Below are 57,671 nucleotides of genomic sequence, written 5' to 3' on the forward strand. Positions count from 1 at the left end.
CTGCACCTTTTCGTTCTATAACTAGTTCAAGTGCCCCATACGGAGAAAATCGAATCATTTTATCATTCTTAACATTATGGGCCCCTAGATTTAATAAATCATCAACATATCCAGGAAAGAAACGGTTCATAATTATTTCTCCGCGTGGTAATACACGATGAGGATGAAAGTCTTGGGGTGTACCTGGACGTTCAGATGGTTTTTGAGGTAACTCATCTTTTTCAACAACTATCACTTTCTCAAAATGACTGGAAAGCACGCGTGCAGTAAGCAATCCTGCAATACCAGCTCCAATCACAAGTGCCTTTTCTCTTTTTTGCTGTTGATATAGTAATTGATTATCCATCAATAATCTCCCCTCTTTCTAAAAAGTATGTTTGTTCAACATGAATCTATTAAAACTTTTTCAGAAATCAGAATAAACAAATGATGATTCTTCATTATTTTAATAAAGAGCCCGGTGATATAATAGTTCATATAGGGAAACAAAAACAGATACATTTCAAAACACTACATCCCCCGCTATTACAAGTGAGAAATAATTAACGTGATCAATAGAATTGTAGTATCTGATAGCACCGGTATCATTACATTACAGAGTTCACCCTAAAATAGTAATCTGTTGAAAAACTCACTTTAACCAACAGGTGCTTTAATTAAATACCTTTATTATCTCTGCAAAGGTATTACAATTTTAAATACGCTTTTCAATCCTTTGAATCCAGTAAAACAATTCATTTAAATAATAAGATTTTATTGCATGATAGAATACCTAAAGCGCTGTTGGTATTTTGTTTCATTATGCCCTATTGGGGATCTGCCTCCAACATTCATATTATTAAAATCACGTTAGTCCAAGTCAGAAAAAGTACATTTAAATGAGTATCTTTTTAACAAAATTCAAGTTCATATAACCTCTATAAATGCCCACCGCTTATAATAGTTTTTTTAATACTGCTTTATTCCCCCTTTAATATTTTTTATAATTTGCACCTTAAATGTATCACTTTTATTACCCTTATAAATATTTAGGGTTTTTAGAAATATTTATTTAATTTTTAGTAATATTAGGATTCTATTTTATCAAATAGAAACTAGAGGGTTTGAGAGAAGTATGTAATAATGCATAATAAATCAATCAGATATTATGATATACTTTCAAAGAGCTGATACAAAGTTTCTTTAGATTGGAAAACTAAAGTCTTATCTACCTATTTGTGGGGACGCCTTATGGCGTCTTTTCTTTTTTTATTATAAAAAAACCCTCAAGCATTCATATACTTAAGGATTTATCGATTGAAAGATAGAGCTGTTTGGAATTCCTTAAATTAAGAACAAAGCGGGATTACTCCTAAACCAATTAATAAAGCTGCAGCAAACGCTGGAATTGGCGCAGGAATCTCGATACCTTCTACAACTAAAAAGTATTGTCCATTTACTACTTTAAAACAAACTAATTGCATGGCTAATCTTCCCTTCTGTTAGGATTAATACATTGTATTAAACAATCCGATTATTATTATAATTAAATGTTTTGTTTTTCAGAAAACGAGGCATCAATATTCCGGGGAAGCACATTAAATGATCTTTCCCTTATTTTCAAAAGAACCTGCTTAAGTCATACGTAAAAACATAAGGTAAATTAAATTTTATACACGCCGATCACGGTGATTTTTCGATGCCCCCATCATAATGAATCTCTCCTTTTCCTCTTTTTATCAATATTGGTAGGTAAAGAGGGGGCAGACACAAAAACAGGTTGTGGAGAAAGTCTTCTTCACAACCTGAGAGTAAGTTATATATTCAAATATGACTTGTTCTTTTAACTATTTAGTCTTTTATAATCTGCTATAGTCGATATAACTAGAGTCATAATAAATCCACTGACCTGTTCCAATTCTTAGCCAACCATTCTTTTCTTCATATACTGTAACTTTTTCGCCTTTACTTGTCTTTCTAACAATAGAATAGTTTGTACCTGATCCGCTTCGAACATTTACCCCAATACCATTAATTTGAGCCGTTCCAATTACCTTTTCTACACTACCATTTTCAATTACTTGTAGCATATTTAGAATGAATGTTGCTGTTTCACCACGAGTTGTTGTTCCTTTAGGGTCGTATTGATTGTCACCCTTACCTCTTACAATACCTAGGCCATACAGTCTTTGTACGTCTTCTTTATATATAATTTGGTCTTTATCTGAGAATGGTAGGTTTACAACTGGTCCCCATATACCTTTATACTGTAAAGCCTTGTTTACAATAATTGCTGATTCTTCTCTTGTAATAGGTGTGTTTGGGTCAAAATAACCATCTCCTCTACCTTGAATGATACCTGCACTTGCAGTACGTTTAATACCATCCCGTAAAGTTGAATTTGCATCGTTTAGGTCTTTAAATGAAGCATCTCCAGCTGGCAGGTTTAGAGAGTTAGAGATTAATTGAGCAAATTCGGCTCTTGTTATCGCTCTATTGGGTGCGAAAACTCCGTTTCCTTCCCCTATCATAATACCTCTTCTATTTAACTCTCGAATAGCTTCTTCATACCACCCTCCTGTAATGTCATCCTTTGGTTGATAAAGATTATTATAATACCCCTCAACGCTATTTACGAATACATCCCATTGCCCATTATTAATCATGTTAGCAGGGCAGATTTTACCGCTCCATTTTTGGTGTTTTACAATGTTATTTAACGGTACACCAGTTTCTTTCATTAAATAAGCTACAAGTTTCTTAGCGTTATCTACTGCTTTACTGTAGTTTCCGTCACTATTAACTGCGATTTCAATTGCAATGGATTCTCTATTACCTGGACCATCACCGTCTCCTGCATGCCATCCGTTCTCGTTTAATGGTAGGTGTTGATAAATCTCTTTATCGTCTACTGTAAAATGCCACGATGCAGCTCGGTCTGTGTTGCCTACTGCTTGGTTATAAAGGTATTGGGCGTGGTTTCTAGCACCTGCTCCTACACTTGTATTATCAGTCTCATGAATTGTAATGTACTTTGGACTCATATAGTTTTGAGGACGAATATTATCGTTACCTGCTGGTACAATCCATTCAGTGAATGGAACACCATTTATTGTACTAGAGGTGCTAGGTGATATGGGAAACAAACTACGTTTTGTTCTGTTTGAATTGTTAGGAACAGTTAGTGTACCTGTTTCTTCATGAATACCTTCTGAACGTTGAAGACTATCTACTTTCTTATTGTCGACAGTGCCTCCACCACGTCCGTCTACCTCTTTAAAACTAGCTTCAATACTTTTTAAAGCCTGTTCATCTGATGTGGTTTTACTTTGTTCCTGAACGTTTGTAGATTGCTTATTGTTTACTAATTGTTGTTCCTCTGCAAACGATACCAATGGTGAAGATAATACCGTTAATCCTGCCGTGAATGCTACTACTTTTTTATTAAATTTAATATTCATTTCTAATTTGGTATACCTCACTATTTTAATAGATATACCTTCCTCCTTGTACTTCTTTTAGTGTGAATGATAGTTTGAATAATGGTAGCCTGAACCTCAAAATAACGGATTGATTTTACATTTCATATGACAACCCGACATCTATAAGTCCTACATGAAATGTTAGTACTTTAGAATTATAACACAGCACGGTTGCAATACTTCCAAGACTCTTGCAAGTAATCTCCTAATCTTGGATATACTGATAGTTTGACTCTAAAAAAGGGCGTGATCACATTGCTATCAAGCTAAGATTATACAATGTCAAGTATAGTAGTGATTATTTCTTTTTTCTAAAAGCCAGACTTAGAGAATTTAAAGGTTTGCATGCGAAATAAACCCTATCGGGTTTCATTTTTTGAATTAGGCCGCTTAATAGGTCATATTCAAGTTGATTTTTCATCCCAGCAGTATAGCTACACCCTCCAGCCCCAGGATAAATGGTTGAAAATATATCTGAAAGCTGAAATGCAGTGGAATCTAAAATGCGAATACGCTTGAAAATAGAGGTGTATGGAGAAGAAAGTGGTATAGATGAAGTTAATTTTTTATTTAGAAGGTTAGTCAATATATGTTGTAAAAACTGAACGGCTGATTTATTAAACCTTTGATACAGTCCTTCTGTGGATGCTTCTAAACAGCTAGATAGCTGCGCTAAAGAAGTTGTAGCGATATTTTGACTTATCCATATACATAAAGCGACTAAATCTTTTGCTTGGTATTTACTGGTTCGTTTTACGAAACCAACATCTCTAGCAAGATCCCGTAAGATATTTGGAGATAAAAAACTTTGAATCTCTTGAGCAAATAGTTGTAATTCATCAGATACAGAAATAGACATTCAAAAGCGCCATCCTTTCCTATGATTCTACAAAAAGAATAGCGTATTTTTTTCATTTTAGGGAGGGTTTTGTTGAATTATCTTGATAGCGATTGGTGGTACCCCTTATAGGATAATAGAAGTTTGCATTTTTAATTTTTTCACACTCTATTAACAAGGCAGTTATAGCATCCTGGTTTAGCATTAAGAATGTGAATATATTCTACTTCTTTATTATCAAAAATTTCATCTATATTTTCTCTTAAATTTACACCTTCTGTAACCCTTGCTTCTACAATCATTGAGTCAGCATTGTAGCCGCGTACAGATAGATACCTATGATGTAACATATGCGGAATTTCATTTACATCTAGCTTAGCAGTAGTTGCTCCCTTTCGTATAAATATAGGACCACTTGCTTTATAAGGCGAATTAACACTATGATATTGGTAATTCAGTAAAATTACCTCTTCTCCTACCTCTGCATCCTTCAAACTTATCCTGCAAGGATATCCAGGGTTTTTATTTGCTATTATTTTGACTGCCCCGATACTTTTTAATACTTCTTCATTCATTAGAAATAGGTTATTAAACTCCTTCTCTTGCAACGCAACGATTTGAAAGTTATTTCTCATATTCTATCCTTCCTTAATTAGTTGTTATAAAGTATTTCACTAATGATGCTACCACTAAAGTTCATAAAACTTGTTCAATAATCTTGCCTGTTTGTTGAGGATTGAATTAAAAAGCTTACAATTCTATAACAGAGAAAAAATGGCTTATTATTGTTCAATACAAAGTTGTTTACTTTTAATCAATCAGTAATGATTTATCGAAAAATACGATGAGTACAAAGCACTCTTGTTAATTCATGCTATCTTTTGTTAAAGAACGTGAATTCAGTCAAGTTCTTGGTTTTCGGTATTTCCACTATGGAAAGCACGGAATTGACTCGGTGAAAATCCTGTATTTCTTTTAAATGCATTATAAAAGCTAGATACACTTTGATAGCCTGTTTGATAACCAATCTCTGTACTATTAAAGACCGTTGTCAAGAGAAGTTCCTTTGCTTTCTTAACTCTGATCCTTTCTAAATATATTCGAGGAGTATACCCTGTTCTTTCTTTGAAAATCCGATTTAAATGAAAACGACTAACTCCTACCCTTGATGCAATTTCATTTAAAGACATGTTTTGAACATAATTATTTTTTATCAATCGCATAGTATCTTCCAAAACGCATTCGAACGGGTCGTATATTTTTATATTTAGATCTGGTCGGCATCTTTTGCATGGGCGATAGCCTGCCCTTTGAGCTTCGTGCGCATTTGAAAAAAAGGATACATTTTCAAAATTAGGAACCTTAGACTTGCAAGAAGGCCGGCAAAAAATCCCAGTTGTTTTGACTGCGTAAAAGAATATCCCGTCATACGCTGAATCACATGATACTGTTGCTTTCCACATGGTATCTCTGGAAAGGTTATTTTGATCCTTCATTAGATTTTAATCCCCCCTTGTAGGCGAAAATCTTATTACTCAAAATCATATAAATCGCATATATAGCCACGACAATTAACGGGACAAATATATATAATTGAAAAAATGGAATCACCAGCAAACATAAAATGAAAGAGATTAACGATGCCCACCATGCTGGTGTGTTCTTCCTAAATAATTTAACGCCTGCTGCCATTGAAAGAACATAAACTAGAATCCCAAGAGAAGTCGGTATAAACAAAATATCATCAAACGTTAGTGACAAAGCTTCTGTCACTAATACACCTGCTACCGAAAAACAGATAACAAACAATACCATCTGTCTTGGAATTTGAGTAGTTGCATGCAACCTTGAGAAAAATTTTGGAAAAGCACCATCTCTGCTTAATGAATATCCTAATTGCGTTAGGCTGGCTACAAAAGCATTCGCTGTCCCTGTACAAATAATTAAAGCTAAAACAGCTGTAACGACTTTGGCACCTCCACCTACTGTATCTCCCATTATAACACCAATAGGAGACAGGTTGCTTTCTTGACTGCCATACGTGGCCGTTCCAATAGTGACAAGGCTTAGCGCTAAAAATAATAATCCAATGACAACTGCACTAATAACTGCTCCTTTGACAATATCTTTTTCTGGCCTTTTAAAGTGCTCAGCCAGATTACAAATCGCCTCCCAACCGAAAAATGACCAAAAGATAACCGTTATAGCGTTCCCGACAGAAAACCATCCATTTGGAACAAAGGGATTAAAATTTCCCCATTGTATTCTTGGAAACGCCACAAATATAGCTGACGCTAAAAGAATCAGTAATAAAGAACTTAAAATCAATGCAACTTTACCACTAACATTTACGCCGTAATAATTGGAAACACCTGCAATTACCAAAATAAAGACGGCAATTACAATTGTTTCAAAATGCGAAAATCCAAATGCCTGACTGACGTAAAAAGCACCAGTTAAAGATACAATCGTTTGACCAACTGCTGCTGTTACAAAGTAAAACCACCCAACGATATTGCCAAGATGATATCCAAAAGAATTTCTAACAAAGGTTGCTGCTCCACCGGAATCAGGATATATCCGTGCCAAACTAGCAAAGGAATAAGCAAGCGGAAAACTAATTATAATAACGATAAACCAGGATACAATAGATGCAGGGCCCGCTATTGAGGCCGTTACCCCCGATAAAAAAAGGACACCTGATCCTAGAATAGCTGAAATGTATAACGCAATTCCTTGAAATAATCCAATGGCTTTATTGTTCATGATCTCCCCCCTTTTATAGTATTTAGTGTACTAGTAAAAAGGGGGGAATTCTTCTTGTTTTTTGCGGTTTAATTCGTTTAATAAAACAATCAAAAGCATTTTTATTATATTTCTTCTTCAACAATCTGGCCCGATTGTTGAAGAAAGTAGCCTGTTCCAATAAAGAACTTTATTGTTCAGTAAACAACTTGTCATGAAACCATAAAACGAACCAAAATTTTTCTTAAGAGTAGAAAATTCGGCTCGCTTTATGTTGGGATTCGCTTAGCGTATATTTTCGTTAAAACGTGGGCTGGATCCCATGCCCATCAACTTAAAATTTTAAGGTATTCCCAAAACGAAAAAACGAACTTTTTTATTACAAATTAGCACAAAATCTTGTTCTGGGGGTAGTTCTATTTTCTTAGCTTGATGGTGATGGGGTACCGCCACACATCCATCAACTTAAGGATTCGGTATAGCTTTAAAATAAAGATTGATTAAAAAATATCCTTCGATCCTTATTTAACAACAAATAAAAAACTCCATTTTGTCAAAAGATTGATTAAAATGGAGTTTTCCTTTATGAATATATAAACAATATTTATAAAAAAATTTAATCATTTTAAGATGAATTATTTTAGACATTATAAACTAGCAAAAATAAAAAGTAGATAGTACCCCTATCTAAAAAAATTTTTAATTGCTTCAAGTCTTATTTTATGACTGCATTCGTCACAGCAATATTTCCCTTTTGGATTTTCCTTGAACTGCTTATATTTTTCAGTTCCTTCATTTACTCGAAATACACTTTTACAGCAAAAACAAATAACCTCATAAAATATCATGATCTTCCCCCCTCATCAGGGTGATATGTTACTTTTGAGTTGTCCGCTCAAAGATTGTAATAAGTTCTTTTGTGTAATCTTTAACGTTTAGATCGGGGTTCCTCATTAGCTCGAGGCTAAATCCGTCTATGGCATGCCTGATTGTTAACGCCATCACCCTTAAGGCCGTTTCGGAAAATTCTCGAAACACCCCCTCTTGCATCCCTAAACGTAGAATATTTTTAATGGGAAGAAAAATAGTTTCATCATGGTCTGCTGCAAACCGAAGTTTTCCTTCATCTGTTCTTTCATTTGAAACAATTTCTATAACAGCAAATACATGCTTTCGATGTTTATCTATAAATTTCAGATTCGATTCAATGTACGTTTGGAGCATTCCTTCTGGGGTCGTTTGAGCTTCAATTTGCGGACAACTAAAGGACTGACAGGCTATATAATAATCGATTATAACTTGCTCTAAAAGTTCCTCTTTGTTTGTAAAGTAATAAGAAATAACCCCCTTACTTATTTTTGCACGTTTAGCGATTTGTCCTAAAGAGGCTTTTACATAACCTACTTCAGCAAGTGTTTCAATTGCACATTCCATAATTTGAGCCCTCCGGGCTTTTTCGATAAATGACTTTTCTTTTTGATTGTTCGTTTTATTTTTTGTGTTCATGTTTATATTTTAGCACGACCGTTCAAAAAAATACAATTAAAACCATTTTTAATCCATCTTTTCAAACGGTAGGACTTTTTTATAAACAGTACAACTTTATTTCAAATCGACATTCGGACTATTCTTGAAATTAAAAGCGCGTTACTATTTTCTTATATTAATGAGAAAGGGTGGCGTGCTTTTTATGAATATGCATCAAAAACAAGAGTTGTCTTTATTTGCCGAAGAGTTATATCGATATATGTCTCCCGCTACACTTAATCAATTAGCTATAGAAGCTGGCGGAATGAGACGAAAACGTAAGTGCCATGGGCACCATTTTTTATCTTTGTGTTTATGGTTAAATCAACAAATCGCTCCTACCTCTCTTACTCAACTTTGTAGTCAATTAGAAACCTCAACAGGAATTTTATTAAGTCCGGAGGGACTTAATCGACGCTTTAACTCAGCTTCTGTAGCTTTCTTTCGAACTGTATTTACTACACTTTTACAAGCTAAAATTGAAGGTTTATCTAAAATTTCTCATTCTCTTTCTGCTTACTTTGAACGCATTCGCATCCTTGATTCTACAACCTTTCAAGTTCCAGATCGATTCGCATCTACTTATCCTGGTGCCGGAGGGTGTAGTCATAAAGCTGGTGTAAAAATTCAATTAGAGTATGACTTATTGAGTGGAGAATTTTCTGATGAAAAAATTGAACCAGGAAAGCGAAGTGATCAGGCGTATGGTGCAACTCGAACAGGCATGATACAAAAGAATGAACTATATATTCGTGACTTAGGATATTTTCGTTTACAAGACTTTAAGTCTATCCAAGATAATCAAGGATATTATTTATCACGTCTTAAATTACCAACTAAAATATATAGAAAAGAATTCGAAAAAGTGGTATTTAAAACAAAACCTGCTCAATTGAGACCGGTATATATACAAATTCATTTAGAAGACATCATGAAACAATTACAACCTGGCCAAGTGTACGAGTTACATGATATATATGTACTATTTGTGATTACCCATGCTTCATTAGCTTTATAGAAGGCTTTAGCTGCATAAATTTCTTGTATAGCTTTAATTCCTACTCTGTTCTTACAACCATATCTTTCGCTTGAATAACAACTCTATTTTCTCCTTCAAATATTAGATCTGCCCCAAAATCATGACTACCGTTCGTGACAGCTGCCTTATATCCCAGCTTTGTAAATATAGCCTCAAGAAAGAATTCAAATTGTCGTCCATCCATTTGATCAATGTCTCTGATCGCTGACTTTAAGAATATATTTTTCACTTTACGCTTTTGCATTATCTTATAAAGCGTCAACAGCACAAATAATATGATGCTGCAATAAAACATATACGGTGAAACATCTATGAGAAGCAACTCTACACCTCCTTTTAAAAAATAAATAATAAAAAAAGATCAACTCTATCAGTTGCTCTAGACTTAATTTAGTACAGGTACTTGATTCTATCAAAGAAGCATACGTTAATAAGATTCAAGTCGATACAGTTAGATATGTAGGACAAACATCCCACGGATTTAAAGTAGAAATGATTATACAAAATAATGAGATAATAACAGCATACCCTGTTTATACTAGGAGGTAAAAAATGAAATATACATACGAATTTTATCGTGATGGACTTGGCGGATTAAGAATACGTTTGCCAAAAGAAATTTCTATAATTTCTCATTTCTTGGAAGATATTTTAGATGATGAAGCAGATGAGTATATACAAATTTTAGATAATGTAGTAGACCAAAAAGTTCCGCAATATGAAATAGAAGGGAGCGTAGCAGCAGTCTACATTGAACCTAATTACACCAGTGCTATTAACTTATTTATGAGTGCTCCAAATAACCAATGTAAAATTGAGACCTCTGAATTTAGAAAACTACTTGTGTTGTGGCGAGATACAGTGGTAGCAGAAGGGAAAGATATAGAAGTATAAAAGAAAACTACCTTCTGTGATATTTAGATCATAGATGCTAAACTCAATAAAATCAAAGGTAGGAATATATTAAATATATTTCTACCTTTTTATTATATGGCGAGACTCCACATCCATTAACTTAAAAATTTTTTATTTAACAGGAATTGTACTTGCAGGAATATAAAAGATTTTACAATTAAGATGCTGCACTTAATATTGTTAACAGTTATTTTTGCTTATCCTTCATTAATTGTAAACTACCACCCTTAACCCCTATGTTTTTCCGGTACAAGAATAAAATGTTAAAAACAGTTTTAAAATTAGTTTCTTTTTCACCTTGTAAGCTGTAGAGCTTTCATATATTCCCCTTTTCTTTCAAGGGCCTTTTTTGCATCCTTAGCCGTTAATGCAAAATCTACTGCAATGTTCTGTAATAACTCCTTATTAGCTTACCTGAAGAAATCTCTTAGTTGTTGATTTGCTAACCTTTCTTGTTTACTATCAATCAATTCAAAAAAGAATTTTTTTGTTTAAGGGTCACTTTACAATCTTCAGTTGATGGATGTGTGAACGTACCGCTACTAAAATTCTTGCTTTTAAATCATTATTACTGTATTATATTTACGTAGCAATATAAGGATTATGTTATATAAAAAGGCATCAAATCTATAAGTAAGATTCAAATCCTTTTCCAATTCAAAAAGATTTTGCCAAAATCTAATATGATTTATGCTTATCTTTTTAGTATGTATCTAGTAAAAACATATTTTTTATCAATAAAATTCTGTTTTCAATGATATGAATTAGTGTTCTAAACAAGAAACCCTACTAAGTGATCTGAATAACCTGAGAGGTATTGTATGTAGTTTACTCATCTCCAGGTACTACTACAATAAAAGAGCCTTACCTCTCTAGGCAAGACTCTACTAGTTTAGTTGTATACTATTTATATGATAACTAAGAAACAGAAAACATATAACACCAAATAGCAGCACCCTATTACTCCTCCTACAGCTAATACCTGTTTAACCCAACTCTTAAATTTTTGATTACTGTAAATCGCTTGCACTCTTTCCATATTTCCTCCTATTAAGTAGAACCCTTAAAGACTCTCACCTCGCTATAGTACCATTAAAAAATAAATAATAGAGATCTAATGTATAGGTATGCAATATTGCATACAAAAATGTATTATTATAATTGTAAGCGTTTACTATAATAAGGTTATAAAGATTTATCACATCTTAATACGAAAAAAGAGGAGAGAATAATATGGAAATCGCAATGGCAGTTTTAAAATTTATAGGTGGAGCAATCCCATTAATTCAAGAACTTCTAAAAGCATTTATGTAAATTCACTATTTAGCAATTATTTATAAAAATTATCATACAAATGATCTGTATATCAAAAATGAATTGATTTACAGATCATTTGCGTGAGCAAGTTCCCTTTAACATGATTAAGGGACTTTTTTAATTTTTAAATACTTAAGGTTATGCCACATTAACATCAAGTTAGCAAAACAAAAGAAGAATACGCCACCCATTCCAATAATTCTACAAATGGAATAGCATATTTTTCATTTTTGGGGCCTTAAAACACTTTAACTTGATGGTGATGAGGTAACAATTCTGATTAAGAGATAAGATCAGTTTATACAAAGATTACCGACCGATATGTGGAAGATGAAGAATACACTTGCGAAATTGAAACGATTAAATTAAAGGACTTGATTTTAGCTTGGTTAACAGAATGTGGAAATCACTTAAAAAATCGTAATCTTAACTAAAAAACACCAAGACTGCCCCTCTCCTCTCCAGAGCCATCTTGGTGTTTTTTACGCTCACATACAAATTATTATTTGTATTGTTGCATGGGTTCTTTATTAAATGATATACGTCTACTTTACCATCGATAAGCAATGACTAATGTCTCCCATTTAATCGTACTGATTACCTATGCCAGATTTTAAAGGAACTATCTTGACTAAAATGATAAAACAAGAAATCGAAAAGAGCCCCTTTTTTATTTCATAAGCTGTAAAGCTTCCATATAATGCTCTTTTCTCTCAAGAGCTTTTTTTGCATCATCAGCTGTTAATATATAATCTACTGCAATGCTCTGTAATAGCTCCTTATCCGCATTTGGCAACTGAATCGTTATATCTTCCACGCTACTCTTATTATTTCCATTTGTCTTATTAAATTCTTGAATACTTCTTGCCAGCTCTGCTAATTTTTCCATATGCACAGGATTGTTTACATCCAAAAATATATTACTTCTAAAAACTGCCGTAACATATTTCTTTACATTTTTCTTTTCTTTTTCTGCTTCTTCTTTTTTATCAAAAACGATATTTCCCGTATACATTTGTTCAAACGTAAATAGATCGTTATTCTCTTTTCCAGAATAATATGTATTGAACTTTTCTTTTACATCATTCGCTTCTTTTTTGATTTTATAATTATCACTATCTACTTTTGGAGAGATTCGTCCATCCAATGTTAGCTGGAACTGCAAATACGGTTCATTTTTCTGTTGTACATGAGCTATCCGTACATCTGGACCCAGTAAATCTTTATAATTCCCCGGTATGTCAACTTCATTTAGTTTAACAGAAAAACCATACTGCGATTTTGTATAACTTTGAGCTTTTTGTTCAATTTCTTTATCCGATATATCACATGATGTTAATAGTATTAAACTAAACATCATACTACATGTTATTTTTGTTATTTTCATATGGTATCTCCTTTTATGCCTACTTCATATACATAAATGCTAATATAGATTTCCGATAAAGTCACGAAGTTTAACAAAAAGAAGAGCAGTTTTAAGTTGCTATGTTTATACAATTTTATATGAACCAGAGTTAAATTTAAAGGAACTCAATCGTGCGTTTTCTCTTTATTCAACCATTTAACTTACTAACACTTTTCATAAGGTATTTACACACTGCATTTAGGTAAAGAAATACAGAAATGTGTTTTTTTCTTTGTACTATCTAAATTTATGCTCCCTCCATGTTTTTCTACTATATGCTTAGCAATAGTTAATCCAAGACCTGATCCCCCATTATTTTCTCGAGAATCATCTACTCGAACAAATGCATCAAAAATACTCTGTTTCATATCCTCAGGTATTCCAATTCCATTATCTATAATGTTTATATATACTTTGCTTTCATCCTCAATTAACGATACAAAAACGGTCGTACCTGCCGCATTATACTGTAGAGCATTAGATATTATGTTAGAGATAGCTCGGTATAATAACCTGTTGTTAATTGGAGCAATCACTTCTTTAGAGGGTATTTGATATTGAAGGATTAAGCGCTTCGCTTGAAATAAATCATAATATTCTACAAGCAATTCACGAATAAACTCAGATACATCAGTTGGATGTATTTCAAAAGGGTAATCAGAATGCTCTAATTTAGACAGTTCAAAAATATCTTCAGTTAATACCGCAATGATTCGAATCTTATTATATATTACATTCAAAGTTCTTTCTCTTTCACTTTTTTCAGTAATGATCCCTAGTTGTAATGCTTCAACATAACCTTGAACGGTTGTAATTGGTGTCCTTAAATCATGAGACAAATCTACAAGCATCTTCTGCTTGGTTTCTTCCAACTTCTTCTTCTCTTTCTCTATTTTATCGAGTTTTTCCGACATAACATTAAACGAATGTTGTATTTGCATTAACTCAAAATATGTTTCATAGTTTAACCTTTTATCATATTTCCCACTAGCAATTTCCTCAAATCCAGTTGCTAGCTTATCCAATGGCCTAGTTATTTTCCTAGCAATTTGCCTACTAAATATATATACATTCATAGAGAAAAATATAAAAAATAAAACAATTGTAGAAAAAAATATCCTATAAAAAACATATACGTATTCCTCATTTTTATCAGAAAACGTATATTCATACTTTATTGCTTTTTTAGGAACCTTAACAAGGCAATATAATGTTTCACCTTTTTTCGTTACAAATGTTGCTACAGATGAATAATAAGGGAGCTTATCATTATCAAAAAATAAAGTAGCAAATTCTCTTTGTGAATATGATAAAAGCTGATCCTTCTTTTCCCCTTTGGTATAGATAACTTGTAAATTTTCATTAAGAATTTCTACCCAACCACCAAATGATTCTATTGATTCTGAATTAATAGTTTCAAAGTTTTCACGCACTACTTCACTTGCTTTTAAATTATTTAGCTTTCCTAGTTGCTTCTCTGTTTGGTACATCAAAAATATAAATAAAATTATTACCGTGAAACCTATTGCTAGTGCAAATATAACGTAATTTTTAATTAAGATATATAAAACTTTATTTTTCATAAAGTTCTTCCTTCCTAGCAAATCTATACCCAAGCCCCCGGATCGTTTTTATATAAACTGGATTCTTAGGAGAATCCTCTAATTTTTCTCGTAGTCTACTAATATGAACCATAATTGTATTATCATCTGCACAGTAATAATCAGACCATACACTTTCAAAAATTTGTTTTTTAGTAAATATTCTCCCTGGATCCCCCATAAAAAGTGTTAAGATTTTATATTCCGTAGCACTGAGAGTAATGGTTTCGCTTGATTTATAGAGTGTACAAGAATGATGATCTAATACTAAATCACCCATATGAATTTGCTTCTCCTTACCTTCTACAGCCTTATCATTAAATTCATAGGACCTTCTAAGATGAGCTTGAACTCTAGCTATAATTTCTAAAGCACTAAATGGCTTTGTAATGAAGTCATCTGCTCCAATCCCTAAACCTATAATTTTATCTACTTCTTGAGATTTAGCTGACAATATAAGTATTGGGAATTGTAACGTCTCACGAATCTTTTTAATTAATTGATAACCATCCATTTTAGGCATCATAATATCAACAATAGCTAAATCGATATGATTTTCTTCTAGACACTTTAAAGCACCTTCACCATTTGAAGCCTCTACAACAAAAAAATTCTCCATTTCTAAAAAAAGTTTTAAAAGATCAACAATATCTTTGTCATCATCAACAATTAATATATTTTTTTTCATACTCTCCCTCGCATCAGTCAGAATTTTCAAAAATACATTTAAGGTTATTGTAAGGTAAATGAAAGTGACATGAAAGACTAACCGTTTAATATACAGGTATGAATTAAAAAAGGAGGTATTATCACATAAAAAAATTTGTTGGAATTGCGTTAGCAGCTACCATTGGAATTGGAGGTTTAGGAACTTTTGCTACTACTAAAACTTACGCTGCAGTAAACAATCCAGAATCAACAAAATTGGTTTATCAAGTATCTGATGTGCAAGGTGAATTTATGCACATTAAAGTGGGGAAACCTTGGTCAATGACGCCAAGCGGAAATCAATACAAATATGTCTTATTTAGTAAAAATAAAATTTATGTCAACCCTAAAACTGGTGTTGTAACAGCATATGAAGAAGGAGCAGCTGAAGGCAGAGTACTCGATAAAAATGGAAATGTAATTGCTATTTGGTATATTACAGCTTTTAAATGATGAAAGGAAACTTTCACAAAATTAAAAAGGCGTTTTTAAGAGTAGTTAACAATTTAATATGTTAGTTTTTTGTTTTATTTATAGAAAAAACAAGTTAATTTAAAATTTTTTTAAAATCAAAGGAGATGTAAATATGTTCAAAAAAATAGTAGTCGGTGTATTAACCACAGGCATTTTATTCTCTGGATCAGTTGGAGTATTTGCAGCAGATAATAGCCAACAATTACCCACAAGTAAATTAGCTAAAAAAGAAGCATGTCCAAATAATACCGTTTGTTATCGAATAAAGGAATTTCAGTATTATAATTTACCTGTAAAATATAATAAAAATACAGGTAGTAACGAATATTACTATAAATTATCTGGTGAAACCGGACATTGGGAAGTTGATTCTCATAAAGGGAGATTAACTAATTTAAGTGCTGGAAAAATAAAAGTTAAAGTGTATGAAGGCGGTGTATTATTAAAAGAGTTTATGGTAATAGCTGATAGCTATAATTAATTTAAAAGGAATAATATAACTAGATGGAACGCTGCTATTTAGCAGCGTTCCATCTAGTTATATTATTAAAGTAAGGAATTGATAAATTATAAAAGGACAGCTATCCTTAGATAACTGTCCTTTTATTAAATATGCAATAAATATATTATTCTTATCGTATATTAATTATTCAAACTTAATGTTTATTAAAATGGTAAATATGGTTTTGGATCTACTTGTTCACCTATATACTGATTCTTAATTTCGAAGTGCAAATGGTTCCCAGTAGAGTCGCCTGTACTACCTACTTTTCCTATTACTTGACCTTGTTGTACATGTGCCCCTACGGTAGTTAAAATTGAGTCCATATGACCGTATAATGTCCAAAGTCCGTCTTCATGCCTAATAACCACCGCATTTCCATATCCACCAAATCCTTGACCTCTTACACCAAAACCAGCAAATTCTACAGTTCCCGATTTAGATGCCATTATTGGTGTACCCTTTGCCGCTGAGAAATCAATACCTTTATGCACTGTCCCCCAACGACTTCCATACCATGAGCTAACATTTGGATTTTGGATAGGCATTTGATATTTAGAAGAACCCGAATCTGTTTCATGCGGATTCATCCACTTGTCGCCTTCCCATGTTTTAATCTTTAACCATCCACTAGGTGTCCCATCTATTATTCTAAAATTCTGCGGACTATATACTGCTCCAGCGTTTGCTTTTCCTGAACTAAATGAAGGCTCATTATACGCATAGAATGATTTGTTTATGAATCTTTCTTCTCCATCTAGATTCAGCCATTTCTCGCCTTCCCATGTTTTAACCTTTAACCATCCACTAGGTGTCCCATCCACAACTCTAAAATTTTGTGGATTATATAATGCTCCAGCGTTTGCTTTTGCTGCATTAAATGAAGCTTCGTTATATGCATAGAATGATTTGTTTATGAACCTTTCTTCTCCATCTGGATTGATCCACTTATAACCTTCATAAGTACCTACCTTCATCCAGCCATTTTCTTTTTTTCTACTACTCCCCAATTTTGTGGGTTAAATGGTTCTCCATAATTTGCTTTCTTTGCATTAAATGAAGGCTCATTATACGCATAGATTGTTTTGTTGACAGTAATTTGTTCAGCCGTAGGATTCATCCACTTGTCGCCTTCCCACGTCTTAAATTTCAGCCAACCATCTGTTGTTCCATCTACTATTCTAAATGTTTGTCGCCCATACTTCGCTCCAGCATTCGCAACCTTTGATGAGAAAGAAGGTTCATCATATGCATAGAAATCTCCCATGACACGTTCTTCCCCATTCAAGTTAATCCAAACTGGACCTTCCCATGTTTCAATCTTCCACCAACCATTATCTCTTTTTTCCACGACTCCTACATTTTGAGCACCATACTCTGATCCGCTATTTGTTTTAGCTGAAGTAAATGATGGTTCTTTATACCCATAGAATGATTGATTCACGTACTCAGAACTACTAGCAGCGTGAGTTACCATACTAAATGTCGAGATAGATAGAATAAAGAATAATAACATTACACCCTTCTTTAACATATACTCCCCTCACTCCTTTTCGAATAATAATATATCGCGGTTATTACATTAATATATTTTTCTTTATTTTTACTAATAAAGACCTATTTGATATTTCTATCTCATTTCTATAATAAGAAAATAGTTTTTTACTTTAATATAAATATTTAAATTTTAATAAAAATAAAAAATCCCCGATTTAACAAAAGGGATTTTGATATTATTTCCAATTTATACATTTAAAACTCCGACGATTTAACGGGCTTTAGAATTCTCAATATAATAATGCATTTCTAATCCTTTTCTTTCTGCACGAAGTACGGTTCCTCTCAATTTTGATAAATGTTGTGAGACCGTAGATTGCGGAAGATTTAAAATCTCTATTAACTGTGTATTACATGTCTTATGGTACATTAACTCATTAACAATTTGTAACCGTATTGGATGTACCTTCGCCTTTAATACCTCTACATCTTCTTCCAAGATTTCTTTTCTCTCTTGTTTTTCTTTTAACTCTAACAATTCAAATTCCCCTTTATTATTTATTTCTATTTTTCTATTATCGCTATACCTAATTAATTAGGTATGGTTCCCTTTTCGCCTGTTGAGGAAATATATTTTGATTAAATCTTTAAATGAAAAAAAGGTTATTTTTACAGGAATTACAATAATACATACTACTTGAATCTCAATAAATATAAATTAATAGAATATTCCGCCTTATATTGATAAATGCTATTAAATAGATTTTGATAGAGGAAAATTCTGATATGATACTAATTGCTGAATAATATCTTTGGAGAGGATGAAATTGAACAATGAATGTTCATATACAGGGGAACGAGCAAATAACTCATTTATTAAATGAATGGTATCAAGAAATTAGGGCTAGGCATGTAGACGCCGCTCAATTACTTAAACAAGAAATTGAAAACAGACTCCATAATATAGAAGAAAATCAAACGATATTATTATACTACTCACTACTAGATTTTAGACATCAATATTTAATTGATAGCTTAAGTATTTCTAAAGATAGCTTTAAACAAAGTGATGCTTACAAAACTCCTACAGACGATTTCCTTTCATACTATTATCACTTCTTTAAAGCCATTCATTCCAATGTTACCGGCAATCATAGCCTTGCAAAAATACATTACGATAAAGCTGAATACCTATTAGAAACAATTCCAGATGAGATTGAACATGCTGAATTCCATTATGAGTTGGCCATTTTCTATTGTCATACGCATAAATCGATTTTATGTATTAATCATGTAATGAAGGCGAAAGATATATTTTCAAAACATCCTGGGTATGAATTGAAAGTTGCCTTCTGTAATAACCTATATGGATTAGCCTGTACTCATTTAAAGGAGTGGGAATTAGCTGAGGAACACTTTATCTCGGCCATGAATACATTCCAAAAAGAAAATTTAGAATACAATATTTTGATTGTTCGTCACAATCTAGGATTTATGTATGCTACACAGAATTTATCCGAGGTAGCATTACGTTATTTATCTGAAGTTAATCAGAAGCTACCTAGCGATTATAAAGCTGTTTTTATTGAAGCTAGGGAACATTATAAATTAGGAGCACATCAAATTGCTCAAAAATTAATAAAAAAAGGCCTGCAGCTTTCTACTCAATTGGGAATTGAAGGCTATATACATCACTTTAAGATTTTAGAAAAAATGAATCTAAATAGTTGTGCTACTGATATAGAAAAAACTGTTTTAGAAGGAATTTCCTATTTTGAACACGAAGAACTATATGAGTATATAAATGAATATACCGAAAAGCTAGCAACCCAATTTTACAAAGAAAATAATCATAAAAAAGCCAGCTATTACTTTTATGAAGCTAGTAAAGCCAGTGAAAAAAACTTTAAAAAAGGAGCATTAAAATGAAAAAATTAGCGGTTAGCTTACTGGGTATCTTAATTGTTGTAACAGTAACTTTTGGATCAAATTCTTCAACAGGCTCTCAAAGTACCATAAATGTTATTAAATATTCACATGGACATACTGGATGATGAAAGGAAGGATTATACCTTCCTTTTTCTTATATTTTAGAATTCAATACGTATCTCCTCCTACATTTATTTATACAAATTTAAGAAATAAATAATTCAAAAGATAAAATAAAAATACTATAATTAAAAACTTCCATTTGTTTCTTTTCGTTGGTTTTCCAGCATGTTGTATATAAAAAAATAAGGAAATACCTGCCATGGTAATTAAAAATATCTGATAGTAATCAATCATCTGTAATAACCCCTCCATACAAAAATAAGAAGTCTCTTTTTAAGAGACTTCTTATTTCTAATACAAACGACATACATAGGGTAAATATACACAATATTATCAGGATGGTGTGCTTTGTTACTCCTTTAGCATAACACACAATATCTCATTTTTGTTCAATAATCCCAATTCATAAAACTTTATCAACATGAAAATATTTCATTTAAAGTAAACGAACAAAAATAAACTCAACGAAATATTCACTTATAAAACCAACGTATATAAAAAAACAGCTACAATTCCATTCATAGTTTTAAAAATTTGTCCTCCTCTTCTTCTAAGAATATTCTAAATCTCAGATAGATTATCTTATAGCGCCACCTTATGTATGCAGAATTACATATCAAACCATATTGAAAACCATTCTCATTGTAACTATAATGGTTTCAAGAAGTGGTATTTTCACTTCCTTTTCAAATCTCAAAATATATTAAAGGAGGAACTAGCATTATGAAAAAAATTATTTTAGCAGGGGCACTAGGAATTGCAGTACTATCAGGTATAAATTTACCAGGAGTAGAGGCACCAAAAGCGAGTGCGGCAACTACGAATTTAGAAATTCAAGAAGTTACAAAATATTACTCTATGAATTCCTATGAAGTTTCTCAAAAAGAATCATTTAATCTTAGTAAAGGGGAAGAACTTACAGTCTTTGTACAAAATTCCGGGTTCCCGATTTCTTATACAGTCTTTGATGCAGATAATCAAGTAATTGGCACATACAATGCTAATTCACCATATGGTCGCGTATTCAAAGCACAAAAAGATGGTAATATTTCTGTTCAATTTCAAGCAGGAGTAAATTCTTCTTACATGAAGAAAATGAATTTCACAGCTAAATTTGCGGTTTCTAAACTTAACCAACAATAAAAAATGTAACGATCCTCTTTAAAAGCAAATTAAAAAGGTATATCCCTTCAATGGGATATACCTTTAACTTTAGTGAATTTTATATTGACCAGATAACTGCTCTTGCGCCATACGAACTAAACGTTTCGTAATCTCTCCACCTACTGAACCATTTGCTCGTGATGTTGAATCTGGTCCAAGTGTAACGCCAAACTCCTGAGCAATTTCATACTTCATTTGCTCAATTGCACTTGCTGCAGCTGCTATTAAGATTTCGTTTGAATTATTATTTTCGCGAATTTGCATTTTTTAAACACCTCCGTTGAATTTGGTAATATCATGCTCTATTTCCAACAAAATATGCAAAAAATTATTCGTTTAGCTATTTTTCATATATACCTAAGCTTTCATCTCTGATGTGGGAATAAATAAAGGTATAGGTCATACTCTATACCTACACCTTCTTCTATCCTACTTACTTTTGAATTCCCCTATTAACCCCTGTAACTCTTGCGAGAGCCAATTCAAAGAATTTGCTAACTCTGCAATATCTTGTACATATAGTTCTTGCTCTTTCATACTTGTCTCCACATTACTACTGCTATTCACATATGTATTTGCAATGTGTGATAATTCATTTACAAACTGAACAATTGTTTGATTATCTTTTAGAATGTCACTTGAATGATTCGAATTCGCTTTAATTTGATTTGTAACAGATTGTGCAGATTCTGAAATCTTTTCAAAGAAAGCACCACTACTTTGAACAAGTGTTATTCCTGATTCAACTTCCTTTGAACCCTTCTGTATGGATTTTACAGCTCTTTCTGCTTCAGCCTGGGTTTCACCAATTAATTTAGCTATATCCCTTGCAGATGCCTCGGTTCTTTCCGCTAATATACGTACCTCGTCCGCAACACCTGAAAATTCTTCTCCCATCTCTCCAGCACATAAGGATTCAGTAGAAGCATTTAAAGCTAATGAATTTGTTTGATTTGAAATGGTTGTAATTACAGTAAGAATTTCATGAATTTCCTTAGATCGTACTTCTAATGCATAAATACTAGAAGATACATCCTGAACTGTATCTTTGATTCTTTTCATTTGATTCACGATTTGCTTAATCAAATCTTTTCCCTCTACAGAATGCTGGTCCATGTCTTCCAAAGCATTGCCAACTTGTTTTGCAGCTCCTTTAATTTCTTTCATCTTACTTTCCATTTCTTGAACAATCCCTAAACATTTTTGCACTACATATTCATGAGAATGTGCTCCTAAATTTAATCCTGTAATAGCACTTGCAATTTCTTTAAAGGCTATGCTGTTCTCTTTTGTACTTACCGACAATTCCTGTGAAGATGTCGACACCTGTTCAGCAGTCTGCCTTACTTTATCTATAATACTATTAAACTTTTTAATAGTATTATTAAAATAGATATTAGTTATTCCTATATCATCAGATCTTTCATTCAATTTAATACTTAAATCCCCTTCACCAACTTTACGTAACCCTTCTTGTAAATCCTTTAAAGGCGATAGAGAGCTTCGTGAGATAAATATTTGAATTGTAATTGCGATTGTTAATGAAATTATAATAAATAGTAAACCTTGTATCATAAATTGTTTCTTTGTAAGAGGAATAATAGAAGCATCCAAATCCGCTGCAACAATTGCAATTATATTTTTATTTTCATCTGTTACTGGCTCTAAAATTGTTACCCAGAACCCTAATTCATCTTCATACACTTCTGTCATTTGTGCCTGTTTTGTTTGTATTACTTTATCATATGTTTTCATCCAATAAGTAGGCTGCTCATAATATTCACCTGGTTTTACAGAAACAGTATTTGCTAATTTTGTATCCAAAGCTACTATTTGTAATTCAGCTTTATCATTTAGCTTGGCTCCTGTAACATATGTTTGTCCAACACTTTTCATATCTTTTATAGCTTTATCTAATTGCTCTGTCAATTTTTCTTTCTTCACTCTTTGTGCTGTGGGGTCTTTTGCTACATCTTTTACTATTTCTAGATCTAATTGATTTAATACCGAATCACCTGTTTCAAAAGACTGCCTCTCAAATATAGACATCATACTACTTTGAAACATATTAAAACTTAACGCTCCCATACTTCCAACAAGGGTCAGAATTACTAATACCGTTAGTAATACATTTTTTTGAAGCAACGATAGCTTATGCCAATATTTTTTCATTGATTTCACCTTTCTTATTTTCAACAATACAAAAACAAAGTAGTAACATATTAAGAGTTTCTCTTTCTGTTATTAATTTAAACTTTAAAATCGCATACTAATCGTTCAACCAAACGTTCCAATTTTTTTCATTTACAATTTCATCTTTTATATGTCCAGCTGCTCCTGGAAATCTATTAAAAGGAAGACGTAATACTTCTACTACTTCATCTTTTCTATTTGTACTGATTTCTTCTAAATCGATTATATTAAAGGGTTTACCTATAATAATTGCTATAATGTTTAATAGACGACTAAGAATATTTAAAATTCCATATTTATCTCCTAAAGATTTTCAAATTAGACTTGTTGCAGTACCTTCTGCGAGGATTTTTTATACTATCGTTAGTTTTAAATAAAGATAAGAATTTTTAAGAGACTCGTCTTTAGTTATTTTTATCTTGCAGAACAATAAAATCTGAAAGTTTAATTCAATCTCCTATTTTATAACTTTTTTCCTTATTTTTCTATAACATTATAATATTTACCTGTACAATCAAAACTTAGACTCTTTTGGCCTTTACTCTTCAATTGTCTTAAATTCATATGAGGTAGCGCAGAAAGTAAATTTTTAATAAAAAACTTTTGTATTAAAAAATGCAAAAATACATACTCCTTCAAAACTATATGCACTTAAATATTCATATAGCAAAATAAGCAGTACAAGCGTGTCCTATACAGCATATTTCCTTAACGGGCTTGATATTATATTCATCATAAAATTGGTGTGACCTTAATATCTCACTTAGCTCTTTAATATTTTGATATTAACAATATAGTGTTAATATATCCCTACTTTATCGCTACACCTACATATAAGCCAAGAATTCAATTACAGAACGGTTTTTATCAATAGTAGATGAAAACATGTCAAACAAAGAGAGACTCAATTATTTATTACTTTTCATATAGATGTAATAAAAGATTATAGGAGAAATATATATGTAAAAAAAATAAATAGATTTATGTTTGCTTTGCCTACCATTTCTTTTGTTTTTCTTATTTTATTAGGATCATTTTTATTTGTAATACCATTAGATCTATTCTTACCTGAAATACAAAAAAACCCAATAACAGAAGCACCTCTTATTCTTCAAGTTTTATTAGGGGTATTAGCGGCACCTATATATGAAACAGTAGTTTTTCAAGTATTTTTATTTTGGCTATTAAGTTGGATTCCTTACATTAAAAATCGCGATTACCTTATCATTTTAATAGCTTCAATTATATTTGGATTAAATCATCAATACGGAATCACTTATATAGTTGGTACAACGATAATTGGTCTTTTATATAACTATGCTTATTGGGTATATAAAAAAAAGAATGAAAAATATCAGGTTACCATGTCTGCTTTTTGGGTTGTTTTTTTGATTCACTTATTACATAATTCTGTTGCTTTTATAGCTTCAAATTTATCATTTTAGCCAAGAAGACTCCTTCCTCAAGGAGCGTAAAGGGTCAAAAAGCCAATTAAATAAATGCATTTGCTTGTCCCATGGGATGTATTTTAGAGTATGCGACAACGGATCATAAAGGATATCATCAATATAAATCCAACCCAGAAGACTACGCTGTTTGTCCGCTACGTGAGGTATGTTTTTCAAAGTACGCTGTTCAACTATAGAACGAAGCTTTGCGGACGCCAAAGAACTACATGGCTATCGATATGCTCGATTTCGGGGGCTGAAGTCTGTCCAAATGCAGGCTTATCTCACCGCAACTTATCAAAACATGAAAAAAATAGCCCTCCATCTGACCAAAAAAGGTCTGGTGGAGGGCTATTTTTTTGAAACTCTATTATTTTATGTTGTTTTTATTCACTAAAATCAAAAACAAACTCATCTTATGACCGCGTTTCTTCTTACGAAATTAAGTAATTGTTTCAATAGCTGGTTTTTTAGTCATAGAATTACTTTCTCTCTCAGCTTTATTATTCTGTTCTTTCGCCTAAAATTCCAATATCCCCATTACTTCCTTCGTAAATAGTTTGAAATCAGTTAAATGTTTTTCAATAATTTGACGAACAATATCTAAATTTACACTTTGATAATCATGAACAGCAATATTACGAAATCCAACCATCGCCTTTAACTTATTTGCTAGATCAGCGCTAAGTAATCCTGCTGTAACCAATAAATCAAAGGCCTCTCGACTAGATTGGGGTAATCCTAATTTTTTCCCTGCAACAATATGCATTGCTAAATCAATACTCGCTTCACAAGCTCTTTGTATATTCAATATTATTGAATCTTGTTTTGTAAAGTCCTCTAAATTTTCAGGGTCATTTCCATACACATCTTGGATTCTTTTTATACAACGCTCTATTGTAGAAATTTTATTTAAAATAACCTCATTCTTCATATATAGAACCTCTTTTCTTTATATCATCAAATACTACCTGTCGTTCTTCATTCAATTTTGAATACATTTTTAAGGTTTTCATTTCAAAAATAACCTTACGTTTTTCATCCGAACAAAATATTGTCTTACCTGTATGTATAATCTGAGCTTGAAAAACTGTAGAAGCTTCGGATAAATCAACTAAATCAACATCTCTATGAACAATGTTAGCTAACTCCTGTGCTAATAAAAAACGTTCATAGTTCCCTAATGTTGTGTCACTTACATAAGCTATATCAATATCACTATCTTCTCGTTCTCTGTTCTCAGCCGTTGATCCAAACACAATTATCCAATAGGGATTCACCGTCTCTTGTAATTTTTCTATAATAGCTGTTATCATGCTTTGAAAAATCATTTAATTAATCCCCCTTATTGTACTTGAATTTTATTATATCATAACCAATCATAAATCCTTTAAACGACTATAAATACGTAAACAAAATTAAGATTTTTTAGTACTTAACTCCTCACAAAATCAGAAGCTTATTTCTGACCTAAAATTATTATAGTTCAGGGGTAGATATATTGTAGCTTTGGATCTTAAATAATTGTTAATAATCCAACACTTGCCTGTTAAATACCTTTTATATTTTCTTCCTGCAAAAGCAAAAGACTTACAATAACTGTCAGCCTCTTACTTTAACAACTCTAAAGAACTTTAGCCTATTTCACAATATACATTCTAATAGTTTGAGGATATATTGCTCTAACAAAGCATTATATATTAATCCACCTTTACTTTTTCTTTTACCTTTGTAGGGAGTTCATCTTTTTTAACTTCTTCCCAAGATTTCACACCTTTTTTCTCAGAGTAATATATACGTAAAAACGCTTCTTTACGAAGATTTTTTAACGCTGTAAACTCCATTTCTTTCTCATTACCATCCTTATCAAATCCAGGTAATTTATATTCGTAAGTCGTATCCCCATTTACATTTTTCTCTTTTAATTTTTCACCATCCTTGGTAATTTGCACATAATATGTATCTGTACCAAGACGATTTAAATTACACCCGGATAACACCACAGTAAACATCACAAAAACGCTACACATAAGCACTATTCGTTTCATATTATTCACCTCATATCTTTTCTCACAAAAATTATATCCTAATCTATTGGCTGCCAAAATTCATTTCCATTACGCTAACATTACGTTTTTGTAAGGTAGTAAAAACAGCTTAAAATAAAAAGGATATAAATTCATATTTCTATTGAATTCATATCCTTTATTCTTATTGAGTAAACTATTTTGCCCCATGCTTAATAGGAGGTATTTCTATTATTCTGGGAAAATAAAGCTAGAGTCCTCTTCATTAACAGTATCTTCTTTCGGGAATGTAATAGTAGATCCTTCATTTCCCTTATTTCCTTTATTTATTTCTTGTTCCTCAGGAAATACAATGGAAGAATCATTACTTAAGTTTGGTGAAAAACCAAGTTTAGACAAAATGGCTTTTAAGTCAGGTAAAACACCAATTTTATCAGAAGTTGGATCATTAGATTTCGTTCCGGTGCTAGAATCACTTAAAATATCCCTAAGCTGTCTTGGTGTATATACTCTCCCCTGATTATTTTTTGCAATTCCTTGAATTGATGCTGCAGCACCAGCAATAATAGGCGATGCACTAGATGTTCCAGCAAAACTAGATGTATATAGATTTGTTATAAATTCACTTGGTTTAGCATCTGTAGTATCTACTGCATTCCCCCATCCATACACATCCACTCTACTACCGTAATTAGAGAAATATGAACGCTTATGAGGAACCCTTGCAGAAGCTGCACCAACCATAATTGCCCCTGAATCTTTAAAATCAGGACTATTACGATTTAAAACTTGTTTACCATTACGGTCTCTAAATTGATCCAAGTCATTTCCACCGTTTGCACCTGCTTCAATAATAATAATTCCCTTATTTGTTCCCATACGAATTGCATCAAATATGTCTGGTTTTACTTCCACAGGAAAATAGTTCTTATCTCCATATCCATCGTAAGTTGCTTGTGCCTCTAGTAAAAGAATATCTCCAGCTTGCATATTGTTAACGGCACTTAAAATAGCGTCAGCTGTATTATAATTTCCGTTATCCCTAATCTGGGATACAACCTTTACCTTAGCCTTTGGTGCAATCCCAATTCCACCTATGTTATTATCCTCTGCAGAAACAATTCCCAATACTGAGGTACCATGATCATGGTGTTCACTCTTATTCTGTCCGGACATCAATTCAATCTTTTGATTCACTAAATCTTCATGACTTAATAACCAACCATACTCCATATCTACGAAAGTAGTTCCTTTTCCGTCCCCACCATTTATACTCCAAGCATAAGGTGCATTAATTCCTAATGGTGCTGGTTCAAGGTAACCTTGTCTTGTAAGTCTAGGCTCATCATATGGATTAACAGATAAATTTGGTAAACGCTCTTCAGGTGGCGTTTCTTCTTCCTGTAAATACGCCGTTTCAATAAGAGATGATTTCTCAAACTTTGCTAGTAAGGCTTGTACATCAATATCACCTTGATTTTCTACAATATAATAGTTTAGCAAATTGGAAGAAATATGTTCGGAATCGTTTATTTCTCTACCTAAATTTTTAATTTCTTTAGGATTTAAAGAACTAAAAAGTCGATTTATAGTTACATTTGGGTATTCGGCTAAAATTTTAATTAATTCAGGGTCTTGTTTTTCTTCTTTAATGAATTTTTCTACCCCATCCTGATATGGTAAATTTACTTCATTTTTAAATTTCAAAATTAATTGTTTAGTAGCTTGCTTATGTACAGTAGAATTCAATTGCTTATTTGAATAATTGTAACTAGCTGCATAGGCAACTTCTGATTTATCACTTGGAAGTAGTCCACCCACCCCATTAAATGCTGTTAACGCAATTGAAGAAACTATAATTCCCTTAAAAATTTTCAAAATGTGCACCTCTTTTAATTTATATATGATTATAAAATGCTTTATATGGCCTTAATTCTTTTTATATAAGCTTCTTATATTTCCAACTCCGTTCATTTTTTAATATTTGCTTAAACATCATTAATACAACTACTTCATACCATCAAACCTATTAATTTAGCTGCATAACTGTAACCATTATAGTTACACCTATAGCAAATAGTCAATCTAATTTTTTATGCAATTTCGCATTTTAAAGAAAGAATGTCTAATTACATCCACTTAGTCTTAAATATTTTAATAGAAGTTAGGCTTCTATCATTATAGGTAATTGCATATATGTAATATAAAACATATAAAGGGGGCAAAACGTGGTAATCTCAAGACAAGATTCCTGGACTAACGATAACGATTTACTCCTCGCATCAACAGTACTCCAGAATATTCATAACGGTGGAACACAGTTAGCTGCATTCAAAGAAGTAGCAAAATTACTAAATCGGACACCTGCGGCTTGTGGATTTCGTTGGAATTCATACGTGAGAAAACAATACCAAGAGGAAATACAACAAGCAAAACAAAATCGAAAAGTGGGAAACAATATTTCTCTCTCTGAACAAAAAAAAGAAACAAATTCTTTATCTATGACATTAGATGATATTATTCTCTTTCTAAAAAATTATAAAAAAACAAATGAATTTACAAAGTTACAAAACCAAATAAAAAATTTAGAGGCAGAAAATCAGTCCATTCTACAACGTGTAACTATGTACGAAGAAGAGTATCGTATGTTACTTAATCATATTGATAGATCAAGAAGTTTAGTTGTAATTGATTAACAGAAGCAGTAAATTACTTTTATATACTTAGGTCGTAACCTAAAAAATTTATATATATGAGTTAATTTAAATACTAATAAATAAAGTGCACGTTTACTAATAATAAACGTGCACTTTATTTAATTCTTAAAACATAAAATTTAATTTTCAACTCATTAACAATATTAAAATTAAGATGTTTGTTTTATAGGTATTTCTTTACTTCTATTCTCAATAAGTCTATCTAATAGTAAGTAAACAAATCCAGAAATAATACAACCCACACCTAAGATTGTAAATAATATATGCCCTAAAAGCTGATCCAGTAATACACCACCTAGAAGAGGTCCAAATACATTGCCTGTAATCCATTGCAAATTAGCCGCTCCCATATAAGTCCCCCTCAAATGTTCTGGAGCTATATTAGCAACAAATGTCATTTGGACAGGTGACATAATCATTTCCCCTGCTGTATAAACTGTATAAGCTATTAATAATGAGCTTAGGATTCCTAAATCATTTGCGTCTATTACATGAAACCACTTTGGTAACCACCCTATTGCTAAAAGGCCCACGCCAAAAAGAATGGCACCATATAGCATTGATTTACCAATTGATTTGTGAGTTAACCACTTTGAAATAGGAAATTGGAAACATACAACCAATAAGCCATTTAAAGTCATTAAATATGGAAATGGATTACTATTTCCAAAAATCATTGTATCCTCATTACTAAAATGAAGTGGTAACATACCTTCCGATTGTGAGAATCCCATAAATATAATGATTCCCGTCACTATATAAAATAGAAATATTCTATCTCTTATAACAACTCTTAACGTAAATCTTATTGACTGTTTATGTGTTTCCTCTTGTATTATGATATTTTTAGGTTTTGTTTCCTTTAGAAACAATAACATTAATATTGTATAAAACAGCATGGTCCCAGAAGTAATCAAAAATATGACATCTTTTGATACAACCACAACTGCTGCACCAATTATAGGGCCTATCGCAGCTCCTATATTATGAGCCATTCTAAGTAATCCATATGCCTCAGTTCTTTTTTCGGGTTCTGTTACATCGGTAACCATTGCAGATGCCGCTGGTTCAAAGAAAGAATTACATAGTCCTAAACCAATAGATAAAATGGCATATGCTATAAAACCATCAATAAACAAAAAAACAAGCATTAGTAGCCCATTACTCGCCATAGAGAGCACCATAGTTGGTTTCCGACCATAAGTATCTGCTATATGCCCTCCAATTAATGAACCAATACTTGCTGCAATTGGAGATAAGGCTATAATTATACCTACCTCAAGTAGAGAATCCACTTTGTCCTTCAAATATAATGCAAAAAATGGCATTAACATCATCATTGCAATACCGTTTAAAGCTTCCCCGATAAAGCGGATCCAGACATTAAGGTCCATCCCCCTTAATTCTTTCCATGTACTCCTCATATAGTTACCTCGCCTATGCTCAAAGTATATTTTTATCCCAACAAAAGTTTTACTATATTATTATTAAAACCTAAATTTAGCCGGCTATGCTGAAACCTTCGAAAAAACCTATCTTTTGATAAAGTAATACAAACTTGTCCCTATAATTTCTAGTGCCTCCTGCATACGTTGAGGAGAAATATTTTCTAAAACGGTATCTTGAGGTGTATGGAATACCTTTTCAACATGATAAATTAGGGGATTCCAACTCTCTACATCCATCCAAATAAATAGTGCCGAGGAAATTCCAGCTTCGTAAAATGGCACATGATCACTAGAATCAAACTTTCCAGTTAATACAACCGATTTCCCTAATGCCTTACTAGTAGCTACCGCAGTATTTGTTACTTCATTTTGAGAACCATCTAGTGTCATTGCATATAAGTCCTTAGCCTGTTTGTAACTTGTCGCTATCATATCTGCATTAAAAACCCCTAGAATATGTTTCTTATCTGTTGTAGATAATTGATTAACATAATGGTAAGCACCTAAAGATTCATTTTCTTCTGCTCCAAAGGCTATGAATTGAATTTCTTTATTAGTCTCTATATCTTTAAAATTGTATGCTAACTCTAATAAAAGTCCTACGCCGGAAGCATTGTCATTTGCTCCAGGTGCTCCGATAACACTATCATAATGAGCACTCATTATTGCTACATCCTCATTATCTGTCTTGTATTTGGGCTTTTTTGTCGCAATAACATTTAATGAACTCAAATTCATTTCGTGTTTTGCCTTTAAACTAACTATATTTTTATTATGCACTATCTTATCTTTCATTCTTATTCCCTGATTATAAGCAAGCCCAAATACAGGTATTTCTTGTTTCTTTTTTAAAACTGGGTTAAAGGCTTCTCCATAGTTGCCCCTATCCCCAATCGTACTATATAACAATACAGCTTTTGCTCCCTTTTCTGCTGCATACTCAACTTGTTCATTATATTTCTCATACGTATCAGCTTGTTCCAATAATACTATTTTCCCATGAATTGATTCAGGTGAATTTTTAATATCATTCTCTTTTCCTATAGAAACTACCTTCCCCACGACAGGATCTTTAGGTATAGATGCATTAGATGCTGCTCCAACTTGCCATTCTTTTTCTCCATACATACTAAAAGAGATACTTCCAATATATTGATCTGGTACAGGAAATGCCTGATACTCAACTTCATACCCTAATTTTTTTAATGTATCTCCAATGTATATAGCTGCTTTATGTTCTTCCTTAGTCCCGCTTGGACGTGGACCAATTTTCTCAGACAGAAAACGTGTATGTTCAATAGCTCGACTAGCACGAACTTTATCTGCCATGAGAGAACTTTGGTCGTTCTTAGTCATAGCATGTACTGGTATTACTTTTCCAGATAAATTACTAAAAAGGAAAAGCAATAAAACCCCAAAAGTTACAATAGTCTTCTTTGTCAGAATTAGTTTCTTCATTTGTCCTCCCTATAATTAAAAAAGATTAATAGTAAAACCTTCCCTCCTAACACACTTACTTAGAAGAAAAGGTTCATTAAAATAATCTCTAACTCAAATTGCATGTAAAAATAAATAAACCGATAGTGCTTTTTATATCTCCAAAAAATTCATTTTTGTTTGCATACCAGCAATATTCTTTTGAAACCAATTAAGAGTCTCCCATGACCTCTTTCTATTCGTATAATCCGTTTCCTGAACCTCAAATACAATACCTATGTTTTTATCCAAAGTATTTTTCTTCAATTTTAATAAAGTTTCATGTAATATACTCTCATCAATAGATCCATTAACTGGATTCTCTCCCTCAAAGCAACGTACCTCACTATAAGGAATCGTTAAATGTTTAAAAGAACTAAAATGAAAATGTTTAATATGTTCCATTAAGCTTAAATACTTATGAAAATCCTTATATTCAATTTCCTCTTGCCTTAATAATTTAGAAATACCTAAACGTGTAAGATAGGTTATAGACCAATGACATATATCCCATGTTATTCCAACGTTAGATAACTCCAAATTAACCAAATCAGTAAAATCTTCGGGATATATAAATATAGGATCAAAGTCATCGCCCAAGTTTCCAATAATGGGTAGGTTTTCAACGCCAATCCATATATCAGTTCCTTTTATTTCTTCATCTAGCATGTTAAAGAACTCTATAATCCTTTTTCTATTATCAAGAAGATTATAGTTTTGAAATTCCGCGACATTCATAAATTGATTAGCATGCACTGTTATACCTGATGCATTATACTTTATAGCAAGGTCAATAAATTCATATAGTTGCTTTTTAATAAATTCATCATTGAGATAGTCTGCATTATCAGTAGGAAAATGCAGCGTTAACAAGGATGGATTAAGAGTTTGAACAAAAGAAAGGACTTCAGAAAACCTTTTTGTATATGAGTTATCAAATAAAGATTTCCCATCAAAAATATTTGCTTCTAATCCATAGCCTTTTTCAACCCATTTTAAATCAATCTGTTTACTATCTAAACCAAAGAACGGGACCTGTGGTATTAACATATTCTCTTCACCTACCATGTCCCCCTTACTAACATAAATGCCTCAGCCGCTTGGTATCCAGATTTGGCACCCCATACAAATGCGTTATGTCTCATTGCTTCTATAGAGCGTGGATGAGGAAATTCCCTTAACTCAGATTCATAATGTCTCATCGCACTTAATTTCTCCTCCAAATGATCTTCAATATTCACAAAATAATTAGGAAGAAACTTATCTTTTTCATTATAATTCCACTCTGTAGAAGATAAAGTTTCATATGCAAATACCCATTTGATATTAGTATCTGGCAGAGGGCGTGTCGCTGTCATAACTGCTCTGTAAACAACAGTATGATCAATATTTATATCTCCACCATATTGAGTATAAATAATTGTAGGATTTACTTTTTCAATGTGATTTTCAATCTCTTTCACTACATCAAGTAAGGGTAATGTATCAAGACGATTATCAGGGAAATCTAGTCTTGCAAAACTCTTTACACCAAGTGTAGTACATGCCCCCTCTGTTTCTTTATAAGATAAGTTCTTAACCTCTAAATCTAGCTCTTTATATTCTTTAGCTCTAGAAGATTTTCCCTCTGCAAGTATTACAACATGTACATCATCACCTTGTTTCACGTGTTTCGCTATTGTTCCACCAACACCAATTATTTCATCATCCGGATGAGCGGCAAATACAAGTACATTCATAGAATTTTAGACTCCTTTAATTAATTTTTCTGTTTCCTTTGGCCCACAATTTAGCAAAATATCTAAAATAGATAAATGTGGTATAAATTCTCCAAATAATTGCTTGTAAGAATAATCTCTTATTCTTTGGTAGATAATTTCTATATTCTCATTCTCAAAGTCATTTTCGTTTAAATAATCTTGCCCTAAACTTCCAGAATAATAAGTACTGGCATTAAATTTCTGACACAATTCTAATACAAAATCACTTTTCTTACCTGTAATCCCTTCTAGATCTGATACATAATATAGCTCCGTATCAATGTTTAATTCACGGATAATAAAATGAATAAAATTCATGTTCATATCATTTAAATTAATCCAATCTTCTGAATAAAAACCCTCTAAATAATCCTTATATACATTAAAATAAGGTGCATTAGAATAATTAATTCTTATCGTTTTCCAATGCTTCCGTTCCCAATCTTGAGTATTGTCTATCTTTAACTCATTAAATGGAATTTCTTTATAATTCTTCGTTTGTATTGGAACCGTTAGCCAAGACGCTCCTTGTGAAGTCTTAATACGATTCCTATTTAAAAAACCTTTTTTTTCAAATTGTGCTATATCATGAAATACAAACACATCTGATTTATGAATTTTTTCAAAAAAACCATACCAAGGTAAATAACTTGGTTGGTGGCCACTAATAATCATAGTTTAAATCCTTTCTTTTAAACAAAAACATTTTTTCAAAGCTGCCCCCCAGTATATCTTAGGTCTAGCAATCCCTTTATTATGTGAATATCCTAAATCCGCATACTTTAATTTATTATGAATTGCTAATTCAAACGCATCATTTAGTAGTAAATATGAGGATTGCGAATTTTTTCCTTTGGTATTATTAATATTAATCCAGTAATATAAAACCTGTTTATCCATTATAAAAAGGCTGGAACTAATTAGTTCTTCTTCTAAGAATGCCCCTAAAAAAAGGATTTTTTCTTGTAAATTAAGAACTAAATGATAAAAAAACTCTCTACTAAATGAATAACTCGCTCCTATACTGTTATTATGTTCTTGATATAATTGGTAAAACTCATCTAATTCCGCTACAGTTATAGGTCGAATTTCAACATTCTGTTTACGTGCATACCTAACACTTGTCCTAGCTTTCCCAGAACACGATGTCCATAAATCCTCAAACTTATTTGGTAGATCTAACATATAAGTTTCTTTATAATCCCACTTTTCCTTACTATAACTTTGAAAAGGATTTATCGTTATAGGTAATAAAAGCTTTTGAATTTTATTTTCAAATTTCTTATTTATTATGGATTCATAAACTGAAAAATCTATTTTATCTTGGCCAATTATTATTGGGCCTCCATAACCAATTAAACTTCCCAAAAGCCTACCATTCTGTACATACATAGGAGTTAAAACTACTGTATCTCGTGTTTCTATTAGTACTGGGAAAAATTGAACACCAGGTAATAATTCCATTAACTTTCCCCATTCGTAACTATGAAATACAGAACCATTGTATTCTTCCATACAGGCATCCCAATATTGGGCGTCAGTACATATTTCGATTTCCATATAATCACCTTTTAATTCTTATTCTCTAAATATTTTAGAATTTGACTACATATATACTTAAGGTCCTTGTCTACTAAAGGATATTTAAAAGGTATTGATAATACCCTTGGCCATAAAAAATCTATATTTTCTGTCTCGGTTGCGTACTTCGAAAAAATAGGGATTTCACTCAGAGGTAAATAGTTCCAACAAGTTTGTATACCTTTTTTCGCTAAATGTACAGAACACTCATACCTATCAGATGATTCTTTGAATATAATGGTAAAATAGTTTAAATAAACATTCTGAGCTGAAAATATAATCTGAACGCCATACTTTTCTTCAATTTCCTGCAGCATTGTATAACACAGACTAGCGTTGCATATATTTATTTCTAAAATCTTCTTTGTTTTCTGTAGGTGTTTATCAATTAACAATGAACGTACTATAGACATTCTTTTTGGATTTATAACTTCCGTTTTCTCCGGTAAAGAATCTAATTTACTATTATTATAGGAGGGCAGAATCTCTAATTTCCTCCAATAATTAGTAAATAAGCTCAGTACTCTACTCTTTTTTATTCTTATACCTAATTGTGTTTTTAAATGATTCTTATAATCTAAAATCACTTCTTCCTTCTTTTCTTCATCCATGTCACACAATTCACTTATTGTACGATTAAGAAGTAACGCTCCTCCCCCTATACTTGGGATTGGTTTAGTTCCCCCAAAACTTAAAATACCAATGTCACCTAAACTACCAACTGGCTTTCCATTTTGATAAGAAAACATTGCTTGTGCAGCATCATCGATGATATAAATATTATTTTCTCTAGCCCAGTCAATAATTTCTAAATCATCATGACATCCATACAAGTGCGTAAGAATAATTGCCTTTGTATTAGCATTCAAATGTTTTTTTATTTTATTAAGAGAAATTGAATGATTAGTGTTTAAATCAATTAATACAGGTTTTGCTCCCACCGTTAATAATGCTTCTATCACATTAGGACAATTAAAGTTTGATAGAATCACTTCATCTCCCGTTGCTACTTTTAGGTACTTTAAACCAACTACTAATGCAGATGTACCGCTATTAGTTAATACAATTTCTGCATCCGGATAAAAAGCTTGAAGACTTTTTTTAAGGTTAGAATCAGTAGGTCTATATACACTTTTCAAAAAAAATACATGATCAGATATACTCCAAAGAGAAGAATATATGGGATACTTAATTTTCTTTGGATTCTTAGGATATAGATACTGTGTTTCCATACTTCTCCCCTATTATTATCTCTAGTCCTTTATCTAATGAAATAATTGGTTGATAGTTTAAAAATAATTTAGCTTTCTCTATTGAAGGGATTCTTCTAAAGATTTCAATGCTAGAATTTCTGACTCCCTCTTCACCTAAATCAAGAAATTTAATTTTACTTTTATTGCCCATTAATTCATTAATTTTTATTGCTAGTTCTTCCATAGATATAGGTTTGTTATTGCCAACATTAAAATCTGCAAATTTCTCTCCTTCATATTCAAAGGCTAGTATAGTTCCGTTAACAATATCACTTATATAACTAAAACATCTAATTTGCTGTCCATCTCCATAAATAGTAATATCTTCACCACTATGAGCTTGTTTTAAAAACTTAGAAATTACAAAGTTATCATTTTGTTGTGAACCGTATACATTAAAATAACGTACCACTCTGATTTTCAAACTATCACTAGCATATTCTTTCAAATAATCTTCGGACATTAATTTAGCTTTTCCATAAGCTGATTTTGGCATTTTAATATCATTTTCTTTAAACGGAACACTCACGCCATCCCCATATACCTCTGAACTGGAAGAAAACAATAATTTCTCTATACCATTTTCGCTACAAACCTGTACAATATTTTTCGTACCTTCAAAGTTCACCCTCACTACCTCTTCTTCATTTAAACGGCAATTATCAACACCCACTAATGCAGCTAAATGAATTACCCCATTGATATTAATAAGATTTTCTCTTAATGTTGCAATATCTAAAATATCAATTTCCTTAAAAGGAACATCAATACTTGGATTAAATTTATCAAATATAACTACTTCATAACCCCTTGCTAGTAACTCCTTTGTAACATGCTTACCAATAAATCCGCTGCCACCAATAACTCCAATTTTCATAAATATTTACCTCCCTATTTTTAATTGATATAGACTTTTTAAAGACGTTATTATATGTTCAACTTCATTGTCTGTAAGAGCACTATACAGTGGTAATGAAATAATTTGATTAAATATCTCTTCCGTTTTAGGTAAATATACGTTAAATCTCTCTTCATAATACGGGTGCATATGAACAGGAATAAAGTGAACACTAAGCCCAATATTTCTCTTTTTCATTTCTTGAATTACCTGATCTCTACTAACAGGAGAATTAGAATTAATTTTTATAACAAATAAATGCCATGCGTGTTTTACACTTGGATCGTTAGTATAATTAGGTAACGTTATATATTCTTGAACCTCTTTTAATTCCTCTTGGTACCTTTCAGCTATTCTCTTGCGTTTTTCAATCATTTCATCAGCTCTTTTTAACTGACTAATACCCAAACTAGCTTGTAGATCCATCATGTTATATTTAAACCCAGGTAATAGAACATCATAACGCCAGCTTCCTTCTTCACCATAACGATTCCATGCATTTTTCGTGATACCATGCCAACCATATAATCTAGCTTTTTCAGCGATCGATTCATTTTTAGTGACTAACGCTCCGCCTTCACCTGTTGTTATATTTTTTGTTGCATAAAAACTAAAACAAATGACATCTCCATGTGTACCAATTAAAGTATTATCATATTTTGTTCCTAATGCATGCGCTGCATCCTCTATCAAAAACAATCCGTATTCTTTACATAATTTTTGAAGTTCTTTTAATTTAGCCGGGTATCCAGCAAAGTGAACTGCAATAATTGCTTTCGTTTTTTTAGTGATTTTTCTTTTAACATCTTGAAGATCAAGACATAAATCCTCTTCATCTATGTCTACAAATACAGGTTTTGCACCTACATGCATAATAACGTTTACACTTGAACAAAAAGTAAAACTTGGAACTATTACTTCGTCTTCTAATCCAACTCCCAGAGACAGTAATGCTAAATGTAATGCGGCAGTCCCTGAATTACAACTTACTACATGTTCAGTATTCAGATATTCTTTTAAATTCTCTTCAAACTCTATTACTTTTGGCCCCTTTGAAAGCCATCCAGATTTAAGGGCAGAAACTACCCTATCTATATCTTCATCATTGATTTCTGGTCGATAAAAAGGAATAAACCCTACCATGTAATCACCTACAAACTTATAATATTTTTTTTATATACTGATTCATCTTTAAATATGTTTCTTGTGTCTAAAATTAAACAATTTACCTCATTAAGCAATTTAAAATTAATGCAATCATGATCTGTATGAACAATAATTAAAGTGTATTTGTCTAATTGACTTATGTTTAAATCTATAGATTTTTTCAATGTGTTATCGCCCACAATGAGTTCCTCTATAAACGGATCGTAATAATCCACGTTATAGTCTTCTATCATTAAATCATTCATAATATCCAAAGCTGGCGATTCCCTAGCATCATTAACATTCTTTTTATATGCAACACCAACCATAAGAATATCCTTACCATCTTTATCATCTAGTAACTGTAGTGCTCTATTAAGAACATACTTAGGCATGTTTTCATTAATTTCTCTTGCCACATCAATCATTTTTGTCGCTAAATCCTTATTATTTGCAATCCACTTAAAATAAATAGGATCAATCGGAATACAGTGTCCTCCTACGCCAGGACCAGGATAGAATTTTTGAAATCCAAATGGCTTAGTTCCTGAGGCATCAATTACTTCCCAGATATTTATGTTTAACTCATTACAAATTTGTGTCATTTCATTAATAAAAGCAATATTTATAAAACGATACGTATTTTCTAATAACTTAGCTGTCTCTGCTACTTCTGGACTGCTTACCTTATGAATATCCTTAATTAAATTACTATAGAAGGCTGCTGCACAATCGGTACAATTAGATGTAACTCCACCTACGATTTTTATAATATCTTGAATTGAAAACGATTGATTTGCAGGATCGATTCGCTCTGGAGAGTATGCTACAAATATATCTACACCAATTTTAAAATTAGTTTTCTGTTCTAATTTGTATAAAACTTCTTCCCTTGTAGTACCTGGATAAGTAGTACTTTCTAAGATAATTAATGTACCTTTTTTAATGTATTTAACTATTTCATCAACTGCTGAATGAATATATGTTAAATCTGGTTGTTTACTAGTTCTTTCTAATGGTGTAGGAACACATATAACTACAACATCACATTCGTTTATATCATTCATTTCTGTACTAACAAAAAATCTATTTGTATGTAAAGCATCTTGGATTTCAGTATCTTGAATATCGCTGATATAACTTATTCCACGTTCTAGTTTTCTTATTTTTGCTGAGTTTTTATCAAAACCTCTTACCGTATAACCTACTTCTAAACATTTAAGAGCTGATGGTAGTCCAACATAACCTAGGCCTACATATCCAATACACGCATTTTTATTTGCAATTTTTTCAACTAATAAACTTTTAGTTTCATTATTTAATACTGTGACCATTACTTATCACTTCCCCAAAAGATTTGATATTAAAATGCTTACTAGCAAATAATAACTGTGCGTTCTAAAATCCCATGGATGCATATAAAATACTGAATTAGCAACAAACTACATTTTTGGCACTATCAATCCTCCTAATTTAATAAACATCTAAATTTGTAGAAATTCATGCGAAATATCAAGGTGTAATTTATATCTATAATATTCACACGTTATTTTTTGGGATTCAATTGATATTTTTCTATTTTTTTACTTTCTCAATATATAATAATATTTATAATTCAGAAAATTTATTTTTAAAAAAACTAAATATTTTTATATCATTAAAACAATATAATAGTTGTTATGTCTACATTTAGTACGATTTTCATCCTTGAATAAAGAAAAAATTACGCTTATAATTATCCAATAAATCCCATCGTTTAGTGATTTAAATGAACATTTAACCATAACTAAAATGCATGAGTTTCATATTTTTTACTTTTTATTAAAATTAATGGAAAAAGATCTATCTGAATTATAAAAAACAATTTGAAATATATTCAAATTGTTGACATAACAGATGAATTTATTAACACTTGTTGATTTTGTAATAATTCTCAAATACATAAACTCCTTAATACTACCCACAAATCATAATGACGCTTTACATCAAAAAAAATCGCAACCCTCTACATTTAATGGGGGTTGCGATTTTTATGTACAAATAATTTTTATAAATTTTGCGTTAACCTAATCATATCCATACATTGAATACCATTTTCATATATTTCTTCATTATAGTTTTGTAAGAAAAAGTCCTTATCCACACTGGTTATTCTAAAACCACATTTTTGATAAAGGCCTAGTTGCATTAAACTAGAATTTCCTGTGCCTATTTCTATAGTTTTATATTTTTCTTTTTTAGCATAATCTATAGCAAATCTAAGTAGGTATTTCCCATATCCTTTTCCTTGCTCTTTTTCGGAAACTGCTATATTTATAATCTCAATTGTTTCAGTTCGGTTAGGAATTAAAATCATAATACCTACAGTAACAGCACCTTTTTTTAAAACAAAACAATCTCCCTTTTTAAGATATCCATTAACTACTTCTGTTGAGGGATCAGCTAGCAATAATAACTCCATTTCTTCCATGTTAATACTTGTACTTTTTTCTATACTAATTCCATCCCCATTATTTAATTCCATTTCTAACATCCTCCCAATTAATATTTTCAATTAATATCTTAAATGAATTCCTTCTTATAAGACAATATCAACAACAATATTAATATTTTGTAATAGACAGAGTGATGATAAAAACTATAAATTTCTTACTTTAAATTCACTTAATCCGTATAATAGGTGTTTATGTTGTTTTATTTCTGTTTTTTCATCTCTTCCATTTCTTGCTGCCATGTAGCACCAAACCCACCTGATGGCGTATTCCAACGGTCTTCTTGTCGTTTAATGCGTTCCATGTCTGCATCACTCGGCTTAAATTCTTCTATTTCCTCACGTTGCTGTTCCTTATTATGATGTTGTTCAACTTCGTTATTATTAGGTTTATGATTCGTAGTAAATTCTCCGGGCTTTTTATTTGCCTTTACACCTGCTGTACTAGATGCGGGCTTATCATTTGCTTCAACATTCTTACCTTCAGACTTGTGATTGTTTGACTTACTCTCACTAGATTGCAAGCCTACGTTTCTCTCTTCATCCCAACGATTATTTTTTACATCCCATCCAACAGGAATAACTGAATACATTTCCTTATCTTGACCAACATATTCCGCACCAAATAAATTACCATCCTTAAATTGAACTTGTATCACCGCTTCTGGCGCCTCATAAGTATATTCAATTAATTCAGTATCAAATTTCTTAGTTTTAATTGCACTTGTCGCATTACGGTGTAACGCCTTAGCTACTTCTTCATATGGCATACCATGTTCAAGTGCTTCAAAGTAATCCACAGGCATCGTAGAACTACTTTCATCTGATGGAAGCTGATACTGCACAATATCAACTTTATCTTCACTATTTTTCGTATCAAGCGCTTTGTTTTCATTATCCTTTGGCACATTATCATCCAACTTTTCCGTGTCCTTTAATTCATCACGCTTTGTTTCGTCTACCTTCTTATTGGCTTGCGGGTCCTTCTTCACTTCCTGCTCACTCTTAGGCGTTTCTTTCTTGGTAGAGGCGTTCTCCTGACCACACCCCACTAATAAACTTGACAACAATAATCCTGCTACTAGATACTTTTTCATGTTCATTCTCCCTGTTTGCGCTATATTTATACAATAACATTAGCGTATTTACCTTATATTACCTTATTCCCTTTCGTAATATTATAACAATATATTAAAATATACAACGATTTAATTCTCTATTATGCTATCTATTACGAGATATCTTACGAGTTTAATTCTGTCAAACACGCTACGGCTTTCTAGCACTTCTTTTGCACACTTTCTTCTTTCCCCGAGATGCACCTCTAATGAAAACAAATGAACAAAATTTCGTTAACCTGGTATGTATAGGTACTTATATAAATCAATAATTGATACGTTCAATGTATCGATCAGTCTGGCATTCCAATTAACCTCAATATTCACCCTAACATGCGTTTCTCATTGTAAATAAAAAGAACGGCGATTCCTCCATGTAAGAGAATCCGCCATCACAAGTAACTAATTATTTCATATCTATTCTTTCTTTTACTTTCGTTGGGAGCTCGTCTCTCTTCACTTCCTCCCAAACTTTCCTAAGTAATATCACGCAGGGGTGCTTCTTTACGAAGATTCAAGTTGTACCGCTTGTATCATTTCACTGTTTACAAAATACAGTTAGGAACGAAATGCTTCCACTTGAACAACCATTTTGTTCCATAACTGTTACAGTCCTTTGTAGAGTAGCAGTATCGGTATGTTCAAGTTTAATATTTTTTTGTACCAGAACCCACAACTATATTTGGTTCAACCGTTCCTATCACTACCATATCTTTATCAGTGATTATCTTCACCGTTTGATTTTAAATTATAATTTTTTCATAATATATGTAGAAGAAATATAACCTACTAGTTTTTGATCTGCAGTTTTAACTGGATACCATACAAACTGATTGCTACTATCTACAGATTCATCATATGCTGCGTTTCCTTGAATAATCAAGTTCGTATTTTTACTTAATGGTTTCCCATTTGAAGCGGAAGTAGGTTTAGATCTTAAATTTACTCCATCTCTTGTTACAAGTACTTGATCACCTGTTTTTAGGTGATAGATAGAAGGATGTAGATTAGTTAGTGTGTACTCCTTCTTTTTAAATATAATGTTTGTGCTCGTGTTAGGATCATATTCGAAATCAGCTGTACTGAAAGGAAACTGCCCCAATTTTGTATCATTTAAAAAACTGTATTGTTCTAGAATAGAAAACACTTTTTCCTGGTAAGCGTTTAAATTTTTTTGACCGGTAGCTTTATACAAAGGACTGTTTGCAGGTTTTGTTCCATTATAAGCCATAACAGAGAAGTACCAGTTTTCAATTATTTCTGGTCCAGCAACTTTTACCTTAGGTAGATCTGTTCGCTGATACATACTACGAAGAACTTTAACACCTGCTTCAATATTATAATTAATATCATATTTTAACTTTTGTTGATCGAACTGAGGTTGATTGGTAATTTGCATAATCCCAATTCCACCATCTTGTGCTATGATTGGCTGGCCGTTTCCATCAAATTGTTTCCATCCACTTTCTTGTGTAGCTACAGCTTTTACAACTTCAGGAGGAACATTTTCTTTTAATGCTGCGTTCGTTAGTAGGCAATTTATGTGCTGACGAGAGGGATTTTGGTTCGGCTTAACTTCACCATATGGCTCACATGTAGATGCAGCAGAGACATCTTCATAGGACCAACAGAATATCATGAAGCAAGCCAATATCCCTATTCTTAGTAATTGTACTTTCATTCTAGTATTCTCCAATCTATTTAATAATTTATAGTTATACACATTTTACCATAATACATTTCTAATATTCTTTATTTTGAGAATACATAGGGCAATCACGAGAGTGGTAATGGGACACCATGGTCTTGCACGTCAGCCATAGCAGAAATGGACTTTGCCTTTGGTAACAAGAATCCTACTAACGTTAGTCAACTTGCCTCTTTAGAGATAGGAGCTTCAATTTAAATAATGCGTTCTGAGACACAACTCTTCTTCTAAAATAGCATAATAATATTTATCCCACCATTCATTCCCATGTGGTATACACTTCCTGAAATAGCCTTCTCTTCTCATTCCAATCTTCTCCATCACCCGATATGATGGAATATTTTGTGGCTGACATGTAGCTATTATCCTATGTAAATTCATTTCCTTGAAGCCATATTTTACTGTAGCTTGTGCTGCTTCAGAAGCATATCCTTTATTGAAATATTTAAGATTGAACACCCAACCAATCTCATATGTATGCTCACCAAAATATTTATGAAAAACTATATGACCAATCAGAATACCTTTATCAATTAATACTACAGGAAAGTTCTTAGCGTTTTCACCAATGTTTTCATTCACAAAGTTTCTTGCACCTTCTTCAGTAAAAACCCCTTCAGGTATGTATTTCATAACATTAATATCTGATGTATACTCATGAACAGCTTGCCAATCTTTGAACTCAAATCTTCGTATTAATAACCTTTCTGTTTCTATAAACATTACTTTTCCCCCTTAAAGAATTGCAACTATATTTTAAATCCACATTTAACCCTTAAAACAAAAAGAACTTGTAGGACTCTCTACAAGTTCTTTTTAGTTTAAGGTGAATATACGGGCCAAACAAACTATCTTACAGATTGACTGTAGAAACTTTAGGGGTAATGCTTTGACAACTATATTATATAACAAATATTAACATCCACGGTATTTATTTTTGAAAATTATGTGAATTAAGAAAGAAAGTAGTTTTTTTAGCTATTATTGTTAATAACTGACGGTATCCTTATATTTCAAGAAAAAATATAGGTAGCCCGTTAAAGAACCCTGCAGAACAGGTTTATTAACATGTAAAGTGGCAACCTATTTTCAAAACTACAGAAATTCAACATTTTCGTTATACCGTATGTATAGTAAAAGGCATCGACACCATTCATGTCCCGTACAAAAAAGCGAAGTCTTTAACTAAACTTCGCTTTTCAATGTATTATGAATTACAGGAATTATTGCTAAATGCCAAAAGTGTATTTCTCCAAATATAAATCTTTTTTATTTCAGCTAACTTTGCAAAAGAATTTGATCAAATATAATTAATTATTGATTAACCGCTTTAGCTACAAGTACTGCGTATGCTTCTGCACCTATATTGGTTAAATGCACACCATCAGGTGCAAAGTAGTCTTTCTTTCCAGCACTTGCTGCATACCAATCAACTAGAGTTACATTAGGATATTTAGGTACTGTTACTTTCAGTCTCTCGTTCACAATTGGTTCCCACGGACGTGGCACTCTCGTATTAATAAATATTATTTTACGTTCGTTTCCAATTAATTTTATTAATGAAACAAGTTGCTCAGTAGTAAAGGCTCCATTTGTACCTAATCCGATAATGACATAGTTTCCTAAATTCCCTTCATTTTTTAACTGTTCAACTACCGGAATCGCTTTTGACAGCTGACGACCAATTTGCGCATCAATCCTAATATCAGGAAAAGTATTTTTTAAATATGGAGTAATATCAATCATAACGGAATCGCCTATCGCAGTAACTGTGAGTGGATTTTTAGGTTTTGCAGGATTTACTTCTTTTGATTCCCCTTGATTTAGTGGCGTTTCTTGATCTGCATTTTCCCAAACAGCAACTGGATGTGGCGCCGGTTTTGTTTGTACTGTTTCCACCTTATCTTGTTGAGAATTCTCCTTAGCCTTACTAGCATTTAATAACCCTAAAACTGCTATTGACGAAAAGAATAATGAACAAACTAAAGCTAACTTAACACCTAAAGTGACATTTTGAAGTCTTAAGTTCTTAAACTGAATGTTCCGAAGCGCACCTTGTCGGATTGGTTTTTCGATAAACTTCCATGAAATTTGCGCAATCAATATGATTAAAAGAAATTGAAAGATTGCTCTTATTATTGAAAAATCCCCTACATTTACTTTTGGAGTCGTTAATGTAAGAATTGGATAATGCCAGAGGTATATGCCATACGATCTTACCCCTACCCAACGTAAAGGCCTAAATCGCAAAAATTGAGCAATGCGACTAGCTGGATGAGCTAGATTTGCCACTAACAATGCTGTTGCAATTGATAAGAGAACCATTCCTCCCTTGTATAGAAATGGATCATATTGATTGGTCTTCCAAAACATAACCAAAATTATAATAAGAGCTATGCCCCCCACTACATCAAGAATGAAACGCGCCTTCGGGATAATTTTATTAGCAAGCCTATTGCTTGGCCAAACTAAGGCAAGTACCGCTCCGATAAGTAAGGAAAAGGCCCTCGTATCTGTACCATAATATATTCTACTCGGATCAACTCCAGGTTCATATAAATTTGCCATTGCTAAAGCTGAAGCAAACGCTCCTAGACAAATCAATAAAATCATACGGGATTGTTTTTTTATGTAGTAAAGTCCTAAACTAATAATAAACGGCCAGACAACATAGAATTGTTCCTCGACTGCTAACGACCAAAAATGATTTAATGGAGAAATCTGATTAAAATTATCAAAGTAAGATAATTTATGATAAATATACCACCAGTTACTAACATAAAATAATGCCGCTAATGAATCTCCGCGCATTTTTTCAAGTAAAGAGCTATGAAAAATCGTAATCCATGCCAATGTTATAACGAGCATAACAATCATTCCTGGAAGCAATCTTCTTGCTCTACTAAGCCAGAATTTTTTCAAATCAATTCTCTTATTTCTCTTCCACTCCATGGCTAGAATATCTGTAATTAAATAACCTGAAAGTACAAAAAATACTGTAACCCCTAAAAACCCTCCAGGTAACCAATTAAAATTAATATGATACAAAATAACACCTAGTATAGCTAGCCCTCTTAGACTGTCCAACCCAACCATATAACGACTATTTTTTTTAAAAGGTTTAGTCATCCTATATTCACCTCTATTTCTTGGTAACTAGGTTAATAATAACGGCATAAAATGCTATTAATTTCCTAAAATCATATAAGCTAAATAAACCATTACAAACATCATTTTGTAAGGCTTTTTTTATATTTACATGCACAGCAATAAATACTTTATCACGTTATCTGGCTCTGTTGTGAAAATTTTTATAGTAGATGTTTTTACTCTTCCTAAACAAGAGAAATTTGCCCAATCAAAAATTTATATACCGTGTGTCTTAAAGTAAAATTTTGATACGTTTTTACAGAGATGCCAAGGCCTGTGACATTTTGAATATAATCGATAATGCATATGTAAAAGATTTTGGATATAAAAACATAACAAAAAAAGGATATGCATAATTGCATATTCCTCTTAATTGTAAAGCGCTTTCATTTTTAGAAAAATCCTCTTTAATATTTTTAATCTCTTTGTTAGCTTGATAGCGAAATGGTATAGCAAACAAACCATAGTCTGGATATTTCCGTAAGTATCAATTGGAAGAATGAAGGGATAGGGCTTCTAACCACAATAATTATGGCGATACCCTACTAATAAGTTAGAATTCGATTGAGCCCATTACTTATTAATTTCCCTCGTCTATACGAGATAATAGTGGGAGTAGTCCAATAATGGGATAATCTTCATAAAGTAAAATGACGCGTAGACTTTGAGGATTTCTGGATGTAATAATCAGCTCGATAAATCGAGCTGATTATTTTTTGAGGATTTCATCATTCTTTTTGATTTTGGGGCCATGTTAAATTATATAAAAGTGCTAAAATTCAAAAGAACGTGTATAAAAAGTGACAAACAAAAGATATATTGTTAATAGCAATAATATTAATACACAAGTAAAATACAAGATGGAAATACGCTTTCTATTCTCTTTCCAATTACGTATACTGGAAATTATAAAACTTACTATCACCATGCAACAAATCCCTACCAAAAACACCAATACATACTCGTGAATAATAACACCACAAATTAAAAATATAACTGCTAATATTGCTAATAGTGAATGAACTACACGCAAAAATAACCTCTCCTTACCTCATTGGAAACATATTAATGTACTATTATTTTATTTAGCAAACAGATGGTTTCCAATTTGTGCAACGGTTTGACGTGTTGTAATCCATTTATCAGTCGAGGTTTTGGGATTGTAGAAATAAAGCCAATCAGAATTTGTTCCTTTTGAAGTGAGAGCCTCTTCTACTGCCATTCTTGCTTCCTGTGTAGCTTGCTGATTAATTCTACCGTCTGTAACAGGAGTAAATGCATAACCATTTTTAATGGGTTCATAAATTACACCTGTAATTGTATTTGGAAAACCATTTGCGTTAGCACGATTTAATACTACCTTTGCAACTGCAACCTTTCCTGCATACGGTTCTCCTCCTGCTTCTGTATTTACTAATCGAGCCATTAAATCCACTTCTTGTAATGAAATACCAGTATCAATCTTTAAGTGCTGCCCGACAAAAATATGATTTTCATCTACGTTATTGTTTTGTTTTATTGACTGTATTGAAACCTTATATTGTTGTGATATAGAACTTAGTGTATCCCCGCTTTTCACTTGGTAAATTGCTTGATATGTATTAGTTGAAACTGTTGAATTATTTTTTTGAACATATTTGTTTGCAGTTGACGATACCGGAATTGTTAAACGTTCTCCAATATTAATTTGATCATTTGCTTTATTGTTTTCTTGTTTAAGTGATTGTACAGAAACCTCATATTGTTTACTTATTGCTTCTAGGGTATCATTCTTTTGAACCGTATAAACCGTTGAAGCCGCAGTCCCTACTGGATTTGTTACTACTGTAATCATTGCAGCAGATAATGGTAACCAGGTTTTCGCCTTACATAACTTCATTCAAAAAAGCCTCCTAAAAATTATTAAGTACTCTTAATATGTTTAAGTTAAAACAAATCAAGCTATCTATAGCGTAACAAAACATTGAATTCAAGTCATTGAATTTGTATTTCTATATAATAACTGAGTTGCTTACAATATTGAAATTGAATTATTATAGTTATGTTTCAAAAGAATTGAACAATCTAATTCTTAAACTAAATATGGTGAAAGTAGAGGCTGATTTCAATTGCCTAATAGTTTCTTCCCAAAGAACTGTTTCTATATGCTATACTGACTCCTAATTAATTGTAGAAGGAATGATAAAAATGAGTGATAGATCCTCAAGACGATGGAAAATGCAACAAAAATTACGGGCACTGAAAACCAAAAATAACAATGATACAAACCCTTTGTTTAATGAATGTATTGAATCCCTCGGAGCAGAAACTCTCATTTTCTCTCAAAATAAAAGCCAACAGATTGTAAATACTTTAATAAATTCATTTCCTATAACTGTCTCTGGAAGAATAGATTGGGAACAGATAGACAATCAATTAATAGCTTTAAATAAAGAGCAACTAATTTCCCTTATTAAAGAAAACAAACCAGATTTTGATGAACAGATTTTTATATTATGGGATAATAATGAAATCCCTGTAATAAGCACAAATCTTGATAAAGTATTCCAATCACTAGTTGATATTGATGCAGTCAGTTTTTATTTCTGGTTATTGGATAAAGAATATAAATTTATAATTGAAATAAAAAATGAAGAAATGATTATGGTTGGATTTAGCTAATAATCCAATCCACTTTCCTCATTCTTTTTTTCTATAAATGAGCTTTTTCCACCGAAGCTATGTCGCCTTTAGCAATACGAGTACCTCTTTCAATTTCATGATCTTGCATAATTATCCTCTTTAGGAACTTCATTGTTAACAACCAACACTCCGACTTCTCCATGGCAACTACTGTCCACCGTTCCAAGAACATTGTGTTCCTCGTTATACCGATACGGGGATGTACCTGCAATTCATATCCTGGTAGAGCCTTAAAAACTTATATTTTGGGGACACTAGCATGTTTCTTTTTTCATTTATAAGTTTAATATTTCTTATACGGCATTTGGATTTTGCGATGTAATTTCAATCGAGAATGGGGATTCCCTCTCACTACTTGTCTATTGTCTTGTTATTCGCTTTTTCCTAGTGGGTTATAGCAAACGACAAGACTATTATTTTTTCTTCTAATCCCGTACTTATATTCTTTGATTTTGTTATTTTTCCTTAACAAAAAACAAGACGCCAACCAGATCACGGAAGCGCCTACAATACTTGCTATAAACTTAACTAAACTTATTTACCTTCACGTCATTTACTTCTTTGTTTCCATACCCCATTCTCTTTACGATAAGTATTCTTTCCATTCATGAATCCCGCTGTGTTACCAGGAATGCTATATTTTTTATTCTTAGCTTTCTTCTTCATTCTCTTTTCTTCTTGAACAGCTTGCAGATCCACCTTCCATTGTTTTAACAAATCCTCTTTACGTCGCATCGAATTTGTACCCCTTATATCGAAAAATAAATTGAATAATCATATTATATACATTTAAATATATTTTTCAATAAAAAGAGAGCACCCCCGCTACCGGTGCTCTCAATGTGAATCGGGGTTATCCTGAGCATTGAATAGGACACGAAGAACTCGTCCTATTACATAATATGCTTGTCCTTATAATAATGTGCATTAAAAAAGCATCCTCGCACAGGTTCCAAATAATACATATACTTTGAATTAACTAACATGTTCGAAAAGACCTTTCCATATCATTGTATGATTATAAATTATCTTTATACTTAAATGACTCCTTAAGTATGTTTAATGTATAATTTCTATATAACTAAAAAAAAGCACCTGCATCATATAACTTTCTATCTTTCTTAACTATTCGCTTTATGTTTGGTGGTTGGGAGAAAACCAAGAATCTTCTCATTTATACTCCGTAGGTTCAGTCAGTACTTCTGTTGTCCCTCACCTTCGCTCACCAATTATGGTTACGCAACATGATACCTACTAACAAATAAATCAATATATACAGTTTCAAAAATATATGGTTGAGTGTTAAAATTGTATAGATACTCTTTAACGTATTCCCCGAAAGAATTCTCCTTCCTCAAGCGTGTGAAGGGCGTAGCCCTACGATAGGTGGGAGATGACTTTCGGTTTGGCATAGCCAAAAACTTTTGATAAACTTGCTATATGAAGTTCTTTGATAACTTGATATAGAAGGTTGCAGGAAGAAAATAGAGTGCGAAAACCAAGCCATTCGGTTCCTGCGTAAAATATCAACCGTACCAACAGAGCATCCATGCGTTGGACATCTAGGGATGGAACACCCCGAAGTAACGCTCAGGGAGACGAAAGGTTACTTTCGTCGTGGAACTGAGAAGCTCCCACTTCAAGCTTTGCTAAGTGGCGAGTAGTTCACGGAGTTCTCATATAAATTAACAAGAGTTTAAAAATTCTCGATCTTAGCCCCTTGGAGCGCCCTCCAAGGGGCTGAACTAATTAAAATATAGATTATATGCACCTTTATTATTTTTATTGAATCTATATATTGCATATACGTAATATTTTTGTGAAACATCGCGGGTTTCAAATACAACATTTTTTAAAGAACTCTTATCTTTCCATAAGAGTTCTTTTTTAATAATGCATTTGTTTAAATTCTTAAATTTGGCCAGACAGTCCAGTAATTCTCAATACTTTGTCAATCTTCCTGATTGTCGAAACCCATATACATAATTATTTTCACCTCGGCATCCTAATAATACAATATTTTAAAAATAGATGAAGTTATGTACCAACAAACAAATTTTACATGAATCAATTACCAAAAATAGATAAAAATTTTTGACTATAGCGCATTTACCTTTATGAATATGAGATACAGACGAAATACGGGGAAAAATAGGTCATAGGACAGAAATGAAATCTGAAACTTCTAAACTATCTTTTTATTTCCGTTCGACATAATATGACAATATAAAGATATATGATGTGTTATTATTACTGTTGCAATCTTAAATTTTACATAATTGGAGGAACAAACGTGGGAAAAATATTTAAGTTTGGATGCCTAGGCATTATAGTTTTATTTGTAATCGGAATAATTGCTATGGTTGCTGGTGGCGGAGATTCAACAGAAACAACTTCAACAGACACTAAAGCAGTATCAAAAGAAGGGGTATCTTCTGATGTAAAAATCGCTGTAGGATCTATGGAAACAGTAGATTCTGTAGGCAATGAATATACAAAAGAACAAGCACAAGGTGTATTTAAAATTTTAGAAGTTACACTTACTAATAATCAAAAAGACGCTATCACTGTTGATGCTAACAGCTTTAAATTAGTAGATAGTAAAGGTCGCGAATTCACATATTCAACACAAGGTCAAACATCTTTTGACTTAGCTAACGGTGGAAAAACTGACTTCTTCTTAAAACAATTGAATCCTGGTCTAACCCAAACAGGTAAAATTGTATTTGATATACCAAAAGATGCTGAAGGACTTTTCTTAAAAGCTAGTGGTGGTATGACGGGTAAAGAAATTAAGTTAAAAGTAGAATAGTAAAAAGGTACTCGAAAGAGTACCTTTTTTTCTCACTGACCAACATTACATAACGCGGGAAAATAAGATGTGGATGAGAATTCAATACATATTAATAAAATTAAGACGGTTCAAGTTTGAGAAGGGCTCCTTAAGTTTACTATTCTTTTTGGAAAGTAACTTTACACATAGAAAAAACCTCATATATTGAGACCTTATAGTAAATATTTTAGTATTTTTCTTCCTACAAAATCTCAGCAAAAAGAATCATTAAAAAACATATTGAATTACTGAAGAATTCTGTCCTCAACATTACATTAGATTTGCATCATATTTATTAATCGTGAATACATTTCACGTTCTTCTTTCGACTTTTTTATATAATTGTGAGCAGCATGAAAAACATCCAAAAATTGATTAAGAAAAAGCACTTCCAAAATATTTCACAATACTTTCCCATTAAACCTACTATGATAATAAACGTCTAATTTTTTCTACACAAAGGTTCTGTATACTCATATATATTTATTTTAGCTTTAAGATACGTTCAATTTCCTCCACACTCAACTTACTTGCTTTTGCAATAGTTTCAAGTGGTATACCAATTTCATGCATTCCTCGGATTATCTGCATCTTACCTTGCTCGATTCCTTTTTCCATGCCCTCTTGTTCTGCATGCGCTAACTTAGCTTGTTCATCTAGAAGTAATTTCTCTCGAGCTTCATATGCTGTTCGGAAAGAAGAATCATGGCTCATATTTTACCATTTATTTATTACCTTTTGTAAAATTGGATCTTGATTCATCGCAATCTCCTCCAATATTTGAGTAAAATTCTTCACACATTATTGAGATTCTTCTCCGTCTAGAAAATTAAAATTACCATCAATAAGATTCTGTAAATACTCATCAAAGCTGTTTGCAATCACTTCATATTCATCGGGGTCGTGTAAAAAACGAATGATTTGACCACATACCCCTTCTTCAGAAGGATTAAAATCAATATACAGCTTTGATGTTCCACCGTTGTTCATACAATCTGAAAAGTGAATATACGTGCCAGGGAGAAGACCTTCTGGATTTATCTTGGAGTCAACAGCATCCTCGTCATCTTGGTATTCTAAAAGATAGGAGACGTCTTCTCCTTCTTTTGAACTTTCGATCATTTCCTGTGTAGAAAGCAAATAATATGGATACTCTTCAACATCTGAACCTAAAATACATACCGTGACTTCGTTTTCTCCATATTTCCGCCAATATGTACCATCGATATTTTCAAGTAAAGTGATTAACGATTGTGGACAATTTGGATATTTCGTTCTTAATATATCAATATCCCCTTTTGTAGCACCGTATGCTTTATTTAGTGCTTCGAGATCATCTGTTGATAAGGCTTCTTTCAAACCGTTTAAAAATTTGTTTACCAAATCCATTATTTTGTCCTCCCAAAAAACGAATATAAATTTTCTTAGTCTATATACCTAACATAAATAAAATTTGACCTTTAACCATTTACACATCTAATTTAATTAGTACCATTACGTTCTAGCTCTTCTCGATTAAAGTATTGTTCTAGTAACTCTTTACCTGTTTTGATTGTAGTATAGTACTCTCCACCATACAGTTTCCCTTCTGATGGTTTATGGAAATCTTCGTATTTAGGGAAGTCTTCATTCTCTTCAAATGATTTCTTTGCAACTTCCATGTCTTCTGCTTCTATTTTAGCAAACAATCTACCTATACCGAATAACCCTTCATCATCAATACTTTCTTCTATAAGATAGTGTTCCTCTTCCTCTATAGGTGTCATTTTACTTTTTCTAACAGAATATAGATGACCCGTTTCTTCTTCTCTTACCGTAATAAAAATCCAACCAACTCTTACAACTGTACAAGGTTCTAATCCTAATAGTGTATAAGCAACTACCTTTTGGTCTTTCACATATTTCCCCATTTTATCTACCCCTTGTTGTTTATTTTGTTTAAAAGTTAAAATATTTTCAACGTGGTGATACATATCTATAACCATATAAAACCGTAATTCCCTTTACTACAACTGTTTTTTTTCAATGCTTTTCACTACCTCCTTTCCTGTTAAACAATTCATCTATTAAATATAAATTGCAAATTCTATAGGTTCCTTTTTTGGTTTTGCTTCTTCAAAATAATATAATTCTTCTTCATCGGCACTTAACTCTAACTCCCAATCTTCAAAGTTAGTTTTATGTATGGATAGTGCATGAGATTCAGGCGATCCTATTTCATATTTTAAGTCTTTAACGAAAACACGGTCTATGCCATGCCAGTTCCTTTTTCTTCCCATTTTGGTCATCCTTTTTGTTCCTATTAATAATTTTTTCTACTTCTATTAAGCCAATTATTGTCTATGAAAACATTGAATATTCCCATTTTTATCATACAGGATAAAGAATGATTACACCAATTATTACCATGCGTTTCTAAAGTTTTTTGAAATGACGTTATTACTTTTTAACAAGTTTATTATTCGCGTACATCAAGTGTACAATGATATTTATTTTGCCATTATTAAAACAGAGTAAGATAGTAGCTAGTTCATCTTAAAGCGAGCTTTTTAATTCTAAATACAAAGAGCTATCATCATTAAACATGATGATAGCTCTTATATTAATCCAAACTAATTTCTTGATTATTTTTTTATAAATCCCCACCAACTAAAACAAGTTGTAATTGTTCATATATTTCCTGTGTATCAGGTGTACTTTCTGCCTGCTTACGTTCACGTTTAACTGTAGTATCATTTTCCACTAGTATTTCTTCTTTAGTTTCTGCGACCATTTCTATGTGCTCTAGTACAGCTACACGCTCTAAGCCTTCCATTTCATCTAAATCTTCTACATCATCTGCATCGTCAATTATTTCTGATTCTTCTGTTTTTATAATCTCTCTCTGTTCTTTTTTCAATTCAATTACTGCTGATTGCTCTTGTACTATGCTCTCTTTTTCAAGGCTAAATTGAGCAACTTCAATTACCTCTAAAGGTTTATTTTTAGTATTTGCAATTTTATTTGCTTTTGCTATAGCAATTTTCACTTTCATCGCTCTTAATGAAGAGGATATTTTATTTAGTATTCTTCCTAATCCATAGAAACGAATTGCCTCAACTATAACACCCATTGCAATTCCAAAAATCCATGAGCTTGAAAAATACCCAACTAAGCTAAATGTTATAACTCCTGGTAAATATAAGCTAGCATAGGCTATTAAATTAGGTATAGCTTTTTCTACTGTTAATTTGAAGCTATATTTAATTATTAAATATATAGCACTTAACCCCACTATTAAACCAGCCAGATTTAATAATAAATTTTTAAAAGTTTCACCTATCATTATAATTTCCTCCCTTTATGAAAGAAAATGCTCTAAAGGCAAATCTATTAGAGGGTTATAGGATGGTTTCACCTCATGTAAAACCTTCTCTACTATAATTTCTGCATATTTAAGCATGTAGTCAGTTAAACTATTACCCTCTTCTAACACGCTTCCATAATCCACCTTCGGAAACAAGATTTTCTACTCTTTTACCATTTCACTAATACAATAATTCATTTCAAATTCATTGAAATTGAACTTTAACACCTAGAAATATTTAAATAACTTATTGTCATAATAACAAGGTACAGTCTCCATCTCTTTTTTTCTCTAATAATCTTTGATAAATAGGTTCTCCCAATTCTTTTAAAGTACCAATTCAATACTTTTCTCACCTATAACGTTACGTATTGCAGCAGCTGGTGATTCTTCAAATGAAAAAGGTATATGATCTTTCTCTTACCAAATCATGTACCCTAATGATTGGCTTACGGCCATTAATTATAATTAGAAATATTGTATATTTTCCCTTTTCAGCATAAAACTGAAACTGTGATTCAAATTAATAACTTATTGAGTTTTTTCTTCAGTACCAAACTTCAAATTGGAAATCCCATTATCAATTGCATCTTTTATACTTTGAACTGTACTCTCAATGCCCCCAATTATTGTGAAAAGTAGTAAGGAAACACACTGTCCTATATCCGCAACAACATGTGCAAAGCAAAAGGCAGATTGATATGTTTTACCTTCTACTAGAACTTCTATCATCTGCTGATGAGTAGCAGATCTCTCAACTTCCTCTAAAATCTTAGCTATTCGCTCAAATCCATTTAGTTCATTCGTTTTAGTAGTAACATACATTATTTTTACTCCTACTACTTAGTATGAAATTTGTTTAATAAGTTAGTGGAAATGTTACAAACCCTTTAGAGTAACTGCATAATAAAATTCCTTTTCAAATATATACAACACCCTTCATCCTTTCCTTATGGAAATATCTATATAAACGGCATAAGCCTAATTGTTTTTAAACACAAAAAACCCTTTCGGGTATATGAATTTTTGTAAGCAAGGCTGCTTTACAAAGTCATTTCCCCGAAAGGGTTGTAGTATTTATGGATTAAAAAAAGAAAAAAGAAAGTCTTACATACATTATATAAATTATCATCATCATATTCAATTTA

The 57,671-nt window shown here is 32.0% G+C and carries 53 protein-coding genes and 8 pseudogenes (1 of these 61 only partly in view); 15 read left to right on the top strand and 46 right to left on the bottom strand.

Going from position 1 to position 57,671, the window contains the following annotated elements:
- From ACTFP3_RS25355 to ACTFP3_RS25395, 9 genes and pseudogenes are all read right to left on the bottom strand, one after another.
- Positions 1-346, bottom strand: the beginning of a protein-coding gene (locus tag ACTFP3_RS25355) for an NAD(P)/FAD-dependent oxidoreductase (protein WP_440011585.1). Its footprint begins 1,181 nt before the window's first position; the window shows 346 of its 1,527 coding nt (coding positions 1-346); the start codon lies at positions 344-346; its stop codon lies beyond the left edge, outside the window.
- Between the two features lie 982 nt (positions 347-1,328).
- A complete protein-coding gene (locus ACTFP3_RS25360) occupies positions 1,329-1,463 on the bottom strand; it encodes a hypothetical protein (protein ID WP_001177696.1) in 135 nt (44 codons plus the stop codon).
- 375 nt (positions 1,464-1,838) lie between these two features.
- Positions 1,839-3,440 carry an S-layer homology domain-containing protein gene (locus ACTFP3_RS25365; protein WP_440011587.1) on the bottom strand — a complete coding sequence of 534 codons (1,602 nt, stop codon included), beginning with the start codon at positions 3,438-3,440 and terminating at the stop codon, positions 1,839-1,841.
- 406 nt (positions 3,441-3,846) lie between these two features.
- Positions 3,847-4,320, bottom strand: a pseudogene (locus ACTFP3_RS25370) (IS4 family transposase); the annotation flags it as partial.
- A 140-nt stretch (positions 4,321-4,460) separates the two neighbouring features.
- Positions 4,461-4,934, bottom strand: a complete 474-nt coding sequence (locus ACTFP3_RS25375) for a DUF1203 domain-containing protein (RefSeq protein WP_001245414.1) — start codon at positions 4,932-4,934, stop codon at positions 4,461-4,463.
- A gap of 264 nt (positions 4,935-5,198) precedes the next feature.
- Positions 5,199-5,795 carry a bifunctional transcriptional activator/DNA repair enzyme AdaA gene (locus ACTFP3_RS25380; protein WP_440011588.1) on the bottom strand — a complete coding sequence of 199 codons (597 nt, stop codon included), beginning with the start codon at positions 5,793-5,795 and terminating at the stop codon, positions 5,199-5,201.
- On the bottom strand, positions 5,779-7,065 hold the full coding sequence (locus ACTFP3_RS25385) for an APC family permease (protein ID WP_149214839.1): 1,287 nt from the start codon (positions 7,063-7,065) through the stop codon (positions 5,779-5,781). Before ACTFP3_RS25385 ends, ACTFP3_RS25380 begins: the two co-directional genes overlap by 17 nt.
- Positions 7,066-7,727: 662 nt before the next feature.
- Positions 7,728-7,892 (bottom strand): DUF2197 domain-containing protein, encoded by a 165-nt coding sequence (locus ACTFP3_RS25390; protein WP_069355893.1) that lies wholly within the window; start codon positions 7,890-7,892, stop codon positions 7,728-7,730.
- Between the two features lie 28 nt (positions 7,893-7,920).
- Positions 7,921-8,550 (bottom strand): TetR/AcrR family transcriptional regulator, encoded by a 630-nt coding sequence (locus ACTFP3_RS25395; RefSeq protein WP_073540908.1) that lies wholly within the window; start codon positions 8,548-8,550, stop codon positions 7,921-7,923.
- A gap of 184 nt (positions 8,551-8,734) precedes the next feature.
- Here ACTFP3_RS25395 and ACTFP3_RS25400 point away from each other — a divergent pair.
- Positions 8,735-9,553, top strand: a pseudogene (locus ACTFP3_RS25400) (IS4 family transposase); the annotation flags it as partial.
- On the opposite strand, the pseudogene ACTFP3_RS25405 reads toward ACTFP3_RS25400, so the two are convergent.
- Positions 9,547-9,932, bottom strand: a pseudogene (locus ACTFP3_RS25405) (restriction endonuclease); the annotation flags it as partial. The pseudogenes ACTFP3_RS25400 and ACTFP3_RS25405 overlap by 7 nt on opposite strands.
- Positions 9,933-9,979: 47 nt before the next feature.
- Here ACTFP3_RS25405 and ACTFP3_RS25410 point away from each other — a divergent pair.
- The 3 genes and pseudogenes from ACTFP3_RS25410 (at position 9,980) to ACTFP3_RS25420 (ending at position 11,839) form a co-directional block, all read left to right on the top strand.
- Positions 9,980-10,159 carry an EndoU domain-containing protein gene (locus ACTFP3_RS25410; protein WP_326036625.1) on the top strand — a complete coding sequence of 60 codons (180 nt, stop codon included), beginning with the start codon at positions 9,980-9,982 and terminating at the stop codon, positions 10,157-10,159.
- Positions 10,160-10,162: 3 nt separating this feature from the next.
- Positions 10,163-10,504, top strand: coding sequence for a hypothetical protein (locus tag ACTFP3_RS25415; protein WP_440011590.1), 342 nt, complete (start codon positions 10,163-10,165; stop codon positions 10,502-10,504).
- 1,148 nt (positions 10,505-11,652) lie between these two features.
- A pseudogene (locus ACTFP3_RS25420) lies at positions 11,653-11,839 on the top strand (hypothetical protein).
- 673 nt (positions 11,840-12,512) lie between these two features.
- Here the strand turns inward: ACTFP3_RS25420 and ACTFP3_RS25425 are convergent.
- The 3 genes from ACTFP3_RS25425 to ACTFP3_RS25435 all read right to left on the bottom strand — a co-directional run bounded on the left by ACTFP3_RS25425 (position 12,513) and on the right by ACTFP3_RS25435 (position 15,539).
- On the bottom strand, positions 12,513-13,229 hold the full coding sequence (locus ACTFP3_RS25425) for a hypothetical protein (RefSeq protein WP_098451140.1): 717 nt from the start codon (positions 13,227-13,229) through the stop codon (positions 12,513-12,515).
- 206 nt (positions 13,230-13,435) lie between these two features.
- Positions 13,436-14,833: a HAMP domain-containing sensor histidine kinase gene (locus ACTFP3_RS25430; RefSeq protein WP_440011592.1), complete on the bottom strand. Its 1,398-nt coding sequence runs from the start codon at positions 14,831-14,833 to the stop codon at positions 13,436-13,438.
- Positions 14,823-15,539 carry a response regulator transcription factor gene (locus ACTFP3_RS25435; RefSeq protein WP_149215814.1) on the bottom strand — a complete coding sequence of 239 codons (717 nt, stop codon included), beginning with the start codon at positions 15,537-15,539 and terminating at the stop codon, positions 14,823-14,825. The genes ACTFP3_RS25430 and ACTFP3_RS25435 overlap by 11 nt, the downstream gene beginning before the upstream one ends.
- Before the next feature lie 236 nt (positions 15,540-15,775).
- Here ACTFP3_RS25435 and ACTFP3_RS25440 point away from each other — a divergent pair, with 236 nt between their 5' ends.
- Positions 15,776-16,012 carry a hypothetical protein gene (locus tag ACTFP3_RS25440; protein WP_440011594.1) on the top strand — a complete coding sequence of 79 codons (237 nt, stop codon included), beginning with the start codon at positions 15,776-15,778 and terminating at the stop codon, positions 16,010-16,012.
- 133 nt (positions 16,013-16,145) lie between these two features.
- The gene (locus tag ACTFP3_RS25445) at positions 16,146-16,514 is read left to right on the top strand and encodes a hypothetical protein (RefSeq protein WP_000473547.1); all 369 of its coding nucleotides are present in this window, start codon (positions 16,146-16,148) and stop codon (positions 16,512-16,514) included.
- A 185-nt stretch (positions 16,515-16,699) separates the two neighbouring features.
- Here ACTFP3_RS25445 and ACTFP3_RS25450 read toward each other — a convergent pair.
- Together ACTFP3_RS25450 and ACTFP3_RS25455 are read right to left on the bottom strand one after the other, a co-directional pair.
- Positions 16,700-18,069, bottom strand: a pseudogene (locus ACTFP3_RS25450) (M23 family metallopeptidase).
- Positions 18,070-18,303: 234 nt separating this feature from the next.
- The gene (locus ACTFP3_RS25455) at positions 18,304-18,570 is read right to left on the bottom strand and encodes an ArsR/SmtB family transcription factor (RefSeq protein WP_440011596.1); all 267 of its coding nucleotides are present in this window, start codon (positions 18,568-18,570) and stop codon (positions 18,304-18,306) included.
- Between the two features lie 296 nt (positions 18,571-18,866).
- On the opposite strand from ACTFP3_RS25455, the gene ACTFP3_RS25460 reads away from it, so the two are divergent.
- From ACTFP3_RS25460 to ACTFP3_RS25470, 3 genes are all read left to right on the top strand, one after another.
- Complete coding sequence (locus ACTFP3_RS25460; RefSeq protein ID WP_440011598.1) at positions 18,867-19,961, top strand: Rap family tetratricopeptide repeat protein; 1,095 nt, start codon at positions 18,867-18,869, stop codon at positions 19,959-19,961.
- The gene (locus ACTFP3_RS25465; protein ID WP_000732002.1) at positions 19,958-20,086 is read left to right on the top strand and encodes a hypothetical protein; all 129 of its coding nucleotides are present in this window, start codon (positions 19,958-19,960) and stop codon (positions 20,084-20,086) included. The genes ACTFP3_RS25460 and ACTFP3_RS25465 overlap by 4 nt, the downstream gene beginning before the upstream one ends.
- A 721-nt stretch (positions 20,087-20,807) precedes the next feature.
- Complete coding sequence (locus ACTFP3_RS25470) at positions 20,808-21,227, top strand: hypothetical protein (protein WP_440011600.1); 420 nt, start codon at positions 20,808-20,810, stop codon at positions 21,225-21,227.
- A 69-nt stretch (positions 21,228-21,296) separates the two neighbouring features.
- Here the strand turns inward: ACTFP3_RS25470 and ACTFP3_RS25475 are convergent, their stop codons facing one another.
- The gene (locus ACTFP3_RS25475; protein WP_001167049.1) at positions 21,297-21,512 is read right to left on the bottom strand and encodes an alpha/beta-type small acid-soluble spore protein; all 216 of its coding nucleotides are present in this window, start codon (positions 21,510-21,512) and stop codon (positions 21,297-21,299) included.
- Between the two features lie 165 nt (positions 21,513-21,677).
- The gene (locus tag ACTFP3_RS25480) at positions 21,678-23,420 is read right to left on the bottom strand and encodes a methyl-accepting chemotaxis protein (protein WP_440011602.1); all 1,743 of its coding nucleotides are present in this window, start codon (positions 23,418-23,420) and stop codon (positions 21,678-21,680) included.
- 1,004 nt (positions 23,421-24,424) lie between these two features.
- On the opposite strand from ACTFP3_RS25480, the gene ACTFP3_RS25485 reads away from it, so the two are divergent.
- The 3 genes and pseudogenes from ACTFP3_RS25485 to ACTFP3_RS25495 form a co-directional block, all read left to right on the top strand.
- Positions 24,425-24,886, top strand: coding sequence for a CPBP family intramembrane glutamic endopeptidase (locus ACTFP3_RS25485; RefSeq protein WP_069604168.1), 462 nt, complete (start codon positions 24,425-24,427; stop codon positions 24,884-24,886).
- A 71-nt stretch (positions 24,887-24,957) separates the two neighbouring features.
- Positions 24,958-25,086, top strand: a complete 129-nt coding sequence (locus tag ACTFP3_RS25490; protein ID WP_002196111.1) for a hypothetical protein — start codon at positions 24,958-24,960, stop codon at positions 25,084-25,086.
- Positions 25,071-25,286, top strand: a pseudogene (locus ACTFP3_RS25495) (transposase); the annotation flags it as partial. The gene ACTFP3_RS25490 and the pseudogene ACTFP3_RS25495, both read left to right, overlap by 16 nt.
- Positions 25,287-25,409: 123 nt before the next feature.
- On the opposite strand, the gene hepT reads toward ACTFP3_RS25495, so the two are convergent.
- The 4 genes from hepT to ACTFP3_RS25515 all read right to left on the bottom strand — a co-directional run bounded on the left by hepT (position 25,410) and on the right by ACTFP3_RS25515 (position 28,794).
- Positions 25,410-25,823, bottom strand: a complete 414-nt coding sequence (gene hepT / locus ACTFP3_RS25500) for a type VII toxin-antitoxin system HepT family RNase toxin (protein WP_000787540.1) — start codon at positions 25,821-25,823, stop codon at positions 25,410-25,412.
- A complete protein-coding gene (gene mntA, locus ACTFP3_RS25505) occupies positions 25,813-26,220 on the bottom strand; it encodes a type VII toxin-antitoxin system MntA family adenylyltransferase antitoxin (protein ID WP_000577226.1) in 408 nt (135 codons plus the stop codon). Before mntA ends, hepT begins: the two co-directional genes overlap by 11 nt.
- A gap of 369 nt (positions 26,221-26,589) precedes the next feature.
- The gene (locus ACTFP3_RS25510) at positions 26,590-26,937 is read right to left on the bottom strand and encodes a YxeA family protein (protein ID WP_000822915.1); all 348 of its coding nucleotides are present in this window, start codon (positions 26,935-26,937) and stop codon (positions 26,590-26,592) included.
- Between the two features lie 210 nt (positions 26,938-27,147).
- Positions 27,148-28,794: a S8 family peptidase gene (locus tag ACTFP3_RS25515; protein ID WP_440011605.1), complete on the bottom strand. Its 1,647-nt coding sequence runs from the start codon at positions 28,792-28,794 to the stop codon at positions 27,148-27,150.
- Positions 28,795-29,144: 350 nt separating this feature from the next.
- On the opposite strand from ACTFP3_RS25515, the gene ACTFP3_RS25520 reads away from it, so the two are divergent.
- Positions 29,145-29,612: an RsfA family transcriptional regulator gene (locus tag ACTFP3_RS25520; RefSeq protein ID WP_149215665.1), complete on the top strand. Its 468-nt coding sequence runs from the start codon at positions 29,145-29,147 to the stop codon at positions 29,610-29,612.
- Between the two features lie 170 nt (positions 29,613-29,782).
- Here the strand turns inward: ACTFP3_RS25520 and ACTFP3_RS25525 are convergent, their stop codons facing one another.
- From ACTFP3_RS25525 to ACTFP3_RS25600, 16 genes are all read right to left on the bottom strand, one after another.
- Complete coding sequence (locus ACTFP3_RS25525; protein ID WP_440011607.1) at positions 29,783-31,057, bottom strand: MDR family MFS transporter; 1,275 nt, start codon at positions 31,055-31,057, stop codon at positions 29,783-29,785.
- A gap of 108 nt (positions 31,058-31,165) precedes the next feature.
- Entirely contained in the window at positions 31,166-32,539 is a 1,374-nt protein-coding gene (locus tag ACTFP3_RS25530; RefSeq protein ID WP_061655867.1) for a M28 family metallopeptidase, read from the bottom strand.
- A 132-nt stretch (positions 32,540-32,671) separates the two neighbouring features.
- On the bottom strand, positions 32,672-33,607 hold the full coding sequence (locus ACTFP3_RS25535; protein ID WP_061655874.1) for a TIM barrel protein: 936 nt from the start codon (positions 33,605-33,607) through the stop codon (positions 32,672-32,674).
- 11 nt (positions 33,608-33,618) lie between these two features.
- Entirely contained in the window at positions 33,619-34,296 is a 678-nt protein-coding gene (locus ACTFP3_RS25540; protein WP_061655868.1) for a PIG-L deacetylase family protein, read from the bottom strand.
- Between the two features lie 6 nt (positions 34,297-34,302).
- A complete protein-coding gene (locus tag ACTFP3_RS25545) occupies positions 34,303-34,992 on the bottom strand; it encodes a WbqC family protein (protein WP_071731707.1) in 690 nt (229 codons plus the stop codon).
- 3 nt (positions 34,993-34,995) lie between these two features.
- Positions 34,996-35,877 (bottom strand): GNAT family N-acetyltransferase, encoded by an 882-nt coding sequence (locus tag ACTFP3_RS25550; protein WP_098284853.1) that lies wholly within the window; start codon positions 35,875-35,877, stop codon positions 34,996-34,998.
- An 11-nt stretch (positions 35,878-35,888) separates the two neighbouring features.
- Positions 35,889-37,130: an aminotransferase class V-fold PLP-dependent enzyme gene (locus tag ACTFP3_RS25555; protein WP_326036340.1), complete on the bottom strand. Its 1,242-nt coding sequence runs from the start codon at positions 37,128-37,130 to the stop codon at positions 35,889-35,891.
- Positions 37,105-38,028 (bottom strand): NAD-dependent epimerase/dehydratase family protein, encoded by a 924-nt coding sequence (locus tag ACTFP3_RS25560; RefSeq protein WP_087965300.1) that lies wholly within the window; start codon positions 38,026-38,028, stop codon positions 37,105-37,107. Before ACTFP3_RS25560 ends, ACTFP3_RS25555 begins: the two co-directional genes overlap by 26 nt.
- Before the next feature lie 6 nt (positions 38,029-38,034).
- On the bottom strand, positions 38,035-39,192 hold the full coding sequence (locus ACTFP3_RS25565; protein ID WP_087965302.1) for a DegT/DnrJ/EryC1/StrS family aminotransferase: 1,158 nt from the start codon (positions 39,190-39,192) through the stop codon (positions 38,035-38,037).
- 8 nt (positions 39,193-39,200) lie between these two features.
- Positions 39,201-40,529: a nucleotide sugar dehydrogenase gene (locus ACTFP3_RS25570; RefSeq protein ID WP_440011608.1), complete on the bottom strand. Its 1,329-nt coding sequence runs from the start codon at positions 40,527-40,529 to the stop codon at positions 39,201-39,203.
- Positions 40,530-41,242: 713 nt separating this feature from the next.
- Complete coding sequence (locus ACTFP3_RS25575) at positions 41,243-41,719, bottom strand: GNAT family N-acetyltransferase (RefSeq protein ID WP_080495052.1); 477 nt, start codon at positions 41,717-41,719, stop codon at positions 41,243-41,245.
- Between the two features lie 170 nt (positions 41,720-41,889).
- The gene (locus tag ACTFP3_RS25580) at positions 41,890-42,783 is read right to left on the bottom strand and encodes a hypothetical protein (protein WP_087965305.1); all 894 of its coding nucleotides are present in this window, start codon (positions 42,781-42,783) and stop codon (positions 41,890-41,892) included.
- Between the two features lie 769 nt (positions 42,784-43,552).
- A complete protein-coding gene (locus ACTFP3_RS25585; RefSeq protein WP_098284848.1) occupies positions 43,553-44,485 on the bottom strand; it encodes a transglycosylase SLT domain-containing protein in 933 nt (310 codons plus the stop codon).
- 216 nt (positions 44,486-44,701) lie between these two features.
- Positions 44,702-45,235 carry a GNAT family N-acetyltransferase gene (locus ACTFP3_RS25590; protein WP_440011611.1) on the bottom strand — a complete coding sequence of 178 codons (534 nt, stop codon included), beginning with the start codon at positions 45,233-45,235 and terminating at the stop codon, positions 44,702-44,704.
- 591 nt (positions 45,236-45,826) lie between these two features.
- Complete coding sequence (locus ACTFP3_RS25595) at positions 45,827-47,641, bottom strand: acyltransferase family protein (RefSeq protein WP_440011613.1); 1,815 nt, start codon at positions 47,639-47,641, stop codon at positions 45,827-45,829.
- 1,102 nt (positions 47,642-48,743) lie between these two features.
- Complete coding sequence (locus ACTFP3_RS25600; RefSeq protein ID WP_440011615.1) at positions 48,744-49,541, bottom strand: cell wall hydrolase; 798 nt, start codon at positions 49,539-49,541, stop codon at positions 48,744-48,746.
- Between the two features lie 308 nt (positions 49,542-49,849).
- On the opposite strand from ACTFP3_RS25600, the gene ACTFP3_RS25605 reads away from it, so the two are divergent.
- On the top strand, positions 49,850-50,323 hold the full coding sequence (locus ACTFP3_RS25605; protein ID WP_001283878.1) for a CDI toxin immunity protein: 474 nt from the start codon (positions 49,850-49,852) through the stop codon (positions 50,321-50,323).
- Positions 50,324-50,354: 31 nt separating this feature from the next.
- Here ACTFP3_RS25605 and ACTFP3_RS25610 read toward each other — a convergent pair whose 3' ends face one another.
- Together ACTFP3_RS25610 and ACTFP3_RS25615 are read right to left on the bottom strand one after the other, a co-directional pair.
- Positions 50,355-50,516, bottom strand: a complete 162-nt coding sequence (locus ACTFP3_RS25610; protein ID WP_017658151.1) for a hypothetical protein — start codon at positions 50,514-50,516, stop codon at positions 50,355-50,357.
- 377 nt (positions 50,517-50,893) lie between these two features.
- A complete protein-coding gene (locus ACTFP3_RS25615) occupies positions 50,894-51,079 on the bottom strand; it encodes a hypothetical protein (protein ID WP_001253021.1) in 186 nt (61 codons plus the stop codon).
- A gap of 1,558 nt (positions 51,080-52,637) precedes the next feature.
- Between ACTFP3_RS25615 and ACTFP3_RS25620 the strand changes: the two genes are divergently transcribed.
- The gene (locus ACTFP3_RS25620; RefSeq protein ID WP_017658149.1) at positions 52,638-53,156 is read left to right on the top strand and encodes a DUF4352 domain-containing protein; all 519 of its coding nucleotides are present in this window, start codon (positions 52,638-52,640) and stop codon (positions 53,154-53,156) included.
- 504 nt (positions 53,157-53,660) lie between these two features.
- Here the strand turns inward: ACTFP3_RS25620 and ACTFP3_RS25625 are convergent.
- The 7 genes and pseudogenes from ACTFP3_RS25625 to ACTFP3_RS25655 all read right to left on the bottom strand — a co-directional run.
- Positions 53,661-53,972, bottom strand: a pseudogene (locus ACTFP3_RS25625) (Rpn family recombination-promoting nuclease/putative transposase); the annotation flags it as partial.
- Between the two features lie 6 nt (positions 53,973-53,978).
- Positions 53,979-54,566 (bottom strand): SMI1/KNR4 family protein, encoded by a 588-nt coding sequence (locus ACTFP3_RS25630; RefSeq protein WP_098762716.1) that lies wholly within the window; start codon positions 54,564-54,566, stop codon positions 53,979-53,981.
- Positions 54,567-54,658: 92 nt separating this feature from the next.
- The gene (locus tag ACTFP3_RS25635) at positions 54,659-55,087 is read right to left on the bottom strand and encodes a hypothetical protein (protein WP_031312909.1); all 429 of its coding nucleotides are present in this window, start codon (positions 55,085-55,087) and stop codon (positions 54,659-54,661) included.
- Between the two features lie 46 nt (positions 55,088-55,133).
- Positions 55,134-55,465: pseudogene (locus ACTFP3_RS25640) on the bottom strand (transposase).
- A 344-nt stretch (positions 55,466-55,809) separates the two neighbouring features.
- Positions 55,810-56,502 carry a hypothetical protein gene (locus ACTFP3_RS25645; protein WP_139849265.1) on the bottom strand — a complete coding sequence of 231 codons (693 nt, stop codon included), beginning with the start codon at positions 56,500-56,502 and terminating at the stop codon, positions 55,810-55,812.
- A 15-nt stretch (positions 56,503-56,517) separates the two neighbouring features.
- The gene (locus ACTFP3_RS25650; RefSeq protein ID WP_257149250.1) at positions 56,518-56,667 is read right to left on the bottom strand and encodes a hypothetical protein; all 150 of its coding nucleotides are present in this window, start codon (positions 56,665-56,667) and stop codon (positions 56,518-56,520) included.
- A 387-nt stretch (positions 56,668-57,054) separates the two neighbouring features.
- Entirely contained in the window at positions 57,055-57,348 is a 294-nt protein-coding gene (locus ACTFP3_RS25655; RefSeq protein ID WP_017657372.1) for a hypothetical protein, read from the bottom strand.
- Positions 57,349-57,671: the final 323 nt, after the last annotated feature.

Origin of the sequence: Bacillus cereus group sp. MYBK5-2 (assembly GCF_051915685.1) — a bacterium.
In the GTDB taxonomy this organism is placed as follows: Bacteria; Bacillota; Bacilli; order Bacillales; family Bacillaceae_G; genus Bacillus_A; species Bacillus_A cereus.

Bases quoted from the DNA above. Each gene is read 5' to 3' on its own strand.
- ACTFP3_RS25360 (WP_001177696.1), bottom strand. From the start codon at position 1,463: ATGCAATTAGTTTGTTTTAAAGTAGTAAATGGACAATACTTTTTAGTT.
- ACTFP3_RS25365 (WP_440011587.1), bottom strand. From the start codon at position 3,440: ATGAATATTAAATTTAATAAAAAAGTAGTAGCATTCACGGCAGGATTA.
- ACTFP3_RS25375 (WP_001245414.1), bottom strand. From the start codon at position 4,934: ATGAGAAATAACTTTCAAATCGTTGCGTTGCAAGAGAAGGAGTTTAAT.
- ACTFP3_RS25380 (WP_440011588.1), bottom strand. From the start codon at position 5,795: ATGAAGGATCAAAATAACCTTTCCAGAGATACCATGTGGAAAGCAACA.
- ACTFP3_RS25385 (WP_149214839.1), bottom strand. From the start codon at position 7,065: ATGAACAATAAAGCCATTGGATTATTTCAAGGAATTGCGTTATACATT.
- ACTFP3_RS25390 (WP_069355893.1), bottom strand. From the start codon at position 7,892: ATGATATTTTATGAGGTTATTTGTTTTTGCTGTAAAAGTGTATTTCGA.
- ACTFP3_RS25395 (WP_073540908.1), bottom strand. From the start codon at position 8,550: ATGAACACAAAAAATAAAACGAACAATCAAAAAGAAAAGTCATTTATC.
- ACTFP3_RS25415 (WP_440011590.1), top strand. From the start codon at position 10,163: ATGAAATATACATACGAATTTTATCGTGATGGACTTGGCGGATTAAGA.
- ACTFP3_RS25425 (WP_098451140.1), bottom strand. From the start codon at position 13,229: ATGAAAATAACAAAAATAACATGTAGTATGATGTTTAGTTTAATACTA.
- ACTFP3_RS25430 (WP_440011592.1), bottom strand. From the start codon at position 14,833: ATGAAAAATAAAGTTTTATATATCTTAATTAAAAATTACGTTATATTT.
- ACTFP3_RS25435 (WP_149215814.1), bottom strand. From the start codon at position 15,539: ATGAAAAAAAATATATTAATTGTTGATGATGACAAAGATATTGTTGAT.
- ACTFP3_RS25445 (WP_000473547.1), top strand. From the start codon at position 16,146: ATGTTCAAAAAAATAGTAGTCGGTGTATTAACCACAGGCATTTTATTC.
- ACTFP3_RS25460 (WP_440011598.1), top strand. From the start codon at position 18,867: ATGAATGTTCATATACAGGGGAACGAGCAAATAACTCATTTATTAAAT.
- ACTFP3_RS25465 (WP_000732002.1), top strand. From the start codon at position 19,958: ATGAAAAAATTAGCGGTTAGCTTACTGGGTATCTTAATTGTTGTAACA.
- ACTFP3_RS25470 (WP_440011600.1), top strand. From the start codon at position 20,808: ATGAAAAAAATTATTTTAGCAGGGGCACTAGGAATTGCAGTACTATCA.
- ACTFP3_RS25475 (WP_001167049.1), bottom strand. From the start codon at position 21,512: ATGCAAATTCGCGAAAATAATAATTCAAACGAAATCTTAATAGCAGCT.
- ACTFP3_RS25480 (WP_440011602.1), bottom strand. From the start codon at position 23,420: ATGAAAAAATATTGGCATAAGCTATCGTTGCTTCAAAAAAATGTATTA.
- ACTFP3_RS25485 (WP_069604168.1), top strand. From the start codon at position 24,425: ATGTTTGCTTTGCCTACCATTTCTTTTGTTTTTCTTATTTTATTAGGA.
- ACTFP3_RS25490 (WP_002196111.1), top strand. From the start codon at position 24,958: ATGGGATGTATTTTAGAGTATGCGACAACGGATCATAAAGGATATCAT.
- hepT (WP_000787540.1), bottom strand. From the start codon at position 25,823: ATGAAGAATGAGGTTATTTTAAATAAAATTTCTACAATAGAGCGTTGT.
- mntA (WP_000577226.1), bottom strand. From the start codon at position 26,220: ATGATTTTTCAAAGCATGATAACAGCTATTATAGAAAAATTACAAGAG.
- ACTFP3_RS25510 (WP_000822915.1), bottom strand. From the start codon at position 26,937: ATGAAACGAATAGTGCTTATGTGTAGCGTTTTTGTGATGTTTACTGTG.
- ACTFP3_RS25525 (WP_440011607.1), bottom strand. From the start codon at position 31,057: ATGAGGAGTACATGGAAAGAATTAAGGGGGATGGACCTTAATGTCTGG.
- ACTFP3_RS25530 (WP_061655867.1), bottom strand. From the start codon at position 32,539: ATGAAGAAACTAATTCTGACAAAGAAGACTATTGTAACTTTTGGGGTT.
- ACTFP3_RS25535 (WP_061655874.1), bottom strand. From the start codon at position 33,607: ATGTTAATACCACAGGTCCCGTTCTTTGGTTTAGATAGTAAACAGATT.
- ACTFP3_RS25540 (WP_061655868.1), bottom strand. From the start codon at position 34,296: ATGAATGTACTTGTATTTGCCGCTCATCCGGATGATGAAATAATTGGT.
- ACTFP3_RS25545 (WP_071731707.1), bottom strand. From the start codon at position 34,992: ATGATTATTAGTGGCCACCAACCAAGTTATTTACCTTGGTATGGTTTT.
- ACTFP3_RS25550 (WP_098284853.1), bottom strand. From the start codon at position 35,877: ATGGAAATCGAAATATGTACTGACGCCCAATATTGGGATGCCTGTATG.
- ACTFP3_RS25555 (WP_326036340.1), bottom strand. From the start codon at position 37,130: ATGGAAACACAGTATCTATATCCTAAGAATCCAAAGAAAATTAAGTAT.
- ACTFP3_RS25560 (WP_087965300.1), bottom strand. From the start codon at position 38,028: ATGAAAATTGGAGTTATTGGTGGCAGCGGATTTATTGGTAAGCATGTT.
- ACTFP3_RS25565 (WP_087965302.1), bottom strand. From the start codon at position 39,192: ATGGTAGGGTTTATTCCTTTTTATCGACCAGAAATCAATGATGAAGAT.
- ACTFP3_RS25570 (WP_440011608.1), bottom strand. From the start codon at position 40,529: ATGGTCACAGTATTAAATAATGAAACTAAAAGTTTATTAGTTGAAAAA.
- ACTFP3_RS25575 (WP_080495052.1), bottom strand. From the start codon at position 41,719: ATGGAATTAAATAATGGGGATGGAATTAGTATAGAAAAAAGTACAAGT.
- ACTFP3_RS25580 (WP_087965305.1), bottom strand. From the start codon at position 42,783: ATGAAAAAGTATCTAGTAGCAGGATTATTGTTGTCAAGTTTATTAGTG.
- ACTFP3_RS25585 (WP_098284848.1), bottom strand. From the start codon at position 44,485: ATGAAAGTACAATTACTAAGAATAGGGATATTGGCTTGCTTCATGATA.
- ACTFP3_RS25590 (WP_440011611.1), bottom strand. From the start codon at position 45,235: ATGTTTATAGAAACAGAAAGGTTATTAATACGAAGATTTGAGTTCAAA.
- ACTFP3_RS25595 (WP_440011613.1), bottom strand. From the start codon at position 47,641: ATGACTAAACCTTTTAAAAAAAATAGTCGTTATATGGTTGGGTTGGAC.
- ACTFP3_RS25600 (WP_440011615.1), bottom strand. From the start codon at position 49,541: ATGAAGTTATGTAAGGCGAAAACCTGGTTACCATTATCTGCTGCAATG.
- ACTFP3_RS25605 (WP_001283878.1), top strand. From the start codon at position 49,850: ATGAGTGATAGATCCTCAAGACGATGGAAAATGCAACAAAAATTACGG.
- ACTFP3_RS25610 (WP_017658151.1), bottom strand. From the start codon at position 50,516: ATGTTCTTGGAACGGTGGACAGTAGTTGCCATGGAGAAGTCGGAGTGT.
- ACTFP3_RS25615 (WP_001253021.1), bottom strand. From the start codon at position 51,079: ATGCGACGTAAAGAGGATTTGTTAAAACAATGGAAGGTGGATCTGCAA.
- ACTFP3_RS25630 (WP_098762716.1), bottom strand. From the start codon at position 54,566: ATGGATTTGGTAAACAAATTTTTAAACGGTTTGAAAGAAGCCTTATCA.
- ACTFP3_RS25635 (WP_031312909.1), bottom strand. From the start codon at position 55,087: ATGGGGAAATATGTGAAAGACCAAAAGGTAGTTGCTTATACACTATTA.
- ACTFP3_RS25645 (WP_139849265.1), bottom strand. From the start codon at position 56,502: ATGATAGGTGAAACTTTTAAAAATTTATTATTAAATCTGGCTGGTTTA.
- ACTFP3_RS25655 (WP_017657372.1), bottom strand. From the start codon at position 57,348: ATGTATGTTACTACTAAAACGAATGAACTAAATGGATTTGAGCGAATA.